Here is a 57671-nt window from a genome sequence, read left to right as displayed (position 1 = left end):
CGCCGCCGCCGACAGACTGCGCCAACAAACCGGTCGAAGTTTCTCCCAATGTCACGATATTCCCGGTGACATTCGCAGTGACCGCAGACGCATCACCGCCGCCTGTGCCGCGACCGCCCAGGCCGACGGCTGCTGAACCAGAGCCGGTACCCGCTCCGCCGACGGAAGCAGAGACATTGAGTCCGCCATTGCCGCCGCCGCCACCAATCGACTGCGCGACGATCGCGCTCGACTGCGCACCTTCGGTCTGAACATTGTTTGCAACCGTCAGGCCTACGATGTCGCCATTGCCGCCGCCGCCGCCCGAACCACCCAGACCGACGCTGATTGCGCCCGAGCCCGTGCCTGCACCTGCAAGAGCAGGCGAGACGTTAAAGCCACCGTTTCCGCCGCCGCCGCCGACGGATTGAGCCAGAATACCGACCGATGCATCACCTTTGGTCCACACATCTGCCGTAGCGCTGGCCGTGACCTGGTTGCCGTCGCCACCTCCGTCACCCGAACCGCCCAGGCCAACCGATACCGAACCCGCTCCGACACCCGCACCGGATACGGTCGTAGACACGTTAAATCCGCCATTGCCGCCACCGCCTCCGAGCGACTGCGCTACAAAGCCGCTTGAGGCAAATCCATTGGTTTCTATGCTTCCGTTTGACGTTAACGTAACATTGCCGCCGTCGCCGCCCGTATCGCCCGAACCGCCAAGCCCGACGCTTACCGCGCCGCTGCCGACACCCGCACCGGACAAGACCGGAGCAACGTTGAAACCGCCATTTCCGCCGCCGCCGCCGATGGACTGCGCCACGACGCCAGACGATTGATCGCCTTGGGTTCTTACTGTGTTGTTGGACGTGGCGACAACTGTGTTGCCATCACCTCCGCCTGCACCCGAGCCGCCCAGACCAACGGAGACAGCGCCGCCCCCGGTGCCCGATCCTTGGACTGAGGCACTGACGTTGAAGCCGCCGTTACCGCCGCCGCCGCCGACAGATTGGGCCAGAAATGCTGTGGCCGAGTTACCCTGAGTTTCGATCATCCCGTTCGAAGTTAGTGAGACAGTGCCGCCATTGCCGCCACCCGCACCAGTGCCGCCCAAACCGACGCTGACTGCACCTGAGCCAACACCCGCACCGCTGCCGGTGCCTGAAATGTTAAAGCCCCCATTACCGCCGCCGCCGCCGATGGATTGGGCGACCACGCCGGACGACCGGTCCCCGGTGGTGTTGATATCTTTTGTTGTCGTCAGATCGACCGATCCACCGACCGCTCCGCTGCCAGCATCGCCGCCAAGCCCAACCGAAACCGCGCCGCTGGCCACACCTGCGCCAGCCAGTGAGGCGCTGACGTTAAAACCGCCATTGCCGCCGCCGCCACCGACGGATTGCGCCAACACGGCCGTGGAATCTACACCACCAGTGGTGACTGTCCCTGTGACACGCCCGGTTACCGATTGGCCGATCCCGCCACCTGATCCGTCGCCGCCAAGGCCCACCGTGACGGCACCGCCGCCAGCACCCGCGCCTGCGATCCCGGCCGTGACATTGAAGCCGCCATTGCCGCCGCCGCCGCCGATGGACTGGAACACGACGCCGCTCGAGGCGTCGGAAAGCGTTGTGACATTTCCTGCGACCTGGCCTTCGACAATTCCACCGTTGCCGCCTATGTCACCGTCGCCGCCCAAACCGACTCCGATCGAACCAGCTCCAGCGCCCGCAGCTGCGACACCTGCAGTGACATTGAACCCGCCATTGCCGCCGCCACCGCCGATGGATTGGATCACCACCCCGGTCGAGCGCAGCCCTTCGGTGCGAACATCGCCGTTGACACGAACACCTGTTACAGTCCCGCCGATGCCGCCGCTGCCACCGTCACCACCAAGACCGACATCAACAGTCCCGGCACCTGCACCACCCGCAGCCAGGCCAGCCGCAACGCTGAACCCGCCGTTGCCGCCACCGCCGCCGATGGATTGCACGATCACAGCACCGGAATCGTCGCCACGCGTTGTGACATTTGCGTCAACCTGTGCGGTCACCGCGCCGCCCGCGCCGCCGCCGCCTGCTTTTCCGCCAAGACCTACGCTAACAGATCCCGCCGCCGCACCGCCGAAATCAGCGCTGGCCCCGACGCTGTAACCGCCATTGCCGCCACCGCCGCCAACGGACTGTGCGACGACACCGCTGGAGAATGCTCCACTGGTTTCAATTGTATTGCCGCCAGCAATCAGGGTGACGTCACCGCCAATTCCTGCGCCGCCGCCGTCACCGCCGACGCCTACGTTAATTCCTACCGCAGCGCCTGCGCTTGCGCTGATCCCGGCGGCGATACTGCCACCGCCGTTTCCGCCGCCGCCTCCGACCGATTGCGCGATCATCCCGCTGGAGTTCGTGCCCGTCGTCGTTATATCCGCATCGGTATAGACCCGTACGAGACCACCGTCCCCGGCGCTGCCGGCCTGACCGCCGAGACCAACAGAGACATTTCCGGAAAACAGCGCTGAGGCACCTCCGGTTGCGGCCACTGCCAAGCCACCGTTTCCGCCGCCGCCGCCGACGGACTGGAACAACATACCGGTCGAGCGGTTGCCGGTAGTGACGACTGTGCCTTCGAAACCCGCAGCCGTGCCAACACCGCTGCTGTTGAATTGGCCAACGGTAACAGGCCCGCCTATGCCGCCCGTGCCGCCGTCTCCGCCAACCCCAACGGCCAGTGATCCGGAAACCGGACCGCCAGATACTGCGACTGAAACGGCATATCCGCCATTACCGCCGCCACCGCCGACGGATTGAAGCAAGATCCCAACGGAGTCATCCCCGCCAGTTTGTACAGATGCGGTATTGCTGCCGGTCAGAGTGACTTCTCCGCCATTCCCGCCATCACCAGCGGAGCCACCAACCGAAATCGACGCCGCCCCAAATGCGCCGACGGCGACTGAAACGGCACCACCGCCATTGCCGCCACCGCCGCCGACTGATTGGGCAAAAACACCCGTCGAGCGATCACCCGACGTTTGGATGGATGACGGTTGCGTGCTGTCGGTGTTGGACAACGTTACGTTGACGTTACCACCTGCGCCGCCGCTACCACCGTCACCGCCGATTGCTACACCAACGAATGCGCCAACAGCCCCGGACGATCCGCCATTGCCGCCACCGCCGCCGATGGACTGGGCCAGAATGCCCATCGCATCGTCTCCGGTTGTGGTGATGATCCCGTCATTCACGATGGTCACATCCGAACCGGCGCCGCCGCCACTGCCGTTGCCCCCAACAGACACCATACCGCCGGACGATCCGCCGTCACCGCCGCCTCCGCCGATGGATTGCGCAATTATCCCGCGTGCACCGTCGCCGCCTGTCACGATGCTTCCAAAATTGCTGACACTGACTGCGGCGCCTGATCCGCCTCTGGACCCGGTCCCGCCGATTGCGACAAGTCCGTATGAGTTTGCACCGGTCCCACCGCTGCCGCCGATGGATTGCGCCATGACGCCGTCTGCGCCGGTTCCCGACGTCAGAATAGTGCCGGTCCCCTCGACTTTGACGCTGACATCGTCGCCGCTGCCGCCGTTCGAACCGACGCCGCCAAGCGACAACGAAACCAATCCGCCTGCGGTTCCGCCCGAACCGCCGCCGCCGCCAACAGACTGCGCAACGATCCCACGCGAGAAATCGCCTCTGGTTTCAATTGCACCAGCGTGCGAGACATTCACCTCACCGCCATTGCCGCCATTGTCCGCGCCGCCAATAAGCGACACCAAAAGGTTCCCGCTTGTGCCCGCGGACCCGCCCGACCCGCCGACGGACTGGGCGTAGATACCGTTCGCGTAATCCCCAGTCGTCAATATGCTGGCGCCAGTCTCGGTGTCGACAGTTACAGTTCCGCCGTTGCCTCCATATCCGCCGTCACCAGAGGACCCGACCAACCCCCACTGAGAGCCGCCGTTGCCGCCGTTGTTCGAAACGCTAAGCGCGTAGATGCCGTCGGCCGAATCTCCGGTTGTCGAAATCGTACCCTCTTGAATGACGGTGACGTTACCCCCGTCTGCCGAGTGTCCGCCGGTGCCGCCACCCGGGGCTGCGAAACCGCTGCCGCCGTTTCCGGCCTCACCGCTGCGGCTGAATGCGAAAATACCCTTGTTGCCTGAACCTGAAGTTTGAATGGTGCTGTCGCTCGCCTGGGTCGCCTCGACTGTGCCGCCCTTGCCGCCGTCGCCACCATCACGCCCGTCCCAAAAGCTCAGATACGAGTCGCCGCCGTTCCCGCCGTCGCCTCCGACGCTGCCTATCTGCCATCCAATGTTGCTGGTCGCGTTGACATCTTCGCTAAGGGTTTTTGTCTGTTGGGGACCAGGATCACCGTTGCCGCCTGAGCTTGGCGGCACAAACAATGCACCATCGCGGCCGTTGCTTCCGTCCTGACCGTAGACAACCTGGTCCACGCCATTTGGTCCCGAGACGTCCACGGGCGCAGTCACGCTGCCCGGAGTGCCGGAACTGTTAAAGCTGCTGTTGTACTGCGAAACGGTCAACTGGGTGGATAAACTGGCCGTGCCCGAGGCACCTGAATTGCTGATTTGAGCTGTCGTTCCAGTTATGGAAACAATGTCGAATGCGACCGGAGGATTGTCGGAGTTGTAGATTGTGTCGCCCGCGTCTTTCACCAGAAAAACGTAGCCATCGGCCGTTTCCACAAAGGCCGTTGTGCCGGCGGTCGGAGTCGACGCCGGGTCCACGATCAGTGCGCTGACGGTGGTATCCAAGCCGGTTACAGGGTTGGTAACGGTATCGCCAACTATTGAAGAAGATGTTGGGGCTGCCAACGACTGTGTTGAAATCAAAGCAATAAATGAAACGGAAATTAGGAAGCTTGATTTTGTTTTCACCCGTGAACTCCGCAACCGACTTTGCCAAAATCGACGGGCATAAGCTGCGCTCTTGAAAAGCGACAACTTATTTTTCGACCTAACCCCATCAACATCTCGTTCAGGATATGCGCAAGTAAAAGGAGATTAACTTTTTTATGTTCGCTCTTTTGTGGATTCGCCTTGCCGATTGCACAAATGCAACATCTGGAACGCTAATTTAAGATTGCTGCCGGGTTTGGTTGGGAGCAGCGACCATATTTGCGGCGTGACGAGGTAGAGACAAACTCACCGCGTTGCAACTTTGTCCGCACATCACTTTTACTCTATTTTGTCGTAATGACTGCGGGTCGATTACTTCGTTCAATCCAAAAGTTCATTCCCCGCTAAAGCCCTACAGTTCCCGAACACGACGTCCCACCACTTGACTTGCGATTGGGTATGACCAAGTATTACCACGAAAGGATGTCTCGATGACCGTCAAAACCACGCTCAGCTTTACCGATCGGCACCACCAGTTTCTGAAGGACAAGGTGGGCGAGGGGGTCTATGCCTCGGCCTCTGCCGCAGTGGCTGCCGCAGTCGAGAGGATGATCGAGGATGAGCAAGCCCGCGAAACCGCGCTTGAGGCAATGGCGGATGAAATCCGACGCCGCGCAGCCACCCCGCGCGAAACATTTGTTGATCATGACACCGTGTTCGCAGCGGCACTGCGCGGGCTGGATTCCACTGATTGACCTACCGCCTGCGTTACCACCCGGCAGTCGTCGATGATCTGAGAATGATTGCGGAGATGATCTCGGACTACGCAGGTCCCCAGGTCGCCCGCCGCAAGCTGGACGAGATCGCGCGCGTAGCACAGGGCTTACAGTCCTTGCCGCATATTGGCACACGCCGGGATCATGTTTTGCCCGGCCTGCGTGCCATTCCAGCCGCCCGTCGTGCGGTCATTGCCTTTACGATTGATGAGGACGCGCAAGAGATCCACGTGCTTACAATCACTTACGCGGGTGCCGACTGGATCACGCGATTGGAAACGCGTCGGCAATAGCCTAATGGCATGCCCTTCGCCTCAGGAGGTCAGTTCGCGGCAATTGAGCGCCTGAATTCGCGCGTCACCTCACAAGCAAAGAACCAAAGGGCAGTGATCGGAAACCTCCGGATCAAAAACCACATCAAAGCACAGAACCGAGTTTGCGTCATTGATGAGCATGTAGTCGGCATACCTTCCGGGCTTTTTGTAGTGAGACGCTCTGGTGCCACTGAACCCCCGTCCTGTCACCAGTTCGGTTAGACCGGATTCTGCCAACACCCGAAGCGTTTCGCTTTCAGGTTCGACGTTGAAGTCTCCGCAAACAACGGCCAAGTCACCGGGTTCCGAGACCTGTTCTGACAGTTTCAGCAACCTTTTCGCTTGCTCCGCCCGTTCTGGCGTATCCATTTTTCCATTCAGATCGCGCAGCCCGTGCATATGCGTGACACTGATTGATCGGTTCAAGCCATGATCATAGACACGAACGCCGTGGGCGCTGCGTGATCGAGGATGTTCGCCGTACCCATCAGGTGAATAGCTTTTATGGACAAAGCCCTGAACCTGGCCAATGATCGGAAGCGATTTGTGTACAAATGTTGCGAGGCCCCATTGCGACGGAAATGTCCTTTGGTCGTCCCAAAGGACGCCCCGCGCCGCCGGGCAGAATATGGCTACGTGATCGGGCAATGCTCGGGATACGTCACGAAAGAAATTCGCCCGTTGAGGGAGAATGTGATCCCCATCACGATAGGTTAGCCAGTCTCTGTCTGACGTGGGAGTATGGACAACCTCTTGCAGACACAGGATTTCAGGTGAGCACTCTTCCAGGTATGGCAGCAGCTTTTCGTGCAGCTTCCCGCCCCATCCGTTCAGGCAGACTATTTTCATTTACAGATCTTTGTTGGAACAGGCCAGCACCGGCGACATTCGCGCTTCTTACTCTTTGCCGACCTGAGATTTCTCAGCTGCATGGTACTTCTTTCGAATGTCGTCAATGTCCACGGTCGGCGGCGGAAACTGCATGTCGAGCGATTCAAGGTATTCAGCCACAATTCGTGAAACCGCCAAATTACGGAACCACTTGTGGTTTGCAGGGATCACAAACCACGGGGCATGTTCGGTGCTACACTTGCTCAGGGCTGCCTCGAAGGCCTTTGTATACTCATCCCAAAAGGGCCGCTCGGCATAGTCGCCTTCGCTGATTTTCCAGTGGCGCGCCGGATCATCGATCCTTTCTTTGAACCGGCTCAGTTCCTCCTCGGGGCTGATGTGCAGATAGAATTTCAACACATGTGTATCGCTGTCATGAAGTAGAGCTTCGAACGCGTTGATGTGATCGTATCGTTTTTTCCAGATCTCCTTGGGAACAAGGTTATGAACCCGAACGACCAGAACGTCCTCATAATGCGAACGATTGAAGATCGAAACTTGACCTTTCTGAGGTGTTTCCTTGTGACAGCGCCAAAGGAAATCGTGGGCGGCCTCTTCGGGCGTTGGGACTTTGAACCCGCTCACCTTGCAGCCTTGGGGGTTCATCGCCGCCAGAACGTGGTTGATGGTGCCGTCCTTGCCCGCAGCATCCCGCCCCTGCAGGCAGATCAGCAAAGAGCGCTTCTTTTCGGCATACATCAAGTATTGAAGTTCGCTCAGCTTTTGCGAATAGGCCTGAATTTCAGGCAACGCGTGTTCGTGGCTTTCGTGTTTGTCTTTAAAATTAGGGTCGATACTGTTCAGGTCGACTGAGCTTCCGGGTTTGACGCGGAACTTATTGAAATAGTGCATTTCAACTCCTTTCCGTTACGAATTTCGCTAAGCCTCAGGTTCGTCTAGGCTGGGAATGATGGTGTGGTCGTTGCAGCCTGCGATACATGGCAAGCTTCACCTGATCCAAAATGAATATCCATACGAGCATGTAGGCCCAGACCATCAAAATGATCATCCACGGGATTTGTTCGACGAATATACCAAAGCCACACAGCAAAACCGCCAATATCTGCGTGCCGATCACCGCAATAAGCAGCGGGCGAGCCGGCCAGGGACGCGTGTAGAACGCGCCGCGCGACCGAATGACGAGCAGCAGCAGATGTCCACCTGCCGCGAGTTGCAGGAACAAGACGGTCTGAAGCTGGGCTTGTGTCAGCGGAATCCAGGCTTGCAGGCCTTGATCGTCTATCCATTCCATGCCGACCAGAAGAAGCCCGAAAGTCTGAACGACCGAGAGAACGCCCATCAGACTGGCGCCAAACAGAATACGCCTCATGTTCCACCGTACCGGTGCCTTGGGCAGGTTCGTATTGTCATAGGCAATTGTCATGATTGGCACGTCATCGAGCAGCGCGAGCATGATGATCATGATCGGGGTCAGCGGCGAGAAACCGAACAAGACTGTAGCCAGAACCACTACGAACATAATGTCCAGGGTCATTGCCACGCGGTACACGATGTAATTGACAATGCGCTCAAATATCTGCCGAGCCTGCTCGATCGCATCAATGATCGTGGATAGGCCTGGGGCTGTCAGGATCAGCGCTGCAGCTGCTCTGGCTGCATCTGTTGCACCGCTTACAGCGACACCACAATCCGCCTGTTTGAGGGCCGGGGCGTCATTCACTCCGTCCCCTGTCATTGCAACGACATGGCCACGATCCTGCAGCGCTTTGACAATGGCGTATTTGTGCTCGGGAAACACACGGGCAAACCCGTCCGCCTTTTCCACGCAGGCGGTCACAGGTTCTGGCAGATGGCTCAGGTCCATCCCGTCCTTAAACAGTTCCGACGCCGCCTGAAGGTGTGAGCCCATGCCAAGCTGGCCAGCGATCTCGTTCCCGATTGCGACATCGTCCCCTGTCACCATTTTGACCTGCAACCCGTGCGCCATGGCTCGCTGAATGGTCTCTTTGGAGTCGTCGCGTGGCGGGTCATACAGGGACAAAATCCCCAGAAACTGCCAGGTTTTCCCCTTGTCCTCTGATCGCGCTACCCCAAGCGCACGCATCCCCTTGGATGCAAGATCATCAACCGCCTTTTGCGCTTTCGACTTCGAATTCTCATCGATGTCGCTCAGGTCCAGAATAACTTGCGGTGCGCCTTTTGTGTACGAAATCTCGTGCCCTTGGCCATCAGTGATCAGGGCTTCGGTCCGTTTTGAAATCGGGTCGAAGGGAACGAATTTTGTTTGCGTGAAACTTGCCAGTTCATCATGGTTTTTGAGGCCTGCAACAACAGCGGCATCAATCGGATCGTCTCCGTCGAAAAGCGAGGCCAATGAGCCCGCAAGAACCAGTTCCTTGGCGTCTTTGGCTGCAAAAAGAACGGGATCACCGAGGCTTAGCTGGTTTTTGGTCAGCGTTCCGGTTTTGTCAGAACACAAAACATCGACGCCCGCCAATTCTTCGATTGCCTCCAGACGGGACACAATCGCCTTTTTCTTGGATAAGTTCATCGCGCCCAGTGCGTTTGTGACGGTCATTACCGTGGGCATTGCCACCGGAATAGACGCAATCAGCAGCGCCAAAACTGTTCGCAGGATGTCGGCGGCGGCAGCCCATTGCCACGAATGCTCGACCACGATGTCGCGATACAGTTCCGCGCCAACCAGAATGAACGCGAGGATCAGCGACAGGATAATGAGAAAGTCACCGATATGCGAAACGGCCTTTTGGGAATGCGACGCCCCTGTACCAGCATCCGCAACAAGGCTGGCCGTTCGGCCAAAGAAAGTGTCGTTCCCGGTCGCAATGACAACGGCGGTCATCTCACCCTTCTTGGCAATGCTCCCGGAATAGCCGACGTCGCCGACTTTTTTAGCCACTGGCAGAGACTCACCCGTCAACGCCGCTTGATCGATGCTAGCGTATTCTCCGTCGGTGAACCGAACGTCTGCCGGGACGACGTCGCCTAGCTTAATGCGTACGATGTCACCCGGAACAATTTCCGACGCGTCAATCTGTGCAAACTTACCGTCGCGTTTGACGACTGCTTTCGGTGCCATACCGGCCTTCAGCGCGGCAAGAGCGTCCGCGGCTTTACGTTCCTGCCAAAACCCCGAGACAGCATTGTAGATAAGCAGAACAAGGATGATGCAGAAATCAGACCAGTGACCGATCAGCGCCGACAAGATGGCCGCGATTTCGATCATCCATGGAATCGGACCCCAGAGGTATTTGAACAGCCGCTCAAAGTTGCTGATCTTCTTGTCCGCCAGTTCGTTGCGGCCATACTTTTCAAGGCGCGTATGTGCTTCCTTCGAGGCCAATCCGTCGTTTGAGGTATCCAAATCGCTCAGAACCGAAGCGAGATCAGCTTTCTCCAAATTTGGTTTTGCATTTTGGGATTTCACGTCGACTTTGTTGACCATCGTCTTATCACCCCTGCTAAGTCCCACGCTGCCATTGCTTAAAGGGACCGAAAAAAAATACATAAGAACAAATATATGGCGCGGTTTTTGTGCCGTTTAGTGTGGCATTAGACAATGAAACCCATTGATCAGGCAAAACTTTTTTGATCGCGAGCTCGCTCACGGCATCTGGAAACGAACCAAAAGCCAGGTGTTCCCAAGGCAGAGCACCATGCCGAGGATGATCGAGACCAATAGAATGCATCGGACTGTTGTTGGTCGAATGTCCGCTTTGGTGCCCTTGTTAACGGGAGTGTGCACCCGGGAAACCGACCTGTTTCTGTGGATTTGTTCTGCCAGAATGCGGTGACGTGGCAGATACACGCCGCGAAGGTGTGGCCTACTCAATCGCTACCATGTTAGGTTGCCGCCAAGGTTTGGCAAAAGACGAATTAGAAGTAACGTTTTGAAGGTCGTTATTCATCAGGGTTTCCATAAAACTGGGACAACAACGTTGCAAAGGACGCTTTTCGGGAACCGAAAGCTCCTGAAAAATCGCGTGAACATTCTTTTGCCGCAAGACCTGCAAGATGCCAGTTTAGCGGCGCGGCGATACTCGATTGCACCCAAAGATCGCACGTTACAGAATTTTGCAGCGAGGCTTCGGGGCGCGCTCGGATCTTTTGAAAGCGAAAAGGAAAAGCCCCTTCTGATCAGCAATGAAGAGTTCTCGGGCCTGATCCCGGGGCGCAAAGGCGTGTGGTCCTATTCGCAAACCCATGTTCTTGCAAAGGCTTTATTGGATGAGATCGTAGGGTTTACCGGCGACCACAGTCGCATTGTATTTTTGTACACGACCCGAAATGCCGACGACTGGATCAGAAGCGCGTACTGGCAAAACCTTCGTTCAAACAGAATTCGCGAGAGTCTTTCGGAGTACAGTAAGGCGTTACGGCAAGGCGCGGATCTTGAAGCGGTCGTTAGTCGCGTGAAAAAAGAAATCTCATCCCGGGCTGAGATTTACTCGATCAACGTTTCAGAAACCGACGATCGCTATCTGCCGCTCATAAAGGCACTTTCCATACTGAACGTGAGGTCTGACAACCTGACGCCTATCGATGATCAAAACGTCCAGCCAAGTGGAAGCGCTGAGCTTTTCCTTGAGTGGAACCGATCAACCATGACCGATGGGGAAGTTGCAGCGGCGAAGCGTGCCCATCTGGACCAGTGGAAAAGGTCGAACAATAAGGTGTCAAACTAACTTGAAGGAGGTTTGTTTGTTCCACTTGTTTCATATGATCCATCGCTGCGGGTTGAGTCCCATCCGGCAGCAACCCGGCCAGAGGCGCCCCGTGGGCACCTCATTGTTCTCAGGCCGGTGTTGTTTCGCAGGCACGCTGCACAATCCGTTCGACCGGATGCGACAGGTTTCCCGGGCGTACGGCGCGGTTCATATACTCACGTAACGCGCGCAGGTGCATGTCAAATTCAGCCTGGCTAGTCAGGGCTGGGTCCGCATCCAGCCGTAAGTTCATCCCGCGCCCCTGACTGTCAGCGCGGAAGGTCAGATTGAACCCATCTGCCGGCCCGTTCGAGAGAACGACCCGCTTGCTGTCACACCCGTGAATGTCCGGCTCTTCGAATGGCATCACATTGATCAGGGGCGAAAAGAAGAACCGCTTTCCCGACCCAATCCCGTGATCTGCAGCAATTTGCTCGACCCGGTACCGGCCATGGCGGCGCATCTGACGTAACTCGCGCGCTGAGCGCCTGAGGAAGCCGTTCAAGTCTTCTCCGGCATCCCCGGTTTTCAGATAGAAGGGCAGAATGTTTACCCCAAGCGACGGGATCAGCGCATTTACACTTCCCATCCGGCTCATGAAAGGCAACCAGACCGGCAGGACCCGATCCGATCCAGCGTCCGAAGCAGCCTCGGGAAGGCAATGCAGCAAGTAAGCGCCCGAAACGAGCACCAGCATATCCGGCCAGCTCAGGCCGACTTCTTTGGCAAGCGAAAGCAGTCCCTGTTCGGTCTTCGCGGAAATTGGGCATTCGCCCCACAGACCTTCTACGCCGTAATCCTCTCCGCCCTTCTCAAGGACTCCCAGACGTTCCGACCCAGACAGGCGATCTTTCCAATAGGCCCGGTCTGAGGCGAAGCGTGTGCTACCGGAATAGGTGAGATCTTCGTCGATGAAATCGGAATACGGACGGAAGCTGGTACCCCTTTCAGATTTGCCCAGTTTGTGCAGGTACAGCTGCGCCACCCGCTGTTCCAATAGCAGCATGCTATAGCCGTCCAGAACAATGTGGTGGCCGCGGTTGTACCACATCCAGTGGTCATCTCCCAGTTGCAGCAGCCATTGCTGGGACACGGGTTGTGATCGCAAATCAATCACTTTCTCCATGTCCTGATGCATCAGGCGCAGCGCCTCTTGTCGTGGGTTGTGTTCGCCCCGTAAGTCTACTTGCCGCAAAACCGGGCGGTAGTCCGGGTCACAGCTTTGCACAGGGAAGGGAGCGTCGGGCACGTCATGAAACCTCACGCTTAGCGTTTCCGCTTCGTCGCAGGTTTTTTGAATGGCCCAATTCAGCGCATCACCATCCATCTGGCCGTTCATTTCGATGTAGTGCGCTACTGTCGAAACCGGCAGGTCGGGGTGAAAGGTGAATTCTTCCCAAAAGTCCTTTTGTGCCAACGTCAGCGGCATCATACGATTGGGGTCAGTGAAATCAGACATATTGTTTCCTTGGGAATATTGTCTTTGCCGTGAACGCAGAGCGGATCATGCAGCACGCGCCACGAGATCTGACACCTGTCGCGCCGTCTTGCATCCGACTAAGGCACCGGGGGTGACAGATGCGCCGAAGCTTGAATTCAGCCTGCGGGCAACTTCGGCCAGATGAGATGGTCTGAGGCCCAGCGCGATCAGCGGGCTGTCTTCTTGCAGGTCCGTTGGTGCACTGCGGTCCAGAACGGCAAGATAGATTTCCAGTACGAGATCTGCTGCTGTTGGAACCCGCCCGGCGCTAGCATCATCGGTTGCAGAGTTGCGCTGCTGCTGTGCCAGTTCGCGTGCGCGCTTGCGGTCCAGCTTACCATTGGCGCTCAGCGGAAGGGCATCGACCATCACAAAACGGCTGGGAACATGGGTTTCCGGCAAGCACCTGCGTGCAAAAGCGCGCAATTCGGATATTTTTGGCGCGTCCGCCACATTCGCCACACATATCGCCAACAGGGTCGCCTCGCGACCTTCGGCCTCGGGCAGATCGACCACCGCGACATGGTTGAGGCCCTTATGCGCGCTCAGCTCGTTCTCGACATCGGCAAGCGATACACGCACGCCCCGGATTTTGACGTAACCGTTGATGCGGGCGGCAAAAATCAACGTCCCGTCGGGGCGATAAAACCCCTGATCGCCGGTTTTAAAGGCACGCTGATTACGGTTTTGATCATCTGTCAGGGTCACAAAATCAGTCTGTGTAAGGGTCCCATCGACCATATAGCCTGGCGAAAGGTTGACGCCGGTTGTGTGAATCCGCCCCGTTACACCCGTCGGGCAATGCTCGCCCAATTCGTTGCAGACAAAATATCGACACCCTTGCAGCGGGTGACCGTAAGGAATGACTTGCACGTCATCAGGCTCGATGTCGTGCCAGATGCTCCAGATAGTTGTCTCAGTCGGGCCGCCCAGCGAGATCAGCCTTGCCTTGGGTAGATCCTGACGCAGTGATGCGATTGTCGTGGGTTTTATATAGTCGCCGCCTTGGGCAATCAGCCTTAGTGAGCGCAGATCATCGCAGCGGCTGCAGGCCATCAACATCTCGAGGATGGCCGGTACAGAGGTCCAGATCGACACGGCGTGATCCCGGACCAATTGCGCCCAGCGTATGGCGTCTTTTTCCTCTCCTTCCGCAGGCAGCAACAGGGTCGCCCCAGCGGTCAATGCACCGAAAACATCAAACACTGACATGTCGTGATGCAGGGGGGTTACGGAAATCAGAACATCCCTGTCATCTACCTGCCAGTGATCCAGTGTTCGACCCAATGTGTTCGATGTGCCGCGATTGCTGACTGCGACGCATTTCGGTTTGCCGGTCGTTCCAGAGGTGAACAGGTAGTAAGCAGGCTCCGCCGAACTGCTGCGGCTCAGCAATGCGGCCGTTTCGGGCGGGGTGACTCCGTTGATTGAGTAAGACAATAAGTTCTTCGGAGTGATGCAGTTATGTCCGTCAATCGATTGTCGTGTAACCACAAGATCGGGTGAACACGCGTCCAGCAAATAGTGCAGACGTGCGGCTGGTGAACTGGCGTCGATCGGCACCCATCGAATACCCTCCAACGCGCATGCAACCTGCAGGGCGATATGATCAGGACTGCGTGGCAGACAGACGGCGACTAGATCACCCTCGGTCATGTCCTTTGACCGCAGCCCGGCAATCGCAGCCAGCACGGAACGCCCAAATTCGTGATAGCTGGTCTTCCCCCGGGCACAGATCAGGGCCGTTCCGCTGGCGTCTCCATCGAACAGATTCGCGCGAATTCTCTCGAGAAACCTTGAACACTCGAACGGTTCTGTCGGGTCGTTTTTTCGGTAATGTGTCAGATCCACAAAATCTGCGGCATCCAGTTTCAGGCTATCGCTGGACGAAACCGTCAGAATCGCGCGGTATATGGCGGCCAGCAGATCCGAAACGACCTGGTCTGACAGCGCCTTCTGCGCGTAGTCGAAAGAAAGAACCAGGTTCTTTTCGCTGTCCAAGGTCAGGCGAATGTCCAAAGCCGTCTGTGGAGTCGGGGTCAGGCCGTCACAATATTGCATCGGACTGTCGGGGTGCTGTGCAGGCCAGCTTAATCCGCTTGTGATAACCACCGGCAGAGCAAGGGTTCCGCCGTTCTTGTTCAGAAGCATCCGGTTCAGATCCACCCCAGAGAACGCGGTGTGTTGCAGTCCTTCCAGAATATCCCGTTGCACCTGTTTGGCACGGTCCGCAAAGTTACCCGTGAGCACATCATATGCCAGGGCGACAAAGGACGACGCATTGCTGGCGGATGAACCTCCCCCACTTGGTGACACCGGAACGGCCACGCATGGTTTCAGATCGCTGGTCCAGCGGGCCAGAACCTCAAGTATGAGGGCGGTCAGCGTTGTATTCTGGAACAACCCTTCCTTTGCGCCCCTGCGCCAGAGGGCTTTGATTTGCGCATGCGGAACCACCAAACTCTGGCGATTGTAGCGCGATTGAGTGATCTGTTCGGGGTCTTGTTTGTATGGCAGTCGCGGAGGGCCAGAGACCGCTTGCAGTTTGTGCTGCCAGTATTCGGCGTCAGTTGACCGCTGGTTTGAATCTGTGGGCGCTTCGTTTGCCGGAACTGGCTGCGGTGGGACGACGTCACTGCCTTCTGGCGCAAAGATGAATCGCATCAATTCCGCAATCGAGTGCGCATCCAGAATCAACGCGTCAAATCGGGTCATCACGGCTAGGTCACCGTCTGGCAAGGTGATGGCAATCAAGCCCCAAGGCGACTGATCAGAAGAAAAAACCTCGTGCGACCAATGGAATTGTAAAGCTGCGAGCCGCTGCTCGGCCTCGGGTTTGCTCAGCGCGGAGTAATCCAGGGTCTCAAGGTTCAAAACCGGCTCTGATCGCACAGTCTGAGTCAAAGTCTGCGGATCTATATAAGTGCGCAGTGCCGGGTTGGCCTGCACGGCCGCCGCCAGTCGCGCGCGCAGTACGTCCAGCGGAATCGTTCCGCGAAACATTTGAAAGTCCTGCATTGCAATCCCGCCCAATGGCAGCTGCGTCCCGCGCCCAAGCAAATAGGCCTTTTGTAGTGGTTTTAGGGGCGTACCGGAGGATTGCGCATTTGCGGCTTCGGACGCCAGTATCCAGCTTTTAAGTGGTTGTTCAAAAATACCGGGGTTGCGGGCCAAGCGGTTGATCGCGTCGCAGAATGTATCAAAAACCTGCCTGATCCAACTCATGTCGGTCATGTCTTCACGGATGTCCCAGTTGACAAGAATCCGATCCCCCATCCGCGCAACCTGAACATCCAGCGCCACCTGAGGGCCCTGAGATATCACCCATACGAGATCGCCAAATACGTTGCTGGCTGCGTCCGACAGAATTGGCGTGCTGCCAGTTGCCAACCCAGCCGTGAACACCACAGGCGCACGTTGCACGGCGCCGCGATGACGGGACAAATCCCGTAACAGAGCAGGACCTGGATAGGCAGTGTGTGAAAGCTGCCGCTGGATATCGGACCAGCAGCGCACGGCCAGTGATTTCAGGCTGTCATCTCCACGCAGTTCGGCAGCGAACAAACCCAGATCCGAGAAATCCCCTACCATTCCAGTGGCCTCGGCCGTGCGATGAAATCGTGGCAGGTTGAGGCAAAGGCTTTCTGCCTTCAATGCGCGCGACAGATTGGCTGTGAACAATGCCAACATCAGGCTGGAGAGTGTCACACCTCCAGAGTTCGCGATTGCTTGCAGCGCCGCGCGATCTTCAGCTGCTATCCACTTTGATAGACGCGTGCTGAGTGGCCCACCTGTTCGGTCTTCGGAACGCGGAAGTTTAGGGGCAGGGGGCAGCGCATCGAACCGGGTCGTCCACCACGCCCGATCCGCACGAAGAGCTTCCGGCCGAGCTACGGTATCTTTGCGGTAGGCGGCATAATCCGGCGCAGGAGGTAGCCGATCAACCCCACCGTCAGAATAGGTTTTGGCAAGATCGTCCAACAAAATCCCAAAGCAGGACGGGTCGGCTGAAATCATGTCTATGTCCACATGCAGTCTCTGCCTGTTACCGGGCAGAATGCTGAGGTGAAATTCAACGCCGTGGCCGGTTTCCAGAGGCAGGCGCTGGTGGGATTTTTCATCGCGAATTCGGTGCAGTTCCCTGTCCAGTTCAATGCCGTTCAAATGGCGCAGATCGAATAGGCCGAGCGCGTGCCCTGTATCAACTGGCGCGATCCGAGCGACCCCGTTTGCCGCGACTGCCAGCCGCAGCATGGGATGGCGTTCAAAAAGTAATCGCACACTCGCCTTTAGTATGTCGAGGTCCATCAATGGGCCGTCGAACTCGCTGTATAGGTGTGCAACAACTCCATCCGAGTTCGCAGCCGAATGGCCGCCTGTCCAATAGGCAGCTTGCATCGAAGTCAGGTCCAAAATGAGGTCCTCTAAGGCGGTTGACATTTCACGACAAAAATACTCAAGTATTATTGCTCGTCAATACGCACAACCGATAATCCGGTGGTAGTGCCGCAGGGGATTGGGAAAAGTAAAGGTTCGGTTCAAACGTTCGAGTGCCACCCAGCACGGCAAGGCTTTTAACAGATATAGAATACGAAAATATTATGATTAAACAAAATATTGACCTTACGCCATGGCCCGAAAACCTTGCCCGAAAGTACCGGTCAGAAGGGTATTGGATTGACCAGCCGCTGACGCGCGGGATACGCCAAAAGGCTCGCGTCCAGCCGGATGCGGTTGCCATAATCTGCGGATCCCGAAGCATGAGTTACGCCGAGGTCGAGCAGCGTTTTCTCGCGCTTGCACGGCGATTTTCAGCCGCCGGATTAGGTCGTGGAGATACCGCTTTGGTGCAGCTGCCAAACTGCGCTGAATTCTATCTGACCTTCTTGGCTCTGCTTCAGGCTGGCATCGCCCCAGTGAATGCGCTGTTCAACCACAAGCAGAATGAACTTAACACGTATGCGGACCAAATTCATCCCAGTTTGCTGATTGCTGATCGCAGTCAGCCTCTGTTCAAGGATGATCACTACGTCGAATTGCTGAAGGCTCGGACCGATAATCTGAGTACGGCGTTGTTCCGCGGGGGCAGCGGGGAAGATGATCTCGAAAACTGGATCGACCCTAGCCTTGATGGTCTGCAGGACATTTCGGAAAGTGTGATTGAAAATGGCCCGACAGACCCCGATCAGATCGCCTTCTTTCAACTGTCCGGCGGCAGCACTGGCACGCCCAAACTTGTCCCGCGAACGCACAATGATTACGACTATAGCATTCGGGCGAGCGCCGAGATTTGCGGGTTGTCACAAGATACCCGGTTTTTGTGTGCCTTGCCCGCTCCGCACAATTTCCTGTTAAGCTCTCCAGGGGCACTGGGCGTGTTTCATGCCGGCGGCACTGTGGTGCTGGCCGCCAATCCTGACCCGCAGACCTGCTTTCCGATCATTAGTCGCCACAAGGTCACGATGGCGGCGCTGGTTCCATCGGCGGTATCGATGTGGTTGCGGTCGGTAGAGCAGGCACAGTCCGATCCTGCTTCGGAAAACCACGACCTCAGCACTCTTGAGTTGGTTCAGGTCGGAGGCGCTTCCGTTGCCGAAAGCGATGCCCGCCGCGTACCCAAGGTTTTGGGGTGCGCGTTGCAACAAGTGTTTGGCATGGCGGAAGGTCTGGTGAACTATACGCGGCTGGACGATGATCCAGAAATCGTTTTCACCACGCAGGGTCGCCCGATCAGTGCCGATGATGAAGTGCGGGTCATTGACGAATATGGCCAGGACGTTCCGGATGGCCAGACAGGTATGTTGGCCACACGCGGTCCTTACACATTCCGGGGCTATTTCCGCAGTCCTGAGGCGAATGCAAAGTCTTTTGATGATCAGGGTTTTTACTTTAGCGGCGATCTGGTGCAACGGCTGCCGTCAGGACACTTGCGGGTTGTCGGACGGGTGAAGGACCTGATCAATCGCGGCGGTGAAAAGATCGCTGCGGAGGAGATCGAAACGCTACTGCTGCGTCACCCTCAGGTCATTCAGGCTGCTTTGGTTGCTGTCGAAGACGTCCTGTTGGGTGAAAAAAGCTGTGCCTTCATTGTGGCCCAAGGCGCTTTGCGTCCAGTCGCGTTGCGGCGACACTTGGTCGAACTGGGTGTTGCTGATTACAAGCTGCCCGATCGCGTACAATTCATCGATGCGCTGCCCCTGACCGCAGTCGGAAAAACCGACAAGCGCGCCCTGCGCAGAAATCTGTCTTACGGATCGGCGACGATCAAAGCAGACAAAACGCCGACCCCCGAAACACTTTGAAATCAGCTGTCGAAAGAAAAGGACAAGAAAATGCTGGACCGAAACTGGCTTGAAACACGCGTGCGGAGCCTGATTGAGGATGAAGAAGATATCACTCCGGATGAAAGCCTTATCTATTTTGGGCTCGACTCGATCCGAGTGATGGAGTTTGCAACCGAATTGAAAGAGCAGGGGATAGCCGTCACATTCGAAGAGCTGGCCAGCAATCCAACGATAAACGCTTGGTGGGGTTTGATCTCGACACGCCAAAACGCGGCCTGATTCTTTCCGAATTCAAATTGCTGGCCCCGATCAGATTCTTCGAGGCCAGCGGTTGTACCAAAGCGACAAAAACGGTTCCGGGCCTTAAGCCCTGAGGGTCGCGCCCCCATCCACATATAGATCGGCCATCGTCACATGACCGGCCTGATCCGACAGCAGATAGATCGCGGCTTGTGCGATGTCCTCAGGCTGGGCCAGTTTGCCCAATGGAATGCCGGTTCGGAACTGCTGCGGATTTCCCGCGATGACCATGTCGGCACCATTTTCGTCTGCCCACATGCCCTGCAGCATAGGTGTCAATGTCGATCCTGGTGCCACGACATTGCAGCGCACATTCCGGCTGGCGAGTTCCAATCCCAGGCAACGGGCCATCATTGTCATTGCAGCTTTTGATGCCGCGTATGCACCCATGTTCATCCGGGGAATTCCTGCCGCGTTAGAGCCAATCATTACGATTGCGCCGCCGCCATTCTGCGTTATGACCCGCCCCAAAGTGCGACCGACCAGAAATGCACCTTCTGCATTGACCGAAAACAGTGTACGCCAGTTTTGTGATGACATGTCCATCAGGGACTCGGTGTTCAGAACCCCGGCGGCGTGCGCCCCAAGTTGAACGGGCCCAAAATGGTTTTCCGCATCGGCAATACAGTTCACGATGTCCTTTTCTACGGTGACATCCAGTTCCTGCCATCTTGTCCGGGCACCGTCCTGAGGGGCGAGGGCAGCCAGTGATTGCGCTGTATCCGTGGCCGTGACCAGAGCACCTGCGCCGCCCAAGGTATCGACGATGGCTTGGCCAACGCCGCCAGCTGCACCAGTTACAAACGCATGGCGGCCTTCAAATCCGGTAAGCTGCATCTTATCCGTCCTGCATCAATCGCAATATCTGGTCGGTTGTACTGAGCCCGCCGCAGGTCGATCCGACCCAACTCATCGCCATGTCGTGGTGTGCGCGATCAAAATCGGCTTGTGCGTCTGCCACGGCAAAGTTTTCGAAATCGCGTTGAAAGGCTTCCGCGGCCGTCGCGAGGCATCCAATATGGGCGTAAATCCCTGTTATCAGAAGCTGGTCGCGTCCGCGTGCGCGCAGAAGATGCTCCAGGTTTGAGCGTTGGAACGCGCTATAACGGTGCTTGACCAAAACGACGTCATCGGCTTGCGGAGCCAAGTCATCAATGATCTCGCAGTGCTCGGGAGCGTCCCGCATGCCGGGGCCCCAAAGATCCGCCTGCAAGCCGCGGTCCGGGCGGAATTGATCACCCTCTTGTGCTGTGTAAAACACCGGTATTCCCGCGCGGCGAGCAGCTTGGGTCAACTGCCCGATATTGCGCACCACGTCCGGAAGCGGAGCTTGTTCCGCCGGGTATGGGGCACAAAAATAGCGCTGCATGTCATGCACCAGCAAAGCGACGCGGTGCCGCTGAGGAACCCAGGGGCCACGCACGGCGGGAAGTTCCTGATCAGTCGGCAAATCATAGGAGGCGATTTTCGGCAGTGCCATCCGGGTTCTCCTCTTATCAGGCCTGGCCCGTGCCGCTCAGGCCAGCTAGTGGTGGCAGACCCAACGCCGCCAGCATGGCGCCGAACTTTGCACCGGTCTCGGCGCTTTCGCTTATAGGGTCCGAGCCAGGAACGATACCGGCACCGGCAAAAAGCCGGGCGTGCCGACCGCAGATTTCGGCACAGCGAATTGCCACATACCACGCGCCATCCCCACTCTGATCACACCAACCCGCAGCACCGGCATAGAAGTTGCGATCGACGGGTTCGAGCTGCTTGATAAGCTGGGCCGCGCGGTTCAGGGGCACCCCGCACACGGCCGGCGTTGGATGCAGCTTGGCCGCCAGAACAGCCGAGGAAACTTCGGCTTGCTTCAGCTCGCCTTCGATGCGCGTGCCAAGATGCCACATACTGCGCGTCGAGGTCAGGCCCGGCCCATCTGGCCGCGTCAGTTGGCGGCAGTACGGTGCCAGAATGTCTAGGATGTATTCGACCACCATTGCATGTTCCCGTTTGTCTTTTTCGGAACGGGCAAGCGAACCGGCGGCTTCCGAGTCGGTCACTGGGTCTTCGTGACGCCGGGCCGATCCTGCCAATGGGTAAGACGAAACGCGAAGCCCTTGTTTGCCAACCAGCAATTCAGGCGTTGCGCCGATCAGGTACCGGCCGTGTGGATCACTTTCATGCTGAGGCAACCTAATCTGATAGGTCGTTACCGCAGGGTCGTTCATCAGCCGGGAAAGGATTGCCTCGGACTGGAAAGGGTGTTTGGATTCCAGTGTCAAAGTGCGGGCCAGTACGATTTTGCGCAAGGCGTCCGGCGACCCTTCCTCATGCTCCATTATGCGAATAGCTTCGGCAACAGCGTCGGCAAATACCGGAACAGGTGGTTCGGCACGCGGCGCCAACAACGGCTTCTCTTGATCACCGCCGGTGTTGTGAGATCCCGCGGAGTGGGTTGTTTGAGGCGCAGCCCACAGACAATCTGTGCGGCGTTTGTCGAAGGGCAGTGCGCCACCGATCACGATATCTGCGGGCAGTGCAGAAAAGGCTTTGCTCAATCTGGCCTCAAGCGTGTCCACCGTCCCTTGGTCTACTGCTGAGCATGCGGCCTGAGCGGTGACAACACGGCCTGCCCCGCGAAAGGTGAAACAAGCAGGCGTATCGCCGGAAATGGAACTGCGGGACCGTTCTGATACAGACAACATTGATATTGCCCCTTTTTCGTTATGCGTCTGGCCAGGGGCCGCGCAAATGAGGTTTGGAATAATGCTGGCTTGTGCTGGCAATTGGCGCGGGCACGTCCTCTGAGTGCCTTGGCCGTGTTCTAAAAGTCGCGTTGCACGATCAGGTATTAGCGCGGGCGGTGATTTCGGTTTGGCCAATGCGCAATCTGCTGACGAATGAACCACTCGCTGATCTGTGCGAACCAAGGTGCAATGAAATCAGGGTTCAAACCCAATGCACTGGCCCAGTCGCTTCGGTCGTTCAACATCTCACGAACCCTTTCCGGCGCAGGCACGGCTTGAAGGTCTGGTTTGAAGTCTGCTGCGGCCTTGACATAGTCGAGCCGTTTGCTGAGCAATCCGATGATTTGCGCGTCGATGGTGTCAATGGCCTGCCGCACGTCCTCCAGTCCGTTGACCTGTTCGGGTTCTGGGATGTCTGCTTCCAATGGGGCGCTTGCCGCAGCGCGTGCGGCAGGGTGTAAGTTCTCTGAACTGTTCGAAGTCATCCTGCCAGCTCCTCAAGTTTGGAAGCTTGTGGTTCTCCGAAATGCTGGGCTTTGAGCAAGTCGCGCAGACTGCGCTTGTTGATCTTGCCAACACCTGTCTGCGGAAAGGCATCGACAAAGATAAATTCATCGGGGATTTTGAATCCGGCAATTCCGGCGCTTCCCAGTTCGCGCCGAAGTTCGTGACTTTTTAGCTTTCGCCCAGGGGATGCGATAACAAATGCGCACAGGCGCTCACCAACACGTTCATCGGGTCTTCCGACCACAGCTGCGTCCAGTACGCCGGGGTGACCGACCAATAGATCTTCGATCTCGTCGACACCGATCATCTCGCCGCCGCGATTGACCTGATCTTTTTTGCGCCCTTCAACAGAAATGTACCCGTGTGGATCACGCGCAACGATGTCACCGGTGCAATAAAACCCATCCGCAGAAAACGCCCGGGCGTTATGTTCGGGCATGCTGTAATAGCCGCGAATAGTGTAAGGGCCACGTGCCTGAAGTTCCCCGGTTTCGCCGGGTTTGGCCTCGGTTCCGTCTCCCCGGACGACGCGCACCTCATCCCATTCGGACATCGGGGCGCCTTGGGTCGTGTGTATGCGTTCGGCATCGTCGTCCAGAGCCGTATAGCAGATAAGCCCTTCGGCCATTCCGAGCACTTGCTGAAGCTTGCAGCCCAACCTTGGGGCCACCTGCCGCGCGTTGGATGGATTGAGCTTGGCCCCGCCGACCTGCAAGACCCGCAGCGAGTACAGTGGCCCGCGTGAAAACGCGGCTTCGATCCACATGATCGCCAGCGGCGGGACAAGCGACGTGATGTTGATACGGTGCTTGTCGATCAACGCGAAACAGGTCTCAGCCCCTGGGTCTGGGGCCATGACGGCCGTGCCGCCGACGGAAAGTGTGCCAAGAACGCCGGGGCAGGCAAGCGGGAAGTTATGCGCGATCGGCAGCACGCAAAGATATCTGCTGGATTGGTCCATACCACTGGCTTTGGTGGCACAGCGAATGTTGTGCAGGTATTCCATGTGCCGCCGGGGGATCAGTTTCGGCACGCCGGTTGTGCCTCCCGAAATCTGAAAACAGGCAACATCCTCGGCGTCTGGCATCGGCCAGGGGCCGGACTCTGCAACCGGATTCCCATCCCGGTTTCGCAGATCATAAAGGCTGACATGGTCTCGCGCGTCGCCCAGGACAATGATGTGTTCGACCGAAGGCGTTATGGCTTTGACCCGCTCGGCCATAGCGACCATGTCATTCCCGCCCGCGTGTTCGGGCACAATGCAGGCCCGCGCCTGAACAAAGTCCGCGAATTGGCCGATTTCGCGGTCACGATGGGCAGGCAGCGCCAATACTGGGACAACGCCCAAACGGAACAGCGCGAACATCAGCTCGACAAAGGCGATCGAGTTCGGCAATTGCAACACAACCCGGTCACCGCGCCGCAAGCCGAGGTCATAGAGCCCACATGCAAGTTTCAGAGCGCCGTCATGGAGGTCGTCGTAGCGGTAGGTGCTATCGCCGTCGATTAGCGCCTTTTTTGCGCCGAACTGGGCCTTGCCAGCGGTCAGCAGTCCAAAAAAGGTCTCGTCTTGCCAAACGCCTTCTGCCCGATATCGCTGTGCAACATCATCGGGCCAGAAGGGGCAAAGTGATTGCCAGTCGGGTGCAGAAACGGTCATGTCAGATTTCCCAGGGTGTGTCGGATCCGGTGGGAAAGTCTCGGTGACTTGTGCCTGCGGAGTTTGGTGATTTACGGCATTGGGGCGTTAGTCTCGCAGGGGTCGCAATTACCCGGCAGTAGTTTGGTTGAAGGCTTGGATCACTCCATCGAAACACCGATTTTCAAGGTTCAATTCAGGTCATTTGCCCGCCGAGCGCAAATAGGCGACTCTTTTAGTTGGTTATTTATTGGGTTATTGGATGTGAAATGTAAAGACCTCTATGCGTGTATTTTTTTCTGCGGGGTTCAGTGATTTTTGAAGGCTTTCTTGTCAAATATTTAGGAAAATATTTTTAATCTATCCGGAAAGATGTCCAAGGAAACTGCTCGTCGTGTAATTTGATCTGAACAATCCGCGATCAACCAAAGCGGGAATCAGTTCGTCGAGGGCTAGATGCATTGAGTCTACCGATCCGCCCGGAACGCAAATGAAACCGTCAATGGCACCAGCTTGCGCCCATTGGGCCACGTCGTCAGCGGCATCCTGCACCGTTCCGACAATCTGCCAGTGCCCGGAGCCCATCACTTCGGGGCACGTCAAGAGGTCCCGAAGCCGGGGCGAGTCGCGCCGGATGATCCTTTGCAACAACTCGGCATGGGTGCGACTGGGGCACGGAGCAGGCAGCGGCGGCAGGTGTTCCGCTGTGATTGGGCGGTCGTCCGGCCAATCGGTCAAATCCAACCCGATCATCGCCTTGATCCGAGCGATTGCGCGTGCCTGGTCGGCCCGGGCATGCGTGGCCTGATACAAGTCGCGGGCCTCAGCCTTGCTATCGGCAAGATACAGGCTTAGCCCCGGCAAAAGGCGTATTTCATGTGCAGCGCGCCCCTGCCGTTCAGCCCGCGCACACAATGACTGACGAAGCGTTGCGGCAGCTTCACGGTCAGGGGTCGAGGCAAAGACCGCATCTGCAATAGCGGCAGCGAAGTCTTGTCCTGCGTCAGAGGCCCCGGCCTGAACCAGCGGGATCCGGTCTCCCGGCCAGGCCGGAAGGTTCAGTGGCCCCTGTACCAGAAAATGCTCTCCGACATGATCAATCGGCCGCACAACGGATGCATCTGCATATCGCCCCGCATTACGGTCATTGAGGATCGCTGAGCCGGGATAGCTGTTCCACAAACTACGCACGACTTGCACGAACTCGGTCGCGTGTGCGTAACGCTCTTCCGCAGGGGGCATAGCGTCGAGGCCGAAGTTTTCGTGCCCGCCAAGCGCCGTAACTACATTCCAGCCTGCCCGACCCCGGCTGATCCGGTTCAACGTCTGCAACTGGCGCGCCACCACGTATGGCGGCAGGAACGTTGTTGATACAGTGGTCAACAAACCGATCCGCTGCGTTTCGTGGGCGATGGCCGCCATCATCATGGTCGGGTCCATGCTGGAGAACCCTGGTCCCATTTCCAGAACCTGCGGGTCCAGGTACAGGGTGTCAGGCAGGAAAACGAAATCCAATTTCGCTGCCTCGGCCCGCTTTGCGATATCCGCGGCAAAGCCCGGATCGTGGAAGTTTTCTATGCTGCTATCGGGTCGGCGCCATGCCTCTCCACTCAGCCAGGTTGGTGCCAGTGACATTCCGATATGCAACATGCCCATACCGCGTAACCTTCGAATTCAAAGCCGGTTTTCTAATTGCCGACTCTTTTACTATGGAATAAGAGGAGCGCAACCAAAGAGCGAGGACCGCACGGTGTTGGAGCTGTCTAATGTTTCAGTATCCTATGGCAAAAACTTATGCGTGCGCAAAGTGTCGCACCGCTTTGCCAATGGTCGGTTCACAGCGCTTGTGGGGCCAAACGGATGCGGAAAATCAACCCTATTGCGTGCCCTTATGGGTCTTTTGCCGATGCAGCAGGGAGAAGCCCGGCTGGATGACCAACCCGTCCACGCCATGGGTCGGCGCAGCTTAGCCCGTCGGGTTGCTTATCTGCCGCAGGACAATCATTGCCCTGACTACATTACCCTTGGCGAACTGATCGAGCTGTCGGCCTTTTCGCGTAGCCGTTTGATGCGTGGCCCCAGCGCATCAGACCAGGCCCTGTTTAGGGATGCGCTTCAGACCGTGGGTCTGTTGGACATGGCGCATCGTCCGTTGAACACCTTGTCAGGCGGACAACGCCAACGCGCCTGGATCGCGATGGTTCTGGCGCAGGATGCCGATTTGATCCTTATGGATGAGCCGGTAAATCATCTGGATGTCGCGTATCAGTACTCGGTTCTCAATCTGGTCGCACGGCTTACGCGGCAAAGGGGCAAAACCGTGATTTGCGTTCTGCACGACCTCAACCTAACGGCGAGCTTTGCGGATGAAGTCGTTCTGATGCGCGATGGCCGGATCGAGGCTGCTGGGCCCGTGCGCGAAACGGTCACCGCCGACAATGTAACGCGGACATTCGGCATGGAGGCCGAGATATTCGATCGCAACGGACGTCTTGTTTGTCTCCCCCATGCGACAGAATTTTCAGCATGAGGCGCTATAAGAACGGTCTGCCGCAGCGGCGTTCAGGACTACTGTTGGGGGCAGGGGGGCTTTTGCTGGCGCTGGGTCTGAATCTGTGTGTGGGTACACGGTGGATTGCTCCGGTCGAAATGATCGGTGCCCTGATTGAGTTCGATCCGGATGAACTGGATCATTTCTTGCTGTGGTACCAGCGGATACCGCGCGCTCTGATCGCCGTTTACACCGGTGCGATGATGGCTTGCGCGGGGGTCGTATTGCAATCTCTGATGCGTAATCCCCTGACGTCTCCGGCGACATTGGGTGTCAACTCCGGGGCGACCTTGTTTGTGGTTTTGGGTGCGGCGCTCTGGCCTCAGCTTTTGACCCCCGGGTTTCTGGTAGCACAGGGTATGACCGCATTGGCGGGTGGTGTGTTTGGCGCTGTGCTGGCGCTGACCGTTGCGCGACTTGCCGGTCTGGCGCAGGACCCGCGCGGGTTTTCCCTGATCCTGGCTGGCGCACTGGTCGCCATGCTTCTCAGTGGCGTGACGCAGGCTATCCTGCTGTCGGATCCACAGCGCCGCAGCGATCTTTTGGGCTGGGCCTCGGGGAGTATCAACCATGTCTATGCCGACCGGCTGGCCGTCTTCTGGTGGATCGGGGTGATTTGTTGCGGGACGCTTTTGGCTTTGTCGCGACATTTGAACCTGATCCTTCTTGGGTCAGACAAGGCGGGCTCAACTGGGGTGAATGTGCCGCTGGTGTCGCGGGTTGCGATGCTGGCTTCAGTTTTCGCCGCCGCATCGGCGGTTGCCGTATGTGGGCCGGTGGGTTTCATCGGACTTGTCGTACCGCACATAGCCCGCCCTCTGCTGGGTGCGGCGGTGGGGCCGCTGTTGCTGGGTTCGGCGCTGATGGGGGCAGGGTTGTGCCTGATAGCTGATTTGGCAGCGCGAATGGCATTCCAACCCTACACGCTGCATACCGGCGTGGTCATGGATTTACTGGGCGGTGCGTTTTTTGTCGCAATCATCAGGCGGCACTACCTGAGCGGCCGGGCGGGGCAGCTGGCATGAGGCTGACCCGTGCTCTGGATACCCGATCGGTCCTTCGATTTGAGGGTGGATTGGACCTGCGCCTGGGCAATCTGGCCGCTGGGTTTGGCCTGACACTAGCGATTTTGGGCACGGCGCTTTGGTCGCTGACCTCGGGTGATACGGCGATAGGGCTAAGCGAGCTGATGTCTGGTGAACTGAACGAGGAGCAACAGTTCGCCCTTATGTATGTTCGCCTGCCGCGCCTGTTGCTTGGTGTTATGGCGGGTTGGTGCCTCGCCATTTCCGGGGCGATGCTGCAATCACTGACGCAGAACCCGCTGGCCGACCCGGGGCTGTTGGGTCTGAGCCAGGGATCAATGATCACGATCATGATCCTGCTGCTGTACCTGCCATCCGCCCCTCCGGCCCTGATCCCGCTGGCGGGTCTGGTCGGCGGATTGATTTTGCTGTTGGTGCTAAGGCTGCTTCTGCGCGGAAGTGTTGGCGATGGCTTGGCCATCCTGTTGATGGGGATCGCATTGGATACAAGTCTGAGCGCGATAACCGCGCTGCTGGTTCTTTATACTCCGACCGAAATTTCTCTGGCCGTGTCGACCTGGTTGGCGGGGTCGCTGTACCTGTCCAGTTGGTCACAGGTGTCCGGTCTTCTGCCCTGGGCTGCGCTGAGCCTGCCAATCCTTTTGTTCGGAGCCCCATTTCTGCGCCCGTTGGATTTGGGTGATGACCGGGCCGCGGCTATCGGGTTGAACCCGGCCCGCGTCAAGCCCGTGTTGCTGCTGGCGGCTGTAGTGTTGACTTCAATGGCTGTATCTGCGGTGGGACCAATCGTGTTTCTGGGGGTCATGGCACCGCATCTCGCTCAGTTTCTGTCGGCGGCGACCGGTCGTGCACGATTGATCTTGTCCGGCCTTATGGGCGGATGGCTGGTCTTGCTGGCCGATCTGATTGTGCGCACGGGCGCGTCACAAACCACTATTTCGCTGGGGCTCGCCCTGACCCTGCTGGGTGTCCCCCTGTTTATCATCACACTGCGTTTGCGGGCGCTGCGAACGCTTTTCCAATCCTGAGATAGACATGATGCGCTTTCCTCGTATGTTACCCCTTTGTTTGATCCTAAGCGCGACGTTGCCAGCGTTTGCCGGTCCCGTCACTGACGATACCGGACGATCCGTGGATATTCCGGACGAGCCGGAGCGGATCATTGTACTGCATGAGCCGCTGCTGGGTATCCCGTTGATGGATCTTGGTGTTGAGATCATCGGTGCCTATGGACGCGGTGATGCCGGCGAGTTGCAGAGCGCTGTCGATTTCACCACCGCGACCTTGGGAGATCGCGCCCAAACCACCCCGCCGCACGGGATCGGCCCATTTGGCAATATCAATATTGAGCGGTTGAGGACGCTGGAGCCGGACCTTATCATCGGTACCGAATATGATGCCGCTCAGGCCGATCTCTTGTCGGCCATCGCTCCCGTCTATCTACAGAACACAGGCACAGGACGAGTGCGGGGGTTCGAGGTCGAAGCCGACCTTGCCGGACTTTTGCGGCGCGAAGAGGTGTTTGAAGCTCGGAAGGCCCCCTATGACACGCAAATCGGTAAGCTCCGGAAGGGGGTGGCAGATATTCTGCCCGGTGACAGCTTTCTGGCCGTGATCGTACACGATCAGATCAATCTGGTGGGAAACACCTCAGGTATGGTTCAGGCGCTCGAGGATCTGGGGCTGGTGCGAGAAGACATTGAGGGCAGTGTATCCAATGCGCCGGGTTCGAATTTCGCGGCACCGATCAGTGCGGAAACGTTCATGCAACTTAACCCTGCCCTGCTGGTGCTGATGAACAGCTATATGGACCCTGAACAGGGCGAAGTTGCTGTACACGCCCGTCTGGATCGCATTGCGCCGGGTTGGGATCGGTTCATGATGCCCGCTCGGGAAGGGCGCATCCTTTATCTTGATCCCGCACAGGTCACCAGCCCCACAGTCGCCAGTGCCGAACACACACTGAGGGCGGTCGAAGACTGGCTTATCGCCCAGCACTGATCCGAGGGTCCGCGACGAAGGTTGACGCGGGCGGATGTCAGTTCTACCGATGCGGTATTCGGGCACCGCGCGTACCCTTCAGCCAATATCGGATCCGAAGCCACATGATCCGGGCAGCTATAACAGAAAATCAGGCCGGACAGATGTTCGACGATGTATCGCCAAGAGCGGGCGAACCATCGATTATTTAACGGTAATCTGGCCTAAGCATTAAGGTTTCAAATGCTGAATCGACCAGACTATCTGCTGAATACGCAAACATTTGTGCCCGGCCTGGAATTTGCGGCCGTTCGTGATCTCATGCTGGGTGATGCCGAAAGGTGGGATCTGCCTGTAAAGCAGGACGATGCACAGGCACTTGTTGTTCAACTAGCATATGGCGTGTGCAGCTTCGAGCAACAGCCTTCCGGTACGCTGGCCGGTTTGCATGCCACGCGCCCGGAAAAGCTGCATGTCATTCGGGAACGTCTGTTGGCCCGACTGACCGAGTTGATCCCGGAACAAGTCGGCGGGCTCAGGTGGTCGGGCGTGGATCAATCCGAATTGGTGAATGCCGGAGGGCACCCGCCCAACTTTCATTTTGCCACGGTTCTTGACGTATCTTCACCCGCTGCAAGCTTTCTACGCGTTCGGGCGGAGATTGGCGATTTGTCTGGTTTCGGCGACGATTCGATTCATTTTCGCCTGCTACTGCCTCCAATCGGGATGGTGGCACCGGAATGGCCCGTTCTTGCCGAAAACGGCTCGACCTGCTGGCCTCATGGAGAGAAAGCACTCCACAAGCCTGTTTACACGGTTCAGCACCTTGATCGATCCGCTGGATACATCGATTTCGACGTGTTTATCCACGACGGCGGCCGCGTGACGGATTGGGTGCGCGGCCTAGATACAGGTGCGCGATTTGCTCTGCTTGGACCGATAGGTGGGGGCGTTTTGGAAAACCAGAAAGTTCTTTTGTGCGGAGATGAGACTGCATTTCCTGCTATTGCACGTATTCTGGACAATCTGCCGGAAAACACGAGCGGGCAGGTTCTGGCTTTGTCGGACGCTGCCGACCAAAATCCCTATCCGTTTGCTACGCCGCCGGGGATCGCGCTCAGGCGTCTTTCCAGGGGCAAAGATGAACTTGCCGAAGTCGCGTTGGCAGAGCAGGCGAAACAGCCTGATCATTTCTTTTGGTTTGCCAGCGAAAAAGCCCAGGTTCTCCGCGTCCGTACGGAATACAAGGCGCGCCAAGGTGATCCAGCAGAGGCATATATTCAAGTCTATTGGACGGCGCGCGACACCTGAACCCTGCGAGGTCGTGTCGGACTCCGGACCCAAAAAGGCTGTCTGGCTTTTTGATGACAAAAGCCCGGCTGCATCCGATATTCGCTGATGTTCAAGTTCATTAGCGTTACCAATTTTGGCAGCGACAGATCACGCATTGTGCGCGGTGTAAATCCGGCTCCGGGACGGGGCTTGAGTGTTTGCGGTTAACTTAAAGCATCTCCAAAAAAGTTCTGCCGCGTTCAAATGTCCACCAACTGGAAATTGCAGCGCACCCGAGCGCAAGCGACACCCTCAGTGACATCTCGGGGGTTGGGCCGAGCCTTGTGAAATAGGTCATTATCGGCCAGGTGACCAACACAATTGCAAGCTGTCCGACTTCAACACCTACGTTGAAGGCCAGTAAACTTTGCCAGATATTCGGCGAGGTCACTTGCAGGATCTCATGCAGAACAAAGCTGAACCCCAGCCCATGGAGAAGGCCCATCAGGACTGTCACGATAAAGATTTTTCTGTTGGAGGAAGCTCCGGTACTTCCTCCGATGATAGCCAGAAATGCCGCATAGATGATTGACAGTGCGATGCCTGTCTCAACGAATGGGACAAACCACGCTCCGCTTGGCACATAGCCGAAAAACCCGAGCGACAGGGTTACGCTGTGGCCGACCGTGAAGCCGGTGACCCGCCAGAGAAGCGCGTGTAACCCGTGCGCGCCGATGACGAGGCAAACAACGAACAACACATGGTCGATGCCTTCCAGAATATGGCGCACGCCTTCCCAGACGAAGGTTGCGATGCCCGCTAATCTGGAGTGCGAGACCTCGACCGGATCATTCATCAGACCGCGGGTTCGAAAGACAAGCGGATCGCCCGGGCCGTAGTCCAGGATGAGGTTGGCCGTCATGTCCTGATCCGGTAAGCCGGGATCCAACAAGCTTGAAAGGGCATAGGACGCAGGACTGTGCCCGAACTCATAGAACAGCGTAATGTCCACTACCGCGTCACCAACATAGACCAGCGGGTCATTTTGCAGGGTCGATCCCGTCGACACGGCCTGCTTGGCCTCATTCAGGGTCGCAAATCCGGGTTCGTTGCCCATCCGATGGATCGAAACCGATTCAACTGCGCCAGGTACGCGAGTTCCCTCGGCCTTTACGACCGTGCTGGTTTCGGCGATACGGCCGAGACCAAGCGGGTCGGTGGCTATTGCCGCGGGGTCGACAAAATGAACCACGCGGCCGTCTTCGAAGGCATTTGTTGTGAATGGCGCCGCAGACGGAAGGCCGTCTTCACCCGGTTCACCGGTCTTGTCCGCCACCAGATAAGGCATTGGGATGCGAAGAAAGATGCGGAGCCCGTCGCTTGTATGTTCAACATGGAACACGCGCACATTGAGATTCAGCAGGAAATGCGCCTGACTGGCGACTGCCGAAACGATCAGGCAGGCGCTTATCCAAACCAACAACACTGTTCGTATACGATTAGACATCTGGTGAACGTGCCTCCAACACTGTAATTGCCGACAGAGCCCAGTTTCCCTTGTCAGGCCGGAAGGCCACCCGGGCACGATAGTCAACACGCCGGCGATGATCATGACCCCAATGTCCGGCACGCGCTTCGACGCGCCACTGCGCGACACCTTCAAATTCGCCTCTGCGGTCCATTTCACCTTGGACGATGACGACATCCGTGATTTCTACGATTTGCGCTCGCCCACCGCCGGGTACCTGGATTGTCAAACTCGTTTCCAGCTCGGCGGTTATGTCGGCTTTCGCTGCGTCGAAAACAATTGGTTCAAGAGCCTCTTTTCGTTCCTCGGGAAAAACTTCGAGGGCGGCCACATAGGTATTGGCCAGAAGCCGGGTAAAAGCATCCGTCGCAATCTGGGTTTTGGATATGTCAGAAACGGGGCTCAGAAACGGGACGGTTTTTTCGCCCGAGTAAGAGAGCCCGGTGATCAGGAACCCTGTTGAAAGCACCACAAAGACAAGGCTCAGCGGCTTCTCGGACACGCGGAACGCGACAAAGCCCGCGGTAATTGAAAGAACAAAGGCCAGCAGAGCCAGTAACGGTACAAAAACTATTCCCGAGGCCTCAACCGGTGTGACTTTGGGGTCCACATATTGCTTCAGGTGATTGGTCCAGGTGATCTTGGGGTCTTCGGACGATCCCCAGTCAAGAAACGGGCCGGCAATATCGGTCAGCGTTACCGGGACTTCCTGGATGGTATCGTCGAACATGTCCCAGGTAATCGACGCGGACACTGGCAGTTCCGAAATCGGATAGGTAAGTATCACGCCAACAAATGTGGTGTCGGCAATGAGCATCGGAGCATCTTCGACGATCTCAAACCCCCGTTCTCCGAGCGTCAGAAACGACCCGCGAACAAGCGCAGGTTTGCTTGGCATTCCCGCGATGCTGACAGGATTACGGTGCGCAAAATTCTCCAAGGCGGCAGTCAGAATTTGCGATTGATGCGCTGGTTCAAGCCGGGCACCTGTCGTCAGATTCTGGCCTATCCAAGGCGCAAGTTCCCGAACCCGAATAAGCACTTCGTGTCGCAGTTCGCGCGGCTCGACATACAGGAAAGATGTAGTGCCGCTTCGTGCCGAGCGATTGAGGTTTGGGTTGCTGAACGCGGTAAACCAGGGATCGGTCCAATTGATTGCAAGCCGAGTGTCGGTTTTCAGAAAACTGAACCGTGTGACCGGGACCGATCGGTCAATTACCATGAACCCAATTGAAACGGCGGGCAAACCATCTTCGTCTTGAGGAGGGTGAAAAATCAGGCGCTCAGGCCGCGCCCCCTCAAAACTATAGAAAGCGTTAATATAGATAACGTCCGGGTCTTCTGGCGGGGCCGGGATTCTACCGCCGGTGATAGGGTCTGGCATTCCGGCCAGCGGAGACGCGCGGTCCGTTCTTTGCCGGCGTTCCGCGTGCAGGAGCTGGAACGGCAGGGGCCTACCGTCTGCGCGTTTTATCATTAGTCCTTTCGCGTTCCGGCCGGGGGCCTGACCAAAAGCGGCCTGGACCGACTGCAGATCAGAAATAGGTTCAGATGGAAAAAGCCGCTCAAAAACTGGCAGATCCCGTGGGAAGATTTCCAATTCGAGGCGAATGCCCTCATCTTCTATTCGGAACACAGCGATGTTGTTCGCAACCTCCGCTCCGCTGAACGGGGTCACATCACCCCTAGCGACCGTTGCCAAAACGGAAACCGCTATTGCCACCAAAAGGCATCTGATCTGTATCGACAGTTTCGTCATTGGCCGTACAAACGCTGTCACGTTCTCCTTTCAGCTACCTCGGAAACACGAACGTCATGGACAGGCGGGCTCCCCAACCGTCTGGGCCGGTTTCAGGCGACGCCAAATAGTAGCGCGCGCCGCCTTGGAGAGACACGCGCTGCTCACCAAACTTGACCAGCTTTGAAACCATGAGATTCACCGGAGCAGTCCACTCTTCCGCGTTCCAATCGTAGGTGGATTCAGAGTTCACCGTGTAAGTCCAGGCATTGGGGGTGGTGTACGCAAGGAAGGGTTGCACGTAGGTCGAGTTGATGTCGCTGCTTTCGAAGGACCAGATGTGGTTGGCGAGGCCCCCAATTGTCCAGGGGCCCTCTTGCACCAGAACAACGCCGGTAATACCACCGCCCCACTCGCCGACGCCAAGGTCCCGGTCACTGGATGTCGGTAAATAGAAGATCGGCCCTGCACCCCAGGTAAATGACGATCTGGTCGGGCTGAGCCAAAGGCTGACTGTCGTATCGCCGAAACCCTGGTTTCGCCCGGACAGGCCGGAAACATCGTTCTGCCACTTGTAGGGGATGATCGTTCGGGTGATCAGGTTCAGATTGTCACTTAGGGAAAACGGTATGACAGGTTGAATGTTCAGGGTCGTCTGGTTGCCGTCGGCGCTGCCATAACCGCTGTCGTAGTTGAACTGGAACGGAACGGAAATCAGCGACGCCAATGGGTTCGACAATTGCTTTGCCAGATCTGCGTCATCTGCCGCCAAAACGGTGGCCGAGAGTGCGACGAAAAGGGGGGCTGGCACCAACTTGCGCAGACAGGCTGAGGCGGATTTTCGGAATTTGGAAAGAGTCCTCATCAAATCTTCTTCCCTTATAGCATCGAAACGAAACTTCATCTCACTTGTGACGGCGCGCAGCATTCGTGTCAGGGCAGTTTATCCAATGCCTCAAACAAGTGGTAATTTGCCGATTCGGGTTTTGGTCACCTACCGCTGCACAACGGCGGCCAATCAATAGGCGCGCCCTGTCGGGTCGCGCCTTTCTCAATCGAGTTACTTGTCATCCGGCATTTTGGGCGGGGTGTATCCTTTCCACTTTCCGGCCAGAACTTTATCGGACGGTTCCTTTTCTTTGGAGCGCGGCGCGTCGATGTAGGCCTGCGATACGGACGGCGGCAGCGCATATTCGTCCACCGATGCTTCTCGGACGATGATTTTGTCCTTTGTAACGTTGATGACTGTCAGGTCGCGGGCCAGTGTCAGTTCGCCGTCATAGGTGGTGCGAATACCCTCTAGGATCGCCTGATAGTTTTCCGGAGACAAAACAGAGTGATATCCCATCGCATGGCGCGGTTTTACCTCGGCCATGACTTTGCCAAAGGCTGCCGGTTCGGTATGGACCCGCGTTGCGACATATGTGGCTTGCCCAAGGCTCCAGCCGAAATAGGGTGCCAGTGCTTTCGGGGGCAGGAATGCCTCATGTGTGGCCAGGTCGGCACCTTTAGCGTATTTCACGTACCACTTGTTCGGGTAGGTGTCGCCGCCGAACACGTATTTCAATCCGTTCCATTCCAGCGAATAGCTTACCGACCCATCCAGACTGTGAATCGCTGGCCAGGACCGGATCGTCACACCGTTTTCCTGGTAGACCACCTCGTTTTCCTGCATGTAATCGAATTCCGTCACCTCAAGCTTGGCGCCATCATCTGGCAGTGCGCCGGTACGGCCTTCCAGATCCCACGCGTACGCGGCTTTACTGGCTTCGACGAAAGCCTTCGTGCCCATTTCCTGCGTCGATCCGGTTGGGCCGAATATCCGCAACGGCGTATAGCGGCCGGACAGCCAACTGCCGATGTGCAGCCCCATCAGGTCGCCGACGTGGTCGACATGTAGGTGACTGATGAAAACTTTGTCGATCTTCGAGAAATCCGGTCGAAGTGAGAACAGGTTACTCATTGAGCCCATGCCGATATCGAACAGGAAGGCATCGCCATTGCCAAGTTCGACAAGGAACGAGATGGAAACCGCAGCCTTTGTTTGGTTTGGCATCCCAGTGCCCAATGCAGTGACCCGCATTTCATCGGTTCCCAGGATTTCCGTATTCGGGAAATAGCTGGCCGGATAGGTTTCATCGCTGATTTGTGTGGCGGTTCGCCCGGTTGGCAGGTTTTCAGCGTGAACAGCAGGTGTACCGAAGGACAGGGCTGTTGCTGAAATGGCCAATGCCAATGGCCGACATATTCTACCAATCTTAAAAACCATAATCTCCTCCATCGTTTATTCTGTTCACAAAGTGGCCGTCATGTCGTCCCGCAGGGATTTGGCCGGTCGCCCGGATATCTGTCTCAGTTGCAGGCAAGGCCCGGTCCGCAATTGCAAAGATCGTTCGGATTATCGAGATTGTCGGCGGCACAGTTACGGACGTGTCGACGCTCATGCCGCCGGTGCACGCCAGCTACCGAGCCCGGTGACATAGGATGCCCGAAATGGTCTATGAACAATGAGCCTGGACCTGTCGATTGCGGGATTTCGCCCTTGATGACTTTGACGCCAGGGTAGGTCATTGAGTCCGCGCCGCTCGTCGGGCGTTGCGGCAATTCCACGACGACGTCGACGGGCTGTTCGCTGTCCGAAACGATGGTCAGCAAGGCGTTGGGCGGGTTCGCCGCAAAACTGTCATCGCCTTCGGATACAATGTCCAGAAAGCCCTGGATGCTCAGCACACCGGCGTACCGAACCGGCCGGTCACAGAAGAATGTGACGATCGGGCTGACATCTTCCATGGTTATAGTGTCACCGTTCATCGACACCGAACCGGCATTGTGGACGAACAATGCCTTGCACTCGTCAGAGTCACTGTCCTGTGCGAGGACGATGGTCGCGATGCCAAACAGAATTGGAATGGAAACCAGAAGCGATTTGCAGGCTCGTTTTAACATTCCCGTCTCCTTGTGTGCACGTATTCGGTCCGTGCTGTCGGGCCGGTGCCGGTACTGGCAACCATCCGGTTGTTTCATTGACCGCCCTGCGCTTTGGCGCGGGCTTTGGCGTGGTTAACGTATTCCATCAGTTCGAGCTGCAGATCTTCGTAGATCCGTTGAAACTCAGAAACTCTCGCCCGTCCGCGTTCACCTTGCTCCTGAAAACTGCGGAGCGCAGCCAATGCCTCGCCGAAATCGCGGCAAATGGCCTGGAACTTTGGATCGCTTCGCGACAAAGACACGATTGTGAATTCGTCACCGGGCGACTGTCTCACCAGCTCGAAACATCCGGCAGCGAGGTGGTTTTTCACGTGCTTCCCCCCTGCAATAGCCGTTGGCTGTCAGTGAGAAATCTCTCTGGCAGCACCCCTTTTGAGGACACCGCCAATAAAGAACAGAGTAGCAGCCCGGATCGGCGGGACACGGTACAGAACATGTTCGGAACGTGTTAGAAACATTAAAAATGCTGTTGTTTGAATGTAATACTGGACGCGACCCGACCTAGCCGGATACAATTTGAACAAAGTGGATGGAACAAAAACGGCCAACAGACACTTCGATGGAAAGTGAAATTCCCGAGCGGAAATCAATGCCGACTCAGGAGCAGGAAGCGATTGGCAATCAAATCGCCCGCATGTTCAAGAGTTCCCAGTTTGGCGCAAACGAACGTCGGCGCGCGTTCCTCAATTATATCGTCGAAGAAACACTGGCCGGACGGGCCGACCGGTTGAAAGGGTATTCGATTGGTGTGTCCGTCCTGGGCCGCTCGGAAGATTTCGATGCGACATCAGATCCCGTCGTGCGTTTGGAAGCCCGTCGGTTGCGACGTGAACTGGAACACTATTATCTGACGGACGGCAGCAAAGACGCTTTGGTAATAACAATTCCAAAAGGTTCCTATGTGCCGTCGTTCGAATTCCGAGAGGTGTCATCGACACCACCCGGTGGTAAGGTCGGGGAAAACACGTTTGAGAAGTCTGGCTGGCAGGCTCCGAACTGGCTCGTTCTGCTGCTGCTGGCGCTGCTCATCGGCGTAAGTGGGTTCTTGGTATTGGAAAGCTTCAAGACGCAGGACCAGCCGGTGGATCACGCCACAACGGACAACGATCTGTGGGGCGATTTGCCGATCGTTGCCGTAATGCCTTTTAATCCGCTGGGGAGCAGCGCGGTAACATCCGTTGCGGCCCGAGGGATTGCCGAAGATATCACGACCGATCTTGCGCGCGTGCAGGGGCTGCGCGTGATCTCTTACGCGTCGACCGCTGGGTTGTCAGACGAGTCCATTGATCTGATAGGCGAGGGGCGAAAGCTGGGCGCGACACATGTGTTGCGCGGCAGCCTGCAGACTATGACGGATGGCTATCGACTTAACATCGGTCTCGTCGATGTGGGCAGTCGCAGCGAAATCTGGGCCAAACGGTTTGATTACAAGACGGCCGAGCGGTTCGATACTCAGACTGAGATTTCACGCGAGATTAGCTCCACATTCTCGATCGAGTTGTTTCCCGAACTCACATCGAGAATTGAAGACGCGCGCTGGACGCGACGAGATGCCAGGATCTTGTACCAACAGGCGCTGGATATCATTCATCCACCAAGCGACCCGTCAAGGTTTGACGCCGCACAAGCCTTGCTGCAGCGGGTTGTGCGGCTGGAACCGGATGCGCCGCACGGACACGCGGGGCTGGCGTTTGCAGAATCTCACCGTACGTGGTTCGGGTTGGCACCCAACACGGATGAAACGCGCGACCTGATCAAACATCACGCAGACAGCGCGCTGGAAATGGATCCAGCCAGCGTCCGGGCGCTGTTGACGTTGGGCATCCTCGAAATCCTGAAGGGCAATCCGAAGCCGGCAATCGAGTTCGGTGAACGTGCGGTCGAGCATGAGCCGAGTTCCAGTCTGGCCCAGGCCTATTTGGGAATGTTCCTTCTGTACGCGGGCAAACCGGAACAGGCGATCACGCCGTTAAAGCGGTCGTTGAGTCTGGATCCACTCAACATCCGGCGGCCCTACAGGAACATTCTAGGTGTTTCGCTCTATCATGCCGGCCAGTTTCAAGAGAGCCTGGACACATTACAGGAGAACCTGGATCTGGGCGGGCCTTTTGGTCCACACATGATGGTCTATCAAGCCGCAAACAACGCGGCGCTTGGGCAATTCGACGAGGAGGAAAAAATCCTCAATAGCCTGTCGGCCATGATGGCCGAGGGCGAGTCATTCCCGCTCAGGTGGTGGCTGGAAAGGGTGATTTACGACCCGACAATGATGCAGCCATTGCTAGACGAATACGAAAAAGCCAAGTTGCTTGCGGACGCGCAATAACGGCCTGCGGGCTGAAGTTGTGGAAAGAGGGTTTCAGCGTGCGTTGCAACAATGTTGTGAAACCCAAGCGATGCTGAACCCGCTTGCCGAAGTTGATCACGGCGAGCATTGCAGTCAACCAACAGAAAAAGATTGTGGAAACACCCTTTGTCGGGGCGGAATTGAACGATTGACGAGGAAAGCTGGAAAACGAAACGAACGTAAGGCACTCTGGAGACATGCGCCTAGTCGGAGTCTCATGATGCCCCAATACAACGATATGTTCGAACTGTCTGTTGAGGACATTGATCTTATAGAAGTCTCTCTGCGGCGGGCCTTGAATTCATTGTCGAATGAGGCCGCTGACGAAAATGAAGACGATAAAGCGGAAAGGGAGGACGCCCTTCATCGCATTCAAGATCTTCTTGGTCGGCTCCACGATCAAAAGATCTTCTACCGCCCAAAGGATGGCGTTTACGTTGGCGGCTAAAGGTGTGCTTTCTTAGCTCGGTCTGGGCTTAGGATTTGATAATTCTTGTCGGTCACCGTGGTTTTCCGGCCCCACAGACTGCGGTGGCGGACCCAGTTCAGAAATGACCGGTTACTACCGTGTTGTTCACGCAGAAGATCACGAACCGCTCCAATAAACACGACTCCCAACAAATGTTGGGAGCCGCGGGCTTAAGATCAAGCGTGTCCGCCGCCGATCAGACCGATGCCAGAAGTCAGACCAAACCACGCTTTGATCCGCAGACCAACTGCCTTGATAATCCCCATGGCCTGGATTGCGTGTGCGACAGTCGTTCCTTCCATTTCGCCTTCCAGACTGGTCGTGTAAGACTGCACAATGCAACCGCTGCCCGGAACCAAAAGATCACGGTGTTCTGGATGTACGAGGTCAAGATGCACGACGATCTGGCCACGTTTTGCCTTTTCACTGGGCTCGATCAGACGGCCGCTGGGTGCAAGTTGGCCAGAAGAGATCGAGTCCTGAATACGCACGATCCGAGCAGGCAAGATGGTGTTGCGCATCGAAATGTTGAAGTTGCTTTCGCAGGCCACTTCAGCTGCCATGCCTTCGTACAACTCGGTGTGCGAAACCTGCGAGAATCCAGCAACGATACGTCCGCGCTCAATATCTTTCCGGTCGGGTACGATCAGCATGGCGGGGCTCATCGCTGCCTGGGCTGCGCGTGATCCGACGTTGAGCGTGACCTGCTCAACAACTCCATCGATAGAGCTGAGCGTAAGTGTTTTAGCCAGTTCCACCTCGGCCTGTTTCAGCGAAGCACGCGCAGACGCAAGCTGTGCCGGCAATACGGCTGTTGCCTGGACCTGAGCCACTCCTAACTGAGTTGTGGCGGCCTCGACCTCAGCTTCCCGAGTTTCCAGCGATGCCTGTGCCCGTTCCAACTGACTCACTTGGAAGGCCGCAGAGCCTTTGGCCTGAAGCGCGCGGTGATCCATCAGAACAAGCTCTGCCTGTTCTCTTGCAGTCACTGCGGCATCCAACACAGCCTGAGCAGTTTCGACCTGAAGTTCCGCCGCGAGTTTCGCGCTTTGGATTTCCTCGACTTTGCGCGTCGCGAAATCCAAGGCAGCTTTTTCGGAAGAATTCTCGACTGCAAACAACGGATCGCCCGGCTCTACGTGATCGCCACCTTTTACATGGACTTCCGTGACTGTTCCGCCATTCTCGGCCACGACCGGAACGGTTCTGAACGGCACAAGGCCGGTGTAGGACTTGGGGTAGTAATAGAACACGGCGAAGAAAACGATCAGGGCCAGCACGAACCACAAAAAGATCGCACGGTGCACGTTGTACAGAGTGACGGGCATCCCGCGCCATTTCAGGTAAATCACGCGCAGAACGAACGGGAAGGATGTAACGAGAAGTTCGATCATTTTACTGCCTCCTCATCGGATGGGCGCCACCACAGCATGAAATCGCGGGCGATTGCGGTCAGGATCAGAGCAGCCGGCAACAGATTGCTGAAATGGCTCAAGGCCGGCATCAGCTCGTAGGCCAGAGCGACGCTCAGCATTACTGGAATTGTTGTGCGCAGCGGCGTGCCGATTGATTTTCGCTCGGTATAGCGTTCAAAGCGCGCATAGAGGTGGACGACCAATAGGATCGCAAGGAAGAAAACGCTCAGGCCGACCCAGGCATAGCTGTCGGTCTGGCCGGGAGCGACCCACCAACGGGGGTCGCCGCCAGCGGCGAAGGCGGGGGTTGAAATGACGCCGAGTGCGGCGGCCATCAGGAACGCGGGTGGTTTCATGTTTTGGGTCCTTTTGCTGACGCAGTCGTGCTGCGGATGTAGTGTGTCGAATGGTTGGAAGGTCAGTTTCCGTTTGGGTGTCGTGTCGGTTCGGTGGGTTGTTGTGGTGGGGCGTAAGGAGGGTCCCAACGAGGCCCCCTTGGCGTTTTCTCGCCAAGTGCCCCTGTTTGACGCCCGTGAACATTTGCACTGGACCACTCATTTTTTGCGGACGTTTGGATCGCCTTGAAAACGCGGTAGTACCTTGCGAAGTAGATCATGGTCTTTTCCTTTTTGATGACCGCGAACTAACCACCGTCGCGCTGGCGATCCTTAGGGTTCTGGACATTTGTTGTTGGCTTCTGGACAATTGCCGGAATTGTCACGGGGGAAGCACAGGTGCCACGCATCAGCGCGTACAGATTGCAACATGTCGGGCGTCTCTATGCGCAGCAGCCCAGTGCGCGCATTCCGTTTCCTGAAATCCTTGAGATGGCGGGGGTGCCTTCGGACGTGATCGAAGGGCCCGATGCGACTGTCGAGTTACTGCACGAAGCGGGTGCAGTTGAGACCGCGTGCCGAGTGCTGGAGGACAAGACTTTTGCCGCCCACGTTGGATTATCAGCGCAAGGTCCCGGAACGCTGCTTGCGTATATAGTAAGGGCTGCCGAAACGGTTGAAGACGCATTGGCTATGACCCAGCGGTTTTACGCGATGCAGGACCCGGATCTGCGACTGGACGTGGTCGGAGCACCGGATTCCCCAAAGATTACTTTGGAAAGTAGCGTGATCCCGGCTCATCAGTATCCACGGCATCGCGAGATGCTGCTGTTTGGTCTCTATAGACGCGTGCAACAGATCACGTCTGGTGGGCTAGGGCCCATCTCGATTGAGCTTGAAACGGACGACGCCGGGCATTGTCGATTGCTGGCCGATATGGCGGGGTGCGCCGTTGAAGGCTACAAAGCGGGTTATGCGCTGTGCTTACCGTCCAACGGCATGAGTTTTCGGATCCCGACCGCTGACCCTACTTTGTTGGGGCACCTACGCAGGCACGGAGAAGAGCAATTGAAAGCCCAGCCCGATGTCGTCAAGAGCCTCGCTGACCGCATCGTGGACATGCTTGGTGAACGCCTTCCCGGGCCAATCCCGAATGGGGACGAAATAGCCACCGAGCTTGGGCTGACCCGGCGTACAATGACACGTCACCTGTCAGCCGAAGGAACAAGCTTCAAGTTGCTGTTGGAAGGCGTGCTGTGTGATCTTTCGAAACGAATGCTGCGCAGTGGCGAGGGCGTGGCGCGCGTCGCATTCATGTTGGGTTTTGCAGATCAGGCAGCTTTTTCGGTGGCGTTCAAGCGGTGGACAGGTGAGACCCCCGCCAGGTTCCGAAAGGCCGGCCGATAGGTTCTTTTGTCCCTCGAACCCCTGAGAACCTGAAGTTGTCCAGGATCCACAAAACCTTGTCCCGTCTTCAAAAGAATGCCGGCCATCGCGCCACCTAGTTCATGGGCATACGGCAGCCGCAATGGTTGCTGACCAGAACAAGGATGAATCCAATGAAGAAACTCTTTATCGCCCCGGTTTCCGGAGCAATTCTGATCACCATGGCGGCCACAGCTCAGGCGGACTACGTCACTGACAAAGCCATCAAGGGCGCGGTTGCCGGTGCCACCGTCGCCGGTATCGCCGGCGAGAGCATCGTAGGTGGTGCTGCCGCTGGCGCTGCAGTTGGAGCCGTTGGCGGTGCAATTCAGAAAGATAACTTCGAAGACGCCCAGGACCGCGCGGAAGAGCGTCGCGATGACTACAAGGATGGCGATCACTGGAGCAATCAGGACTAATGCAAAATCACCAACGCAACTAGCGCTACAAAAGGAGAAAGCACATCAGATAAAGACTAGACCAGTTAGGTTCTGCTTCAAAACAAGCGCCGACGAAATTCGGTCATAGCTTGACTGGTCACCCCGCACAGAAATCGCACAGTTTCTATTGAGTTGCCATCCAGCCTCCAAAGGGGCTCGGATGGCAACTTGGTTTTAGGACCTTTCCCCAAGCGGCCAATCTCTGATTGCCGAACTGATTTAAGAAACCATTTGATACGCCTCTTGTGAGGCATGTCCGTTTTGCCAATAGCACGTCAAATTATATGTGTAACGGCACTTCTGAGTGCCTCGCCCATCGCACGCTATGGGTGTCGATGAACCGGTCAAGCTCGAACAGCTTAAAACGAGAGCCGATTGTCAGGCTAGTTCGTCAATGAGGATCGATCCGCCAGCTTTGCGTATCCATCTCTTGTTTGCGGTGTCTTGATGCCCAGTAATGAGCCCGCGACTTGTGTCTTCAGAATCTGTGCGGTGCCGCCACCAATGGTGAACATTCGGACGTCGCGATACATTCTCTCTATAGGCTCTTGGGCACCATATCCACGGGCACCGAAAATTTGCAGTGCGTCATTGACGACTTTCACCGACTGTTCGGAGGCAAATGCTTTTGCCCGGGCCGCCATCATCATGTCAGGAAATCCTGCCGGCCCCAGTGTTTGCGCAGCCTCGTGCATCATCAGGCGAGACGCATGAACCGCTGTGTCCATATCTGCAAATATCCACTGCAGGCCCTGGAACTCCTGCAAGGGACGGCCAAACTGGTGACGTTCGCGCAGGTATCTTTTCGCGTGTTCCAGCGCACCTGATGCGATGCCCATGGCGACCGTTCCAGCCCCGACGCGCTGGCTGTTATAAGCGGTCATCAGATCCGCAAAGCCGCGCCGGATCCCCGACGGCGTTATCAATGCGAAACGCTCATCAACTTCCAGATCGGTAAAGCGCAGCTCTGCTTCGGGCATCCCGCAAAGACCCATGGTCCGCTCGTGCCCGACCACATCGAACCCTCTGGGGGCGATGCCGTTTTCAGGATCATAGTGAACCAGAAAACCGGTTATTCCCTGGTCGTCGCCATCTTCATTCAGAACGCGCGCAAAAATGAGGTAGAGCTTGGATACTCCGCCGCCTGTGATCCAGTGCTTTGTTCCGTTTATCAGATACTTGCCGCCAACACGCCGGGCGGTCGTTTGCATCTCGGTCGCGGCGCTGCCCGCGTTTGGCTCTGTTATGCAGATTGCGGGCTTATCCCCTGAAAGGACATGCGGGGCTACAAAGGCGCGTTGTTCATCTGTGCCGTACGCCATGATTGCGCTGATGCCGCCCATATTGGCCTCGACCACGATCCGAGCGCTCAGCGCGCAGGACTTGGCGATTTCTTCTACCGCCAGAACCACGTCAAAGTACGAGGCCCCCAGCCCCCCGAACTTTGTAGGAATGGTCATCCCCATAAGCCCGGCTTCGGTAAGTTCGCGCACATTTTCCCAACAGTACGTGCGGGTTTCGTCCCAATGGCCCGCTCGTTCTGCAAAACCGGCGGCCAGTTCACGAGCAATTTCCTGATACGAATTTGTTCCTTGATCGAGCATTGGGTCATCCTCTCTGCTCACGAGTATGTGAGGTATGATATATTTTTTTCAATCGAATTTACTTTGTGATTAAATTAAGGTTTGTTGAAGTTATGCAAATTTCAGCCTTTGAAACTCTGGTTGCTATCGCGCAGCAAAGCTCCTTCACCCGAACTGCGGAAATCCGAAATATGACGTTGTCGGCAGTCAGCATGCAGATGAAGTCTTTGGAAGACGAACTTGGGGCGCAACTGTTCGATCGCAGATATCGCCCGCCCAAGCTAACCCCGTTGGGAATTCGGGTTGCCCAGGACGCCAAGACCATTGTCGATGCCTTCTCGGTCTTGAAATCGCGCTGTGTGTCAACGCACGAGCTAACAGGGTCCTACCGGATCGGGTTTGTCCCTTCTGCTGGCGCTCGGATTCTGCCCAGATTTCTCACGAGCGCCGCGCAGATGGCTCCAAAAGCAGTGTTTCGCACAAGCACAGGACTGTCCGAGGCATTGTGTGAGCAGGTTCGAAACGGTCAACTGGACGCGGCGGTTGTGACGGAAATTTCGGAGGCCACCAACGAGCTTTGCTGCGAAACGCTTATCCGCGAAGAGATGGTGGTGACAGCGCCATTGAACAGCAAGGCTGGCGGGCTCGCCGAGCTGTCTCAATCGTTTCCGTTTCTGCATTTCATCCCATCGTCAGGCATTGGAAAACTGATCGCCCAATATTGCGACCAGATGCAATTGAAGTCCGATGACGTGATCATCCTTGATAGCATCGAAACGATTGTGAACTGCGTCAAACACGGGATCGGATACGCGCTTTTGCCAAAAGCGGATGTCATTCGTTATGGCGCAGATCAGGTTCTTGTCTTGCCGTGTGAGCCTCGGCCGTTGTTCCGGAACATCTCCTTGGTGACACGAGAAGATGCTCTGGCAGACGTCTGGCGCCCAAAACTGAAATCGCTGCTTGAGGCAGATCTTGCCGGTGTGGAAACGGTTGGGACTTGAGCCGATTGTTCCCGAGCGCATTCTGGGATCCTTCGGCAGGCGACAGATGCGAATAGGGCCTCGAACAGGGATCGACGGGCTTTGTATCGAACATTCGATCAAACAGGTCGGATGTCATCAAAGCTCGTATTCAGCGAAAGGTCGACTTCACATTGCGTCGGCAACGAGAGGTTTCATTCTGCCCGGTCAAGACACCGTCGGGTTGGTGAGTTTCACGCGACACCAATCAAACACAATATTGAAGCAAAATGTATAGACGAGAATAAATACTATCAGCGCTGCTTCCAGTTTCATTGCGCCCCATAATGTCAGGCCCAGGGCCCAAGCGAGAACAGGCAGGGTCAGCGCTACAAACGAACCCTCAAACAGCAAGGCATGAACACCCCGCACCGCCGCAGACTTGCGCATGTTTCTTCGGATGTTCTTGAGGTACCAGTCGAACCCAGTGTTGAAAACCACGTTCCACAGCATTGCGGCCAAAGAAAAGAATACGCCCAGGATCAGTGATTTGTGGACATCAACATGCGAGATCATCGGCAGCAAAAGCGCAATGCTCAAAAGCGCGAAGACCTCGAACAGCACTGCGTGTAAAATCCGACCGCCAAAGCTCATGTGTGTTCTCCTGAATTCATGTCTTTGTAACGGTTGTACTTGGGTGGAGAGATCAATAAAGGTGGATACCATATGGTAAGTAGATAGATGGCAGGGCTCCGCTATGCGCGCATCGTTTGAGCAATTAGAGGCATTCGTCGCCACCCACAGCGAGGGGTCATTTTCCGCAGCAGCCCGAAAATGTAACAAAGCGCAATCGGTCATCAGCACATTGGTTGCCAATCTTGAGGTCGATTTGGATCTCACGCTTTTCGATCGTAGCCGAAGGTACCCGACCCTTACCAGGGCGGGTGAGGCGTTGATCTCGCAGGCTGAAATTCTGTTGGAGCGCCGCAGCCGGTTTCTGGCTGTTGCCGATGCCTTGTCGATGACCGTAGAGAACCGCATCACGCTTGCGATGGCGCCGCATATCAAGCTAGCCAACCTGGGAGAGATCATCCGTGCGTTTAGCGTTGAATTCCCGTCGGTTGACGTGGAAATCCAATCGTTTACCGCCGGAGAGATTCAACGGCTGGTCGTTCAGGGTGCGGTGGATCTGGGCGTTATTCTGGAGCCAGAGGGCATCCCGGAGGCACTCGACTTCCGCTCGTTAGGAACACTAAGACTGGTTTGCGTCAGTCATCCGGAAAGCCCGCTGGCGCACACGCCGTCGGTTTCCTGGGGGGAGTTGCGTCTGCATCGTCAGATATTGTTGAAGGAAGCCGATAATGCCAACAGCGCGATCCTTAGGGCCTCGCCATCGATCTGGCAGGTCAGCACTGCAGCCGAGGCCATCGAGCTTGTGCAGGCCGACCTGGGGTGGTCGGCGCTGCCCCTGCATGCGGTGGATGCCTTTGTTCAAACTGGCGCGCTTAAAATCTTGCCCCTGCAATTCGAGACCAAACCCTATGCCGAACGCGCGGTGGATATGGTCTGGTCATTCGAAAGACCGATGGGGCAGGCAACCGCCAATCTGTTAGAGAAACTGGCAAAATCCGCCATTATTCAGAACTCTGCTTCGGCTTAAGCTTCGTCGCGAAGTTCCTTGGCGAAAGAGGCAATGGTGTGCTTTGGCTTTCCAAGGATCTCCCATGTTTCGCCGGCGACCATTTCTTCCCGCAGTTGCTGCACGAAGGTGAGCAAATGTTCCATAAAGACCGCCTGCTCGTCCGGTAGCCCCATCTGGCCAATCGCCTCCGTTGGCAGCTGAGAAATTTCTGCCTCGGGGGCGTAGGTGTCCAGGAATTCGGTCGCCCCCTCGGTATAGGTCTTGGCCTGCTGGCCTTGAACGGCGAACTCTTTGTTTTTGGCTGCGTCATTGCCAATGGCATTGAAAACCAGTTCAGCCAAATCGCTGGAATTGGTGAACCAGATTGGATGAACGTAATTTCCGATTACGGCAAGCTGGTTGTCCATCAAGAACTTTGGCAGTGAATCCAGAAAGAACGAGCAATAGAAGAATGTATAAGGAATGCCGGATGCCTTGATGGCATCGATCCCGCCCTGACGGATTGCATTGGTTCCATAGGCCATACCCTCGGCAGAAAACTCGGGATATGCGGTGTCGACCCCGGCAATTTGCATGATGTGCTGAACGCCGGTTTCTTTTGCTGCGGCGACGATATTGATCACGCCTTCGCGTTCGGTGTGGAAGGGCAGGGTGGTGTCCAGCGACTCGGTGTTCAGTGTGATGTAAAGCGTCTCAGTTCCTTGCAAGGCTGAATATAGGCTGGCCGTGTCGGATACATCTCCCTGCACAAGCCGAACCTGCGCGGGAAGCTTGGGTTTTGCCACAATCGGGTCCCGCACGATAGCGGTCACTTCCGCACCTTTCTCGACGAGCTTGGTGGTTACGCGATGGCCCAGATGTCCGGTGGCGCCGATAATGGTGATCTTTTTCGTCATAGTGATTTCTCCTGTTTCGGCGACGCTTCTACAGGTGTGAGAGCGATGTGTTTAATTACAATCTATCTTGATACTAGATACTATTGAAGAAATGCTTCTGATCGACCCCAACTTCCAGTTGCTCGCCAAGAGCACAGAAAAAGTGCGTGCCGGAAAAAAAGCGACCTGAGTCAGTCACGATGCTCGCGACGCAATCTATGGTAAGCGCGAGTTTGTTTTTCTTTCACAGTTGCCGGCGCAGCCGAATATCTCCTGGATGTTCCTTGGCAGGCCCGATGGCTTTTTTTCGCGGCGCACCGTCTAGGCAACGGCGGGCTTGAGATGATTGAAATCGACAAGAGAATCCCGGACCGAATGCTGCTGAAGGACCGCTACATCTTTATCCCCGGTGACATTCAGTTCGAGGAGCTGACCTTTACCGAAACATTCTATGATCCGCGCGAACATGCCTGGTTAGAAAAATTTCATGGGGCTCAGCTCTGCGGGGTGGATCGAAGCGCGTGACCTTCCAGGTAGTGACAAAGCCGTTTACGCTTTTGCCGGTCCGATAGACGTCCACCGGACGCAGCAAGGTGATCTGGCCGTTGCAATCGAAACGGATCGTTTGTCACGATTTCTCGCCACGCTTGCGCCCGGCGAATTCGGTGCGGCCTTTATACTGAATGCTGACGGCAAATTTATTGCGGTACCTGATAGCGGATGAGATTACCCCGGCGCGCATGGGCGAAGGGAAACTTTTGAAGTTGCCAGGATTTCAGACAAAAGGTTGTTGGCAGACCTCCAAGCGAATGCCTCGGGGACGTTGACGAAACGTGTCGTCATCGAAGGCGTGCCTTATGCGGTGGCGCTGACGCCATTGGGGTTTTATGGCTGGCGCGTTGCTTCGGTCATACCCAAACCGCCGCATAATAAACTCAACCAGATGCGCCAAACCCTCTCTTAGCTCAGGCCGCCATCTGTCCCAAAATCCCTGACGACGGACAAGTTGGGGAAGCTCAGTCTCCGTAGACGGACCAACTCGGACCCTGCGCTATAAGCGCACCGTTAAACAGTGGGAGGCAAGGGTTTCAGGAGTTCTACTTGTTGATCAGGCCACCTAGCGTGTGTCAGGCATCCGCCTTTACCAAATCGCTCGCCTTTTCGCCGATCATGATCGCTGGAGCGTTGGTGTTGCCACTGACGATTTCCGGCATGATCGAGCAATCTGCCACCCGCAGGTTCGATATGCCGTGAACCTTTAGTTTTGCGTCAACAACAGACATCTTACTGCTTCCCATCGCGCACGTGCCGGTTGGGTGATAGATTGATGTGGAGTTGGATTTTGCCCAATCCAGCGTGCCTTCAAAATCGTCGTGACTTAGCTCTGCCGTTGGTCGAAACTCCTCTGAAATCTTTGAGGCTAGAGGGTTCTGTTTGGCAATTTTGCGCGCGATGTTCACACCGTCGACGATGGTTCGGCAATCCTTTTCCGTGGAAAGGTAGTTTGGAATGATTTTGACATGCTTGGACGGATCCGGACCGTTCAGGCGCAGTTCGCCTCGGCTTTCCGGGCGCAGCTGACAGACCGACATCGTGAATGCCGAAAACGGATGCACGCCTTCACCGGGGCTGTCGGCAGACCAGGGCTGCACGTGGAACTGAATGTCTGGAGTTTCAACGTCGGGCCGGGTTTTCATGAAGCCCGTGGCAAGGCTGGCGGCCATGGTCATCGGACCCGCGCGAAACAGTGCGTATTTCAAGGCGATGCGCGCTTGATTGAACAGGCTGCGGACTTCATCATTCAGCGTCGGCTCATTGCATTTGAACACCAGCCGCGCCTGCAAGTGGTCCTGCAAACCCTTGCCGACTCCAGGCAAGGCATGCTGGGGTTCGATACCATTTTCCTTTAGATGATCCGGGTCACCGATTCCCGACAGCATCAGGATTTGAGGGGAGTTGATTGCCCCGCCGGAAAGAATGATCTCTCTCCGAACTTTAAGGGTTTGTTCGGCCCCTGTGCGATCCCGGTAAACCAGACCAGTTGCCTTTTTCCCGTCCAGGACAACGCGCGTCACCAGTGCGTCGGTGATGATGTTCAGGTTCTGACGACCCCGGATGGGCTTGAGATAGGCGACGGCAGCGCTGCAACGGCGACCGTTGCGGGTGGTCAGTTGGAAGTAACCCACGCCCTCTTGTTCTGCACCATTGTAATCCGGGTTGAATGGATAACCGGCGGCCTGCGCTGCGGCCACCCAGGCGTCACAGATGGGTCGCTGAATGCGCATATTGGACACAGACAAAGGTCCGCCGACCCCGTGATATTCGTCTTCGCCGCGTTCCTGATCTTCACAGCGCTTGAACAGGGGCAGGACATCGTCCCAGCCCCAACCCTCATTGCCCATTTGCCGCCAGCGGTCATAATCCTCTTTCTGTCCGCGCACATAAAGCAACCCGTTCAACGAGGATGAGCCACCCAGCACCTTGCCGCGGGGCCAGTCTATGGAACGCCCGTTCAGCCCTGGATCGGGCTCGGTGCGGTAACACCAATCGACCGAAGGGTTATGCATGGTTTTGAAATAACCCACGGGGATGTGAATCCATGGATTGGTATCCCGACCACCGGCCTCAAGCAGTGCGACAGTCACGTTGGGGTCGGCGCTCAGGCGGTTGGCAATGACACAGCCCGAAGACCCGGCCCCAACAACTGCATAGTCTACTTCCATGATCACCTCCCTGAAACCGGTTGCAAAAAGTTCTAGCCAAGTGCCGAGAAATATACTAGCATTTTTTGATACAAAACGTCTCATTTTTTGCGAACAGGGAGGTAAGCAATGGAGATCGGACGGAAACTAAGTGGTATTTCACGGCGGGATTTCTTCCGCGTGGCAGGCCGTTACGGCATGAGCTCGACGTTATTGGCAGCAGGCGGGTTCGGCGGTGCGATGAGCCTGGCGAATCTGGCGCAGGCAGCCGAATCAACCTATGAAAAACGCTTTTCGAAAGAACCGAAGCACACGCTGAAATTTGGCGCATCAGGATTCAATACCCGCAACCTTCTGATCGAACGCGCGGGCGCTATCGAGTTTGCGCGGGATCTGGAAGAACGCACGGACGGTGAGATTCGAATCGAATTCATTGGCGATAACCAGATCTGCGGTCAGCTGAGCTGCGTTGAGAAAACCCAGCAGGGGATTGTCGATATTTATGCGGCCTCAACGCAGAACTCGGCCGGTGGCGCGCCTTATCTGAACGTGCTGGACTATGCCTATATGTTCCCGAGCCGAGCGGCGCAGTATCACTTTTTCTACAGCCCCGCGAGCCAGCGTATCCTGCGCGAACCGCTGGAAAAACGGCACGGGCTGAAGTTCTTGTTCACCCATTGTGAGTTGCGCGGCTTGCAAATGGGGTCGACCTTTGCTGACAAGCCAACTGTCACCAAACTGGAAGAGCTGTTCGGCACCAAAAACCGTGTTACGGGGACGCAGTTGGGCCGGATTGCAATGCAGTTGTTGAACCTGAACCCGGTGCCCGTGGCCTGGGAAGAAACGCTGGATGCACTCAAGACTGGCCTGATCGATGGGGCGGAAACCTGGGCGTCGGCCGTGGCTTACGCCAATATGGCACCTGTGGTTTCGCAGTCGGTCAACTTGAAATTCTTCTGCGGCACTGAACACACGTCTATGTCGGCCAAAGTTTTTGACGGTCTGGGCGGAGAGCTGCAGGATGCGGTGATGGAGTCCTCTTATTTCACGCAAGCCTTGATTCAAGGCGCGAATGAGGCGGCGCTGCTGAACACCGTCGGCTTCTCGGACCCGCAGTTGCCCAACACGATCTTTGCCGAAAACGGAGTGCGTCCCGCATTCCTGGCGGACGATCAGATCAAATTGGCGGAAGAAATGTGCGCCCCGAACTACAACCCTGAACCGTGGGCGCAGTGGCGCGAACGCCTGAACAAATGGGCCGGCGGTATCGATACCTATCAGGAAATCTACGACATCGCGCGCGAGATTCCAGCGGACACGCTGCCAGAGAATGTCGAGCCGCGCCGTTGGTGGATGGGCCAGGCCTGATAAACTCAAGGGACTGGCCCGGGACCGGGCCAGTTCAACAAAATACCGACTGGGAGGACGGGGTTCATGTCGTTTTGGGCAGATACAGGTGCGATCTTCAGCGCCTTTCTCAGCCAGGATTCGTTCGAGATTCAATCCGCATTGGAATCCGGTGCCACGTGGGTTTGGGGCGCGGTTGTGTCGGCCCTCGGCGGGTTCGTGATCATGCTGATCTATCGGGCTGTGCCCTTTGTCGAGCGCCAACTGGAGCGGTCGGTGATGGTGTATTCATACCTCGCGATTGCTTTAATCATCTTTTGGGGCGTGATCGACCGGTTCGTATTCAACGACCAGGAGCCGTGGTCAACCACCATTCCGCCCCTTCTGTTCATGGTCATGGCTTGGTTCGGAGCGTCCTACAACGTCCGCCTGCGCACACATTTGAGCTTTAGCGAGTTTCGCACGGCCATGCCGCGCGGCGGGCAATTGGCTTGCCTGATCCTCGACGCGGTTCTGTGGTTCATCTTTGCGGTGATCGTCATCGTAACTACGACCCGGTTGGTGGCGCTGTCAGCGTCTAACTTTCAGATCGTTCTGGGCACCGACAATATCATGCAGTGGTGGTTCCTTCTGGCTGCGCCTCTGTCTTTCTTTCTGATGGTCGGGCGGGTGTTTCAGAACCTCGCCGACGATTTGCACAACTGGAAAACAGGCGAGCCGCTGATCAAGCAGGCCGTGATCGGAGCAGACTGATGACAGACGGAACCATGGTCACACTGATCTCGCTTGGGGTCACTTTTCTATTCATGTTGGGCGTACCCGTCCTGCTGGTCATCGGCTATTGGGTCATCGGTTGTTCCTTTGTCCTTGGCTTGACGTTGGACAACATGGGTGCCGAGTTGCTGAACGTGTTCAACAAGGGCTTTGCCCTGCTGGCTATGCCGCTGTTCATCCTGACCGGAGACCTGATCAACAAATCGGGCATTGCGAGGCGGCTCAGCGATTTCGCCTACGCCTGTCTGGGCTGGATACGCGGCGGGCTGGCCATGGCATCGCTTGGCGCTTGCGGATTATTCGCTGCAATCTCGGGGTCCAACTCGGCGACGACGGCCACGATTGGTTCGATGCTGCACCCCGAGATGGTCAAAGGTGGATATGACGAACGTTTCAGCGCTGCCACCGCGGCGGCGGGCGGTACGGTGGGGATCATCATTCCTCCGTCGATTATCTTCATCGTCTACGGCTTCCTGATGAACCTGCCGATTTCCGAGCTGTTTGTAGCTGGAATTCTACCGGGCGCGTTGATGGTGTTTGGCATGCAGTTCGCCTGCTGGATCATCTGCCGTATGAACGGCTGGGGCCACCTGATCCCGTTGCAACTAAATCGGGTGCTCAAAACCGCCTTCGGAGCGTGGTTGGGTTTCTTTGCAATCGGACTGGTGCTTTGGGGCATCTATACAGGCAAGTTTTCTCCGACCGAGGCGGCGGGCGTGACGGTCGGATTCTGCGTGATCGCCGGCTTGGTCAGCTATCCGATCAACCGGATCATGGGCGCACGGAATGATATTCCGCCAACCGAGAAAACCTTCGCAGAGATGTTCGTGGTCGAAGGCTTCACAATCCCGGAAATCCCGTCAATTGTGATCCGTTCGGCACAGATCACCGGCATCCTCGCGCCCCTGATTGCAATTTCAGTGGTGATGCAGCAAATCCTGTCGCTGCTTGGCGCGCAAGAAACCATTGGGAACTTTGTGACCTCGATGGGCGGCTACCATGCAGTTCTGTTCACCTCGATGGTGATCGTCTTCTTCTCGGGCATGGTGCTGGAAAGCCTTCCGGTCACGATCATTCTGGCCCCAATCCTGGCGCCGATTGCGGCCTCGGTGGGCATTGACCCGATCCATTTCTCGGTGATTTTCCTTGTGGGGGCGTCCATCGGGTTTATTACTCCGCCTTATGGGTTGAACCTCTACGTGGCGTCAGGCGTGACAGGCGTGCCTTATTTCCGGCTGCTGCGCTATACGGTGCCTTATCTGGTGGCCCTGTTGTCTGTCTGGATCTTGGTATCGCTGGTACCCGATCTGGCCTTGATCCTGCTGCCAAATAACTAGACTGTTACGTTATGGTTGAGACGGATACACAGGACAAAGAAACTCAGATTCCGACAAATTTGCGCCTTCTTCTCATCCTTGAGGAGGTGGCGCGACGAGGAATTGCCGTCAAACCATCAGATCTTGTCGAAACACTGGGTCTGGCCAAGCCGACCGTGCACCGCCTACTGCAAACCGCAGAAGCCGAAGGTTTCCTGCAGCGCGACCTTGATGGACGCTCGTATGGCCCCGGACACAGGCTACGGCTGCTTTCTGTTAATACGATGTCGTCTGAGCACCTGCGCACCGCGCGTTTGGCAATCTTGCGCAGCGTAGCAGAAGACGTCGGTGAGACCTGCAATCTCGCCATCCCGGACCGAGAGGGGATGATCTATCTTGACCGGGTGGAAACGAAGTGGCCGCTGCGAATTCAACTGCCGGTCGGGACGCAGGTACCTTTTCATTGCACGGCCAGTGGCAAGATGTATCTCTCGACACTGCGGCAAAAAACGCTAGACGGATTTCTTGCAGCAGGAAATCTGCAACCGCAGACCGAACGATCTCTGACTGATCCCAAGGTTTTGCGAGCGGAAATACAAAACATCGCCGAGAGCCGTTTTTCCACCGATGATGAGGAATTCATGGCCGGAATGACAGCTGTTGCTGTGCCCGTTCTGGATGGGCAGGGCAGGTTGGTGGCCACGCTTTCAGTGCACGCCCCAACACAACGTCACGATGTCAAAAGCCTAATGTCGTTTCTGGGAATACTGCAAAAAGGGGCGGATGAGCTATCGGTTCTCCTAAACGAGTGACCAGCGTCTGCGACGACAGCCAAAAAGTGAGCTATTTTTTCCCAGCTGCGACTTTAATCATCGGCTGGTTCTTGTGAGCTCTGTGCCATAGCAGGGGAGTGCGTGAATAAAGTCCAGTAAGGGCGTTTGTTCGGCTCTTTCTTACGATCCCGAGCAGCGTCAAGCGCGGTGACAAGCTGAGAAGGAATTGCGCGCGCTTGGCAAAAAAGGTCGATTGTCGCATCGGGGTTCGCGAATTCGTAACCGGCGGAACCGGGAGCAATGACGTAACCGCATTCTGATCGTGTGTCGATCCCGTCGCCTAGCGCCTTACCCCGGGCGCCCGCTGTGTTCCCATATCCCTTGTCGGGGCCGTGCTTGAAGTATACGTGAAGCCCGCCCGATCGTGTGCTTACTTGGATCGCATCGTTCAGCACGCAATCCAAACCTAACGCCGACAGAGTTTCGCGACCGCCGGGGGAGTCACCCATTGGCGTGTCCAAATCAAGCACCCAAGGGCCATAATCCGTTGAAAAACTCTGTCTTGATGGAAGAGCGTCTCGCTGTTTCAATTCCTGTCGGGCGGGTTTAGGGTTGGTCCGCCTTTTCGCTCTTGGGAGAAAGGAAACCTATTGCGGCGGAAAGCAGCAACAGAAGCACAACACTGATAACCTCAGCTAAAAGTCTAGAGGAGGTGGCATCTGGTTCAACGGATATGAGCATTAAGATAATTGCTGCGGTCAAACAGCCGCGGCTTAAAACTGGAAACGCCAAAATAACCCTTATCGCAGCAATGAAACCAAACACCGCAAGTCCGAACTCTAACCAGCGTGGAGGCTCGAACCAAGAGAGTACCAGCACACTTGCGACACCCAAAACAACGCCTGCCATCCTAGAAAGCGACATTCTCAACCCGTTCGGACCGTTGGTGATGAGTACGCTCAAATAGACGAAGGGAACCCAATAGGGACGCTGTATCGGCAGAAACATCGCCAGCACCAACGAAGCCGAGAAGCCAACTACTATCGCAGCACTTACAGCGAAAGGTGGGGGCACTAAGTCTGGCCCCTTGGGCTTCATCATTGAATTTATGCCCACAAACTGAGCAGAAATCACACCCCATAGCGCCCCAATGACATAGTACCCTATGGTTATTGCATCCAGCTGTGTGGCGTCGGAGAAAACCAGATAAGACCAGCCAAACACAGCGTACCCGATAGCTCTGGCTCCGGCATGACGCAACGCCAGCATACTTCCGATCGCCAGAAGAGCGCCAACAACAAAAACACCTGTGCTTCCTATGAAAGCCGTAATTGGGAAAGCCACCGCGGTCGATGCGACCGAAATCAAACCCCATTTTTTTTGTCGCCGAAAACAACGGCGAGTAGCCCTGCAGCAAAACCAATCATCCCCACTGCGTGCGGCAGTTTGAGCAAAACAGATAACACAAGAACCGGCGTTCCAAGCGCCACCAATTGGGCTATCTGCTTCCAGGGTACAAATGGCTTGCGTGGCGAATTCATTATTTACATAAGCGCTTCATTGGGCACCCTTGCAAGAGTTGTGCTCTGAAACCCGATTTTCCTGCCATTTGTGATTAGAGTTTTCCGGGACGAATCCTTTGCTGGGAAAAGGAACGGAAGCGATGAAAGCAGCGAGATTTACGGACGCGCAGAAAGCGTTTGTTTTGA

General features: G+C 56.5%; 50 protein-coding genes (1 of these 50 running past the window's edge). 23 read left to right on the top strand and 27 right to left on the bottom strand.

The features are described from left to right. A protein-coding gene (locus MHN28_RS19290) for an autotransporter outer membrane beta-barrel domain-containing protein (RefSeq protein WP_304622135.1) crosses the window boundary here: on the bottom strand, window positions 1-4762 show its beginning. Its footprint begins 8441 nt before the window's first position; 4762 of the gene's 13203 nt are visible here — the first part of the coding sequence; it begins with the start codon at window positions 4760-4762; its stop codon lies beyond the left edge, outside the window. Between the two features lie 575 nt (window positions 4763-5337). Here MHN28_RS19290 and MHN28_RS19280 point away from each other — a divergent pair. Then, on the top strand, window positions 5338-5601 hold the full coding sequence (locus MHN28_RS19280; RefSeq protein WP_239344205.1) for a type II toxin-antitoxin system ParD family antitoxin: 264 nt from the start codon (window positions 5338-5340) through the stop codon (window positions 5599-5601). Continuing rightward, entirely contained in the window at window positions 5598-5915 is a 318-nt protein-coding gene (locus MHN28_RS19275) for a type II toxin-antitoxin system RelE/ParE family toxin (RefSeq protein ID WP_239344204.1), read from the top strand. The genes MHN28_RS19280 and MHN28_RS19275 overlap by 4 nt, the downstream gene beginning before the upstream one ends. A 69-nt stretch (window positions 5916-5984) precedes the next feature. Here MHN28_RS19275 and MHN28_RS19270 read toward each other — a convergent pair whose 3' ends face one another. Genes MHN28_RS19270 through MHN28_RS19260 form a run of 3 tightly spaced genes read right to left on the bottom strand, consistent with a single transcriptional unit; the run spans window position 5985 to window position 10254 of the window. Then, window positions 5985-6785 (bottom strand): endonuclease/exonuclease/phosphatase family protein, encoded by an 801-nt coding sequence (locus tag MHN28_RS19270; RefSeq protein WP_239344203.1) that lies wholly within the window; start codon window positions 6783-6785, stop codon window positions 5985-5987. 48 nt (window positions 6786-6833) lie between these two features. Continuing rightward, window positions 6834-7679, bottom strand: a complete 846-nt coding sequence (locus tag MHN28_RS19265; protein WP_239344202.1) for a polyphosphate kinase 2 family protein — start codon at window positions 7677-7679, stop codon at window positions 6834-6836. A gap of 34 nt (window positions 7680-7713) precedes the next feature. Further along, window positions 7714-10254, bottom strand: a complete 2541-nt coding sequence (locus MHN28_RS19260; RefSeq protein ID WP_239344201.1) for a plasma-membrane proton-efflux P-type ATPase — start codon at window positions 10252-10254, stop codon at window positions 7714-7716. Window positions 10255-10699: 445 nt separating this feature from the next. On the opposite strand from MHN28_RS19260, the gene MHN28_RS19255 reads away from it, so the two are divergent. Then, window positions 10700-11494, top strand: a complete 795-nt coding sequence (locus tag MHN28_RS19255) for a hypothetical protein (RefSeq protein ID WP_239344200.1) — start codon at window positions 10700-10702, stop codon at window positions 11492-11494. Window positions 11495-11603: 109 nt separating this feature from the next. Here the strand turns inward: MHN28_RS19255 and MHN28_RS19250 are convergent, their stop codons facing one another. Continuing rightward, window positions 11604-12974 carry a condensation domain-containing protein gene (locus tag MHN28_RS19250; RefSeq protein ID WP_239344199.1) on the bottom strand — a complete coding sequence of 457 codons (1371 nt, stop codon included), beginning with the start codon at window positions 12972-12974 and terminating at the stop codon, window positions 11604-11606. Between the two features lie 45 nt (window positions 12975-13019). Then, complete coding sequence (locus tag MHN28_RS19245; RefSeq protein ID WP_239344198.1) at window positions 13020-17408, bottom strand: amino acid adenylation domain-containing protein; 4389 nt, start codon at window positions 17406-17408, stop codon at window positions 13020-13022. Window positions 17409-17596: 188 nt separating this feature from the next. Between MHN28_RS19245 and MHN28_RS19240 the strand changes: the two genes are divergently transcribed. Together MHN28_RS19240 and MHN28_RS19235 are read left to right on the top strand one after the other, a co-directional pair. After that, window positions 17597-19297, top strand: coding sequence for a (2,3-dihydroxybenzoyl)adenylate synthase (locus MHN28_RS19240; protein WP_239344197.1), 1701 nt, complete (start codon window positions 17597-17599; stop codon window positions 19295-19297). A 30-nt stretch (window positions 19298-19327) separates the two neighbouring features. Continuing rightward, the gene (locus MHN28_RS19235) at window positions 19328-19558 is read left to right on the top strand and encodes a phosphopantetheine-binding protein (protein WP_239344196.1); all 231 of its coding nucleotides are present in this window, start codon (window positions 19328-19330) and stop codon (window positions 19556-19558) included. 84 nt (window positions 19559-19642) lie between these two features. On the opposite strand, the gene MHN28_RS19230 is transcribed toward MHN28_RS19235, so the two are convergent. From MHN28_RS19230 to MHN28_RS19205, 6 genes are all read right to left on the bottom strand, one after another. Next, a complete protein-coding gene (locus MHN28_RS19230; RefSeq protein ID WP_239344195.1) occupies window positions 19643-20416 on the bottom strand; it encodes an SDR family oxidoreductase in 774 nt (257 codons plus the stop codon). A gap of 1 nt (window position 20417) precedes the next feature. Further along, window positions 20418-21059, bottom strand: a complete 642-nt coding sequence (locus MHN28_RS19225) for an isochorismatase family protein (RefSeq protein WP_239344194.1) — start codon at window positions 21057-21059, stop codon at window positions 20418-20420. Between the two features lie 16 nt (window positions 21060-21075). Next, entirely contained in the window at window positions 21076-22266 is a 1191-nt protein-coding gene (locus MHN28_RS19220) for an isochorismate synthase MenF (RefSeq protein ID WP_239344193.1), read from the bottom strand. Between the two features lie 146 nt (window positions 22267-22412). Next, window positions 22413-22793: an isochorismate lyase gene (locus tag MHN28_RS19215; RefSeq protein WP_239344192.1), complete on the bottom strand. Its 381-nt coding sequence runs from the start codon at window positions 22791-22793 to the stop codon at window positions 22413-22415. Further along, a complete protein-coding gene (locus tag MHN28_RS19210; protein ID WP_239344191.1) occupies window positions 22790-24475 on the bottom strand; it encodes a (2,3-dihydroxybenzoyl)adenylate synthase in 1686 nt (561 codons plus the stop codon). Before MHN28_RS19210 ends, MHN28_RS19215 begins: the two co-directional genes overlap by 4 nt. Window positions 24476-24814: 339 nt before the next feature. Next, complete coding sequence (locus MHN28_RS19205) at window positions 24815-26110, bottom strand: NtaA/DmoA family FMN-dependent monooxygenase (protein WP_239344190.1); 1296 nt, start codon at window positions 26108-26110, stop codon at window positions 24815-24817. Between the two features lie 94 nt (window positions 26111-26204). Here MHN28_RS19205 and MHN28_RS19200 point away from each other — a divergent pair, with 94 nt between their 5' ends. The 5 genes from MHN28_RS19200 (at window position 26205) to MHN28_RS19180 (ending at window position 31342) form a co-directional block, all read left to right on the top strand. After that, window positions 26205-26984: an ABC transporter ATP-binding protein gene (locus tag MHN28_RS19200; protein ID WP_239344189.1), complete on the top strand. Its 780-nt coding sequence runs from the start codon at window positions 26205-26207 to the stop codon at window positions 26982-26984. Then, window positions 26981-28030 (top strand): iron ABC transporter permease, encoded by a 1050-nt coding sequence (locus tag MHN28_RS19195; RefSeq protein WP_239344188.1) that lies wholly within the window; start codon window positions 26981-26983, stop codon window positions 28028-28030. The genes MHN28_RS19200 and MHN28_RS19195 overlap by 4 nt, the downstream gene beginning before the upstream one ends. Then, on the top strand, window positions 28027-29079 hold the full coding sequence (locus MHN28_RS19190; RefSeq protein WP_239344187.1) for an iron ABC transporter permease: 1053 nt from the start codon (window positions 28027-28029) through the stop codon (window positions 29077-29079). Before MHN28_RS19195 ends, MHN28_RS19190 begins: the two co-directional genes overlap by 4 nt. 7 nt (window positions 29080-29086) lie before the next feature. Next, a complete protein-coding gene (locus MHN28_RS19185) occupies window positions 29087-30052 on the top strand; it encodes an ABC transporter substrate-binding protein (RefSeq protein WP_239344186.1) in 966 nt (321 codons plus the stop codon). Between the two features lie 222 nt (window positions 30053-30274). Continuing rightward, window positions 30275-31342, top strand: coding sequence for a siderophore-interacting protein (locus MHN28_RS19180; protein WP_239344185.1), 1068 nt, complete (start codon window positions 30275-30277; stop codon window positions 31340-31342). 190 nt (window positions 31343-31532) lie between these two features. On the opposite strand, the gene MHN28_RS19175 is transcribed toward MHN28_RS19180, so the two are convergent. The 6 genes from MHN28_RS19175 to MHN28_RS19150 all read right to left on the bottom strand — a co-directional run bounded on the left by MHN28_RS19175 (window position 31533) and on the right by MHN28_RS19150 (window position 37868). After that, window positions 31533-32810, bottom strand: a complete 1278-nt coding sequence (locus MHN28_RS19175) for a HupE/UreJ family protein (protein WP_239344184.1) — start codon at window positions 32808-32810, stop codon at window positions 31533-31535. Next, window positions 32803-34308, bottom strand: a complete 1506-nt coding sequence (locus tag MHN28_RS19170; RefSeq protein WP_239344183.1) for a hypothetical protein — start codon at window positions 34306-34308, stop codon at window positions 32803-32805. The genes MHN28_RS19175 and MHN28_RS19170 overlap by 8 nt, the downstream gene beginning before the upstream one ends. 316 nt (window positions 34309-34624) lie before the next feature. After that, window positions 34625-35434, bottom strand: a complete 810-nt coding sequence (locus tag MHN28_RS19165; protein WP_239344182.1) for a transporter — start codon at window positions 35432-35434, stop codon at window positions 34625-34627. Window positions 35435-35629: 195 nt separating this feature from the next. Further along, window positions 35630-36838 carry a guanitoxin biosynthesis MBL fold metallo-hydrolase GntH gene (gene gntH, locus MHN28_RS19160; RefSeq protein WP_239344181.1) on the bottom strand — a complete coding sequence of 403 codons (1209 nt, stop codon included), beginning with the start codon at window positions 36836-36838 and terminating at the stop codon, window positions 35630-35632. An 83-nt stretch (window positions 36839-36921) separates the two neighbouring features. After that, on the bottom strand, window positions 36922-37515 hold the full coding sequence (locus MHN28_RS19155) for a hypothetical protein (protein ID WP_239344180.1): 594 nt from the start codon (window positions 37513-37515) through the stop codon (window positions 36922-36924). 74 nt (window positions 37516-37589) lie between these two features. After that, window positions 37590-37868: a hypothetical protein gene (locus MHN28_RS19150; RefSeq protein ID WP_239344179.1), complete on the bottom strand. Its 279-nt coding sequence runs from the start codon at window positions 37866-37868 to the stop codon at window positions 37590-37592. 248 nt (window positions 37869-38116) lie between these two features. On the opposite strand from MHN28_RS19150, the gene MHN28_RS19145 reads away from it, so the two are divergent. Next, a complete protein-coding gene (locus tag MHN28_RS19145; RefSeq protein WP_239344178.1) occupies window positions 38117-39883 on the top strand; it encodes a tetratricopeptide repeat protein in 1767 nt (588 codons plus the stop codon). A gap of 241 nt (window positions 39884-40124) precedes the next feature. Continuing rightward, window positions 40125-40352, top strand: coding sequence for a hypothetical protein (locus MHN28_RS19140; RefSeq protein WP_239344177.1), 228 nt, complete (start codon window positions 40125-40127; stop codon window positions 40350-40352). A gap of 197 nt (window positions 40353-40549) precedes the next feature. Here the strand turns inward: MHN28_RS19140 and MHN28_RS19135 are convergent, their stop codons facing one another. Next, complete coding sequence (locus MHN28_RS19135; protein WP_239344176.1) at window positions 40550-41767, bottom strand: HlyD family secretion protein; 1218 nt, start codon at window positions 41765-41767, stop codon at window positions 40550-40552. Beyond that, window positions 41764-42144 (bottom strand): hypothetical protein, encoded by a 381-nt coding sequence (locus tag MHN28_RS19130; RefSeq protein WP_239344175.1) that lies wholly within the window; start codon window positions 42142-42144, stop codon window positions 41764-41766. Before MHN28_RS19130 ends, MHN28_RS19135 begins: the two co-directional genes overlap by 4 nt. A gap of 378 nt (window positions 42145-42522) precedes the next feature. Here MHN28_RS19130 and MHN28_RS19125 point away from each other — a divergent pair, with 378 nt between their 5' ends. Further along, window positions 42523-43530, top strand: a complete 1008-nt coding sequence (locus MHN28_RS19125; protein WP_239344174.1) for an AraC family transcriptional regulator — start codon at window positions 42523-42525, stop codon at window positions 43528-43530. 152 nt (window positions 43531-43682) lie between these two features. After that, complete coding sequence (locus tag MHN28_RS19120) at window positions 43683-43967, top strand: hypothetical protein (protein WP_239344173.1); 285 nt, start codon at window positions 43683-43685, stop codon at window positions 43965-43967. Window positions 43968-44371: 404 nt separating this feature from the next. Here MHN28_RS19120 and acdA read toward each other — a convergent pair whose 3' ends face one another. Continuing rightward, on the bottom strand, window positions 44372-45592 hold the full coding sequence (gene acdA, locus MHN28_RS19115) for a 3-sulfinopropanoyl-CoA desulfinase (protein WP_239344172.1): 1221 nt from the start codon (window positions 45590-45592) through the stop codon (window positions 44372-44374). 92 nt (window positions 45593-45684) lie between these two features. Here acdA and MHN28_RS19110 point away from each other — a divergent pair, with 92 nt between their 5' ends. Further along, window positions 45685-46575, top strand: a complete 891-nt coding sequence (locus MHN28_RS19110; RefSeq protein WP_239344171.1) for a LysR family transcriptional regulator — start codon at window positions 45685-45687, stop codon at window positions 46573-46575. Between the two features lie 186 nt (window positions 46576-46761). On the opposite strand, the gene MHN28_RS19105 is transcribed toward MHN28_RS19110, so the two are convergent. Continuing rightward, the gene (locus tag MHN28_RS19105) at window positions 46762-47409 is read right to left on the bottom strand and encodes a PACE efflux transporter (protein WP_239344170.1); all 648 of its coding nucleotides are present in this window, start codon (window positions 47407-47409) and stop codon (window positions 46762-46764) included. On the opposite strand from MHN28_RS19105, the gene MHN28_RS19100 reads away from it, so the two are divergent. Continuing rightward, the gene (locus MHN28_RS19100) at window positions 47291-48193 is read left to right on the top strand and encodes a LysR family transcriptional regulator (RefSeq protein WP_370645757.1); all 903 of its coding nucleotides are present in this window, start codon (window positions 47291-47293) and stop codon (window positions 48191-48193) included. The genes MHN28_RS19105 and MHN28_RS19100 overlap by 119 nt on opposite strands. Here MHN28_RS19100 and MHN28_RS19095 read toward each other — a convergent pair. Next, window positions 48190-49071: an SDR family oxidoreductase gene (locus tag MHN28_RS19095; RefSeq protein WP_239344168.1), complete on the bottom strand. Its 882-nt coding sequence runs from the start codon at window positions 49069-49071 to the stop codon at window positions 48190-48192. The genes MHN28_RS19100 and MHN28_RS19095 overlap by 4 nt on opposite strands. 321 nt (window positions 49072-49392) lie before the next feature. Between MHN28_RS19095 and MHN28_RS19090 the strand changes: the two genes are divergently transcribed. The 3 genes from MHN28_RS19090 (at window position 49393) to MHN28_RS19080 (ending at window position 50014) form a co-directional block, all read left to right on the top strand. After that, window positions 49393-49575: a hypothetical protein gene (locus MHN28_RS19090; protein ID WP_239344167.1), complete on the top strand. Its 183-nt coding sequence runs from the start codon at window positions 49393-49395 to the stop codon at window positions 49573-49575. Then, complete coding sequence (locus tag MHN28_RS19085) at window positions 49538-49774, top strand: cache domain-containing protein (protein ID WP_239344166.1); 237 nt, start codon at window positions 49538-49540, stop codon at window positions 49772-49774. The genes MHN28_RS19090 and MHN28_RS19085 overlap by 38 nt, the downstream gene beginning before the upstream one ends. A gap of 66 nt (window positions 49775-49840) precedes the next feature. Then, entirely contained in the window at window positions 49841-50014 is a 174-nt protein-coding gene (locus tag MHN28_RS19080) for a hypothetical protein (RefSeq protein WP_239344165.1), read from the top strand. Between the two features lie 163 nt (window positions 50015-50177). On the opposite strand, the gene MHN28_RS19075 is transcribed toward MHN28_RS19080, so the two are convergent. Then, a complete protein-coding gene (locus tag MHN28_RS19075) occupies window positions 50178-51773 on the bottom strand; it encodes a GMC family oxidoreductase (RefSeq protein WP_239344164.1) in 1596 nt (531 codons plus the stop codon). A 108-nt stretch (window positions 51774-51881) separates the two neighbouring features. On the opposite strand from MHN28_RS19075, the gene MHN28_RS19070 reads away from it, so the two are divergent. From MHN28_RS19070 to MHN28_RS19055, 4 genes are all read left to right on the top strand, one after another. Continuing rightward, window positions 51882-53120 (top strand): TRAP transporter substrate-binding protein, encoded by a 1239-nt coding sequence (locus MHN28_RS19070; RefSeq protein WP_239344163.1) that lies wholly within the window; start codon window positions 51882-51884, stop codon window positions 53118-53120. A 66-nt stretch (window positions 53121-53186) separates the two neighbouring features. Beyond that, on the top strand, window positions 53187-53852 hold the full coding sequence (locus tag MHN28_RS19065) for a TRAP transporter small permease (protein WP_239344162.1): 666 nt from the start codon (window positions 53187-53189) through the stop codon (window positions 53850-53852). Next, on the top strand, window positions 53852-55210 hold the full coding sequence (locus MHN28_RS19060) for a TRAP transporter large permease (RefSeq protein WP_170429642.1): 1359 nt from the start codon (window positions 53852-53854) through the stop codon (window positions 55208-55210). The genes MHN28_RS19065 and MHN28_RS19060 overlap by 1 nt, the downstream gene beginning before the upstream one ends. A gap of 11 nt (window positions 55211-55221) precedes the next feature. Further along, on the top strand, window positions 55222-56001 hold the full coding sequence (locus MHN28_RS19055; protein ID WP_239344161.1) for an IclR family transcriptional regulator: 780 nt from the start codon (window positions 55222-55224) through the stop codon (window positions 55999-56001). A 53-nt stretch (window positions 56002-56054) separates the two neighbouring features. Here the strand turns inward: MHN28_RS19055 and MHN28_RS19050 are convergent, their stop codons facing one another. From MHN28_RS19050 to MHN28_RS19040, 3 genes are all read right to left on the bottom strand, one after another. Beyond that, window positions 56055-56492, bottom strand: a complete 438-nt coding sequence (locus tag MHN28_RS19050; RefSeq protein ID WP_370645756.1) for a bifunctional DNA primase/polymerase — start codon at window positions 56490-56492, stop codon at window positions 56055-56057. 76 nt (window positions 56493-56568) lie between these two features. Beyond that, the gene (locus MHN28_RS19045) at window positions 56569-57330 is read right to left on the bottom strand and encodes an FUSC family protein (protein ID WP_239344159.1); all 762 of its coding nucleotides are present in this window, start codon (window positions 57328-57330) and stop codon (window positions 56569-56571) included. Beyond that, a complete protein-coding gene (locus MHN28_RS19040; RefSeq protein ID WP_239344158.1) occupies window positions 57327-57503 on the bottom strand; it encodes a hypothetical protein in 177 nt (58 codons plus the stop codon). Before MHN28_RS19040 ends, MHN28_RS19045 begins: the two co-directional genes overlap by 4 nt. Between the last annotated feature and the right edge of the window lie 168 nt (window positions 57504-57671).

The organism is Ruegeria sp. Ofav3-42 (assembly GCF_022347725.1).
Lineage (GTDB): Bacteria > Pseudomonadota > Alphaproteobacteria > Rhodobacterales > Rhodobacteraceae > Ruegeria.
The sequence above is the reverse complement of the archived record's forward strand: the minus strand, read 5'-3'. Positions and strand labels throughout refer to the sequence as shown.

Excerpts from the sequence above, each read along its gene's own strand:
- MHN28_RS19280 (WP_239344205.1), top strand. The coding sequence starts at position 5,338 with ATGACCGTCAAAACCACGCTCAGCTTTACCGATCGGCACCACCAGTTT.
- MHN28_RS19270 (WP_239344203.1), bottom strand. The coding sequence starts at position 6,785 with ATGAAAATAGTCTGCCTGAACGGATGGGGCGGGAAGCTGCACGAAAAG.
- MHN28_RS19265 (WP_239344202.1), bottom strand. The coding sequence starts at position 7,679 with ATGCACTATTTCAATAAGTTCCGCGTCAAACCCGGAAGCTCAGTCGAC.
- MHN28_RS19260 (WP_239344201.1), bottom strand. The coding sequence starts at position 10,254 with ATGGTCAACAAAGTCGACGTGAAATCCCAAAATGCAAAACCAAATTTG.
- MHN28_RS19250 (WP_239344199.1), bottom strand. The coding sequence starts at position 12,974 with ATGTCTGATTTCACTGACCCCAATCGTATGATGCCGCTGACGTTGGCA.
- MHN28_RS19240 (WP_239344197.1), top strand. The coding sequence starts at position 17,597 with ATGATTAAACAAAATATTGACCTTACGCCATGGCCCGAAAACCTTGCC.
- MHN28_RS19235 (WP_239344196.1), top strand. The coding sequence starts at position 19,328 with ATGCTGGACCGAAACTGGCTTGAAACACGCGTGCGGAGCCTGATTGAG.
- MHN28_RS19230 (WP_239344195.1), bottom strand. The coding sequence starts at position 20,416 with ATGCAGCTTACCGGATTTGAAGGCCGCCATGCGTTTGTAACTGGTGCA.
- MHN28_RS19225 (WP_239344194.1), bottom strand. The coding sequence starts at position 21,059 with ATGGCACTGCCGAAAATCGCCTCCTATGATTTGCCGACTGATCAGGAA.
- MHN28_RS19220 (WP_239344193.1), bottom strand. The coding sequence starts at position 22,266 with ATGTTGTCTGTATCAGAACGGTCCCGCAGTTCCATTTCCGGCGATACG.
- MHN28_RS19215 (WP_239344192.1), bottom strand. The coding sequence starts at position 22,793 with ATGACTTCGAACAGTTCAGAGAACTTACACCCTGCCGCACGCGCTGCG.
- MHN28_RS19210 (WP_239344191.1), bottom strand. The coding sequence starts at position 24,475 with ATGACCGTTTCTGCACCCGACTGGCAATCACTTTGCCCCTTCTGGCCC.
- MHN28_RS19205 (WP_239344190.1), bottom strand. The coding sequence starts at position 26,110 with ATGGGCATGTTGCATATCGGAATGTCACTGGCACCAACCTGGCTGAGT.
- MHN28_RS19195 (WP_239344188.1), top strand. The coding sequence starts at position 26,981 with ATGAGGCGCTATAAGAACGGTCTGCCGCAGCGGCGTTCAGGACTACTG.
- MHN28_RS19190 (WP_239344187.1), top strand. The coding sequence starts at position 28,027 with ATGAGGCTGACCCGTGCTCTGGATACCCGATCGGTCCTTCGATTTGAG.
- MHN28_RS19185 (WP_239344186.1), top strand. The coding sequence starts at position 29,087 with ATGATGCGCTTTCCTCGTATGTTACCCCTTTGTTTGATCCTAAGCGCG.
- MHN28_RS19180 (WP_239344185.1), top strand. The coding sequence starts at position 30,275 with ATGCTGAATCGACCAGACTATCTGCTGAATACGCAAACATTTGTGCCC.
- MHN28_RS19175 (WP_239344184.1), bottom strand. The coding sequence starts at position 32,810 with ATGTCTAATCGTATACGAACAGTGTTGTTGGTTTGGATAAGCGCCTGC.
- MHN28_RS19170 (WP_239344183.1), bottom strand. The coding sequence starts at position 34,308 with ATGATAAAACGCGCAGACGGTAGGCCCCTGCCGTTCCAGCTCCTGCAC.
- MHN28_RS19165 (WP_239344182.1), bottom strand. The coding sequence starts at position 35,434 with ATGAGGACTCTTTCCAAATTCCGAAAATCCGCCTCAGCCTGTCTGCGC.
- gntH (WP_239344181.1), bottom strand. The coding sequence starts at position 36,838 with ATGGTTTTTAAGATTGGTAGAATATGTCGGCCATTGGCATTGGCCATT.
- MHN28_RS19155 (WP_239344180.1), bottom strand. The coding sequence starts at position 37,515 with ATGTTAAAACGAGCCTGCAAATCGCTTCTGGTTTCCATTCCAATTCTG.
- MHN28_RS19145 (WP_239344178.1), top strand. The coding sequence starts at position 38,117 with ATGGAAAGTGAAATTCCCGAGCGGAAATCAATGCCGACTCAGGAGCAG.
- MHN28_RS19140 (WP_239344177.1), top strand. The coding sequence starts at position 40,125 with ATGCCCCAATACAACGATATGTTCGAACTGTCTGTTGAGGACATTGAT.
- MHN28_RS19135 (WP_239344176.1), bottom strand. The coding sequence starts at position 41,767 with ATGATCGAACTTCTCGTTACATCCTTCCCGTTCGTTCTGCGCGTGATT.
- MHN28_RS19130 (WP_239344175.1), bottom strand. The coding sequence starts at position 42,144 with ATGAAACCACCCGCGTTCCTGATGGCCGCCGCACTCGGCGTCATTTCA.
- MHN28_RS19120 (WP_239344173.1), top strand. The coding sequence starts at position 43,683 with ATGAAGAAACTCTTTATCGCCCCGGTTTCCGGAGCAATTCTGATCACC.
- acdA (WP_239344172.1), bottom strand. The coding sequence starts at position 45,592 with ATGCTCGATCAAGGAACAAATTCGTATCAGGAAATTGCTCGTGAACTG.
- MHN28_RS19110 (WP_239344171.1), top strand. The coding sequence starts at position 45,685 with ATGCAAATTTCAGCCTTTGAAACTCTGGTTGCTATCGCGCAGCAAAGC.
- MHN28_RS19100 (WP_370645757.1), top strand. The coding sequence starts at position 47,291 with ATGCGCGCATCGTTTGAGCAATTAGAGGCATTCGTCGCCACCCACAGC.
- MHN28_RS19095 (WP_239344168.1), bottom strand. The coding sequence starts at position 49,071 with ATGACGAAAAAGATCACCATTATCGGCGCCACCGGACATCTGGGCCAT.
- MHN28_RS19090 (WP_239344167.1), top strand. The coding sequence starts at position 49,393 with ATGATTGAAATCGACAAGAGAATCCCGGACCGAATGCTGCTGAAGGAC.
- MHN28_RS19085 (WP_239344166.1), top strand. The coding sequence starts at position 49,538 with ATGGGGCTCAGCTCTGCGGGGTGGATCGAAGCGCGTGACCTTCCAGGT.
- MHN28_RS19075 (WP_239344164.1), bottom strand. The coding sequence starts at position 51,773 with ATGGAAGTAGACTATGCAGTTGTTGGGGCCGGGTCTTCGGGCTGTGTC.
- MHN28_RS19070 (WP_239344163.1), top strand. The coding sequence starts at position 51,882 with ATGGAGATCGGACGGAAACTAAGTGGTATTTCACGGCGGGATTTCTTC.
- MHN28_RS19065 (WP_239344162.1), top strand. The coding sequence starts at position 53,187 with ATGTCGTTTTGGGCAGATACAGGTGCGATCTTCAGCGCCTTTCTCAGC.
- MHN28_RS19060 (WP_170429642.1), top strand. The coding sequence starts at position 53,852 with ATGACAGACGGAACCATGGTCACACTGATCTCGCTTGGGGTCACTTTT.
- MHN28_RS19055 (WP_239344161.1), top strand. The coding sequence starts at position 55,222 with ATGGTTGAGACGGATACACAGGACAAAGAAACTCAGATTCCGACAAAT.
- MHN28_RS19040 (WP_239344158.1), bottom strand. The coding sequence starts at position 57,503 with ATGAATTCGCCACGCAAGCCATTTGTACCCTGGAAGCAGATAGCCCAA.